Here is a 56,504-nt window from a genome sequence, read left to right as displayed (position 1 = left end):
TCTACCAGACCGAGGGACACAAGGTCGAGGTATTGCGCTCCAGCGACCATGAGTTTTCGGTGCTGATTCGGGATGCAGGTGTGGCCCAGGATGACGACATCAGCGTCATCACGCTGGACCGCTTCGAGGGCCAGTGGTCGTTCAAGCACTACAGCAGCTGGCTGGGTCTGCTGACTTCGGGGTCCTGCAAGGAGTCGTGAATGAGTGACGGTGAGGCGCTCCAGCAAAGTTAGCGCCGAAACTTTGGGTGAAGTTTTCTCTTTTGAGCCATAAGAAGCTCCTTGCGCATCAGCATGCGAGCTCGTGGCGAGGATTTGGAGATGCGCTCCAATGAGCGGTCAATTATTGCTCTAACTTCGGTCGCGCAGTTCTGCACCACCAGGTTCATGGCGAGCAAGTCGGCACTCTCTGTGCCGATACACAACTCGGCAATCAACATCGTCAGTGAAGCTAGCGTGTAGCTAGCTGCCACTTCGCACCCATAGGCAGGAGGCATATCGGGACGATGATCTGCAAGTGGCCCTAGGCTAATTCGAGTGAGCGTGGCAAGGGCGCCCCCGTGTACCGCGCCATTTGCCTGTTGGTAGCCTCGCCGCAATGTCTCAAGTCCAACGTGCTCCTCGAGGTCGCGGAAAGTCACCCGTGCGCGACCCAGCTCTATGGCGGCCCAGCCGTAGTCCCCGCCGTAAGCTGCCCCGAATTTCGCAACCAGAGACGCGCATTGCCTGCGGAGCTCGCGCGCGTACCGGTCTCGATGGATGGCCAGAACGCTCGACGTACCACTTGCACGGTCAGCTAGCAGAAGTCGAAGCTCCTCAACCTTGTGGTGCAAGAGGTACATCGCCGCGCATCGATCAGTCCGCAAGGCCAAGAACATTGCGACGACACAGATCTCGTGCAAAGTCCTCCATCGCGCCAGTGCACCGTCGGCGTAGCCCTGGGTGGCAAGCACTACGATTTCCCCAGAGACCTCGTAAACACGTGCAACGAGTCTTTCAAGAGCCACGGCTGTGCTTGGCTGTGAAAAACAACCCTTGCGCGTTTCCTGAGCATTAACGCCCCACTCACAGACAATGTGTCGAAGGAATTCCAAGCGCTGCAATGCGGGCCCCCACAAACGTTCAACAGATTTGACTCTGTTCGCGTGCAATCGAGACAGTTCGTCGGCGTGCTGAACGGAACATTCGGAAAGCTTGTTGCTTATTCCCTTGGCGACTTCTTTTAGCACCGAAGGGACGACTTCGGAGATTGCTAGACTTATCGACTCCGTGGTCTGCTCCATTGACAAGGAAATGTCGTCAAGAATCGCCTGGACATTCACTTGCACCTCAGCTTCTGAAGCCCCGAGGCCGCAGGGCAAGTCAAGATCAAGATTGAGTACCTCGCCTGCTGAACTCAGAATGGCTGCTGAGAGTCTGTCGACCTCATCCGGTGAAAGTTCCAACCTTTGTCTTTCAGCGGATCGATTCACCATTCCGGGCAATAGCTGCTCCTTTGCCGTCGCGGTCTGAATTGCCAATTCAAGGCCGTGTTGTATTGATCCTACTTTTGCCACAATCGACACATTCTCTGATTCCTTCGTCAATCAGTCTTAGCTGGCGCTCTCGTCGTTAGTTCCTCTTCGGTTCCAAAGCCCCGCACCGCTGGAACGGCGCTGCCCGGGACCGAAACCACTCACAAAGAGGGGCGAATGGCAGTGCTTGCGAAGTGTTGTCCAGCTTATATACGACTTCCCGTTTAAAGCCACCGTTAGATTCATTTGACGGTACCAAATTACAAAGCCAAAGATGTGATCTTATGGTTGTTTTTACTGCACTCGGGACATTCAGCCTGCAAGAATGCCGAACTTCCTGAATGACTGCTATAAGCAGTTGAATTCACGGTGGCCTAAGCCCGCTTTGGGTCGGTGGACTAAATTGCTCGCGCGGTAGGGTGCTTTGATGCGGCTTTGGTGTCAAGCGGTAGTCTCACAGAAAGTCAAAGTGACGGCCCAGTACCGCTCGCTCAGCACCAAGGGCAAGCATCACTCTCAGGCAACAAAGCAGCCGCTGCATTGAGTCGATTTGCGATGCGCTGATTTGGATACAAAGTTGGTGCTTGAATGACCATCTCGGTGCACTTGCATGCAAGATTTCCGGGCGCCCCGAACAGGGGGGAGCACGCCTCCGGATAAACATTGCAGGGTTTTGTCCAGCATTGACAGTCACTTGCGAAATACATTTCCTGCGGCCTGACCGTTTGGCACATTACATGCAATCTCCAGCTTGTTCTTTCGCAACTTCTGGAGATGTACATGACGCACTCAAGCAGGCCACTGTTTCGTTGGCTGGCGACGCTACCCCTGGCCTTGGCCCTGCACGGCGGTCTGCATGCCGAGACCGTGGCGCGCTACGGGATTTCGATGGCCGACATTCCCCTCACCACCGGCCAGCCGGACCGCGGTGCCGGTGCCTACCAGTTCACCGGCCATACGCTCTATGACCCGCTGGTAGCTTGGGAGGCCAACATTGGTACCCGCCCCGGCAAGTTGATTCCCGGCCTGGCCACGGCCTGGAAGGCAGACGAGAAGGACAACAAGAAATGGACTTTCACCCTGCGCAAAGGGGTGAAATTTCACGACGGCTCCGAGTTCAATGCCGACGCCGTGATCTGGAATCTGGACAAGGTGCTGGCCGACAAGTCGCCGCAATTCGACGCCAAGCAGAGCGCCCAGGTGCGCCCGCGCATCCCCTCCATTGCGTCCTACCGCAAGCTTGACGGCTACAGCGTCGAGATCGTGACCAAGAATGCCGACGCCTTGTTTCCCTACCAGTTGCCCTGGTTCCTGATCTCCAGCCCCAGCCAGTGGGAAAAGCTGGGCAAGGATTGGAGCAAGGTGGCGATGCAGCCGTCCGGCACCGGGCCCTTCAAGCTCGACAAGCTGGTGCCGCGCGAGCGCGCCGATCTGGTCAGGAACGCCGCCTACTGGGACAAGACCCGCATCGCCAAGACCGACCGCATCGTGCTGCTGCCCATCCCCGACGCCATGACGCGCGTCAACGCCCTGCTGAGCGGTCAAGTCGACATCATCGAGACGCCGCCGCCGGATGTGCTGCCGCAGATCAAGAGTGCCGGCTTCAAGCTGGTGCAAAACGTCACGCCGCACGTCTGGCCCTACCATTTCTCGACCCAGCCGGGTTCTCCCTGGGCCGACATCCGTGTCCGCAAGGCGGCCAACCTGGCAATCGACCGCGCTGCCATCGTCAAGCTGATGGGCGGCCTGGCGACGCCGGCCATGGGCCAGGTCGATGTCACCAATCCCTGGTTCGGCAAACCCACATTCAAGCTCGGCTACGACCTGCCCGCCGCCCGCGCCCTGATGGCCCAGGCCGGCTACAGCCAGGCCAAGCCGCTGAAAGCCAAGGTGATCATCGCCCAGGGCGGCACCGGGCAGATGCTGTCGCTGCCGATGAACGAATTCATTCAGCAGAGCCTGGCTGAGATCAACATCCAGTTGACCTTCGAGGTGGTGGAGTTGGAGAACCTCTACCTGCACTGGCGCAGCGGCGCCAAGGCCGACATGAACGCCGGCAAGGGCATCACGGCCATCAACCTGGGTTACGTCACGGCCGACCCGTTCTACGCCATCACGCGCTTCGCCGACAGCCGCTACGTGGCGCCCAACGGCGTCAACTGGGGCGGCTACAACGATCCCAAGGTCGATGCCGCGCTGGAAAAGATTCGCACCACTTTCGATGTGAAAGTGCAGGACGGTTTGCTGGCCTTCGTGCACCAGAGCATGGTGGACGATGCCTTGATGCTGTGGGTGGTGCATGACGTCAATCCGCACGCCATGTCGCCCAAGGTCAAGGAGTTCGTGCAGGCGCAGCACTGGTTCCAGGACCTGACCACCCTGCGCATGTAATCACACAGCCCGGATCGAGAAACACGCCTCATGTTGGCCTACCTGCTCAAGCGCCTGCTGTACGCCGTCCCGATCGCCCTGGGCGTGACTGTGCTGTCGTTCGCGCTGGTCTATCTGGCGCCGGGCGATGCCCTCAACGCCATCGCGCCGGCCGATGCGCCGGCCGACGTGATCGATGCCTTGAAAAGCGCTTACGGGCTGGACCGTCCGATACCGGTTCAGTACGGCCTGTGGTTGCTGCGCGCCGTGCAGGGTGATCTGGGTACTTCCATTGCCTCGGGGCGGGCCGTCAGCGGCGAGGTCATGAGCGCGGTCGGCAACACCTTGCTGCTGGCCGGCATCGCCGCTTTCGCCGGCGTGCTGGTCGGCTGCCTCCTGGGCGCCCTGGCCGGCTATCGGCTGGGCTCCTGGATCGACCGTCTCGCCACCGTGCTGTCGGTGATCGGCGTCAGCATTCCGCACTACTGGCTGGGCCTGGTGCTGACCATCGTCTTTTCCATCACGTTGGGCTGGCTGCCGGCCATGGGCGCCGGTGCCGGCGGCTCGGCTGAATGGCGGTGGGACGGCGCGCATTTCAAATACCTGGTGCTGCCGGCGCTGACCCTGTCGGTCATTCCGATGGGCATCATCACGCGCACCGTGCGCGCCCTGGTGGCCGACATGCTGGAGCAGGAATTTGTGCTGGCCCTGCGGGCGCGCGGCCTGTCGGACCGGACCATCTTTCTTCACATTGCCAAAAACACCGCGCCCACCGTACTGGCGGTCGCCGGTCTGCAGGTCGGCTACCTGATGGGCGGCTCTATCCTGGTGGAGACCGTGTTCGCCTGGCCCGGCACCGGCTTCCTGCTCAACACCGCCATCTTTCAGCGCGACATGCCGCTGCTGCAGGGAACCATCCTGGTGCTGTGCATGTTCTTCGTCGTCCTCAACCTTGCGGTGGACGTGGTGCAACCCCTGATAGACCCGCGCATGGGCCGGCGCTGAAAGCGAAACAACGATGTCGACCGCACTCGCCATGCCTCTCTCCCCAACCGTGCCCGCCGGCCCCAGCCGCAGCTACTGGCATGTGGTGTGGCGCCAGTTGCGCCACGACCCGGTGGCCCTGGGCAGCGCACTGGTGCTGCTGTTGATCGTGGGCGCCGCCGTCTTCGCGCCTTGGCTGGCGCCGGCCGACCCCTACAAGGCCAGCATGCTGCGCCGCCTGCTGCCGGTCGGCAGTGCCGGCTATTGGCTGGGCACCGACGAACTGGGGCGCGACATGATTTCGCGCCTGATGTACGGTGGCCGCCTGTCGCTGCTGATGGGCGTGCTGCCGGTGCTGGCGGCCTTCGGCATCGGCACCTCCATCGGCCTGCTGGCGGGCTACATGGGCGGCAAGGTCAACATGCTCATCATGCGTGTGCTGGATGTGTTCTACGCCTTTCCCTCGGTGCTGCTGGCGGTGGCGATCTCGGGCGCCCTCGGGCCTGGCATGAGCAACAGCTTGCTGGCACTGACCCTGGTCTTCGTGCCGCAGGTGGTGCGCGTGGCCGAGAGCGTCACGACCCAGGTACGCCAGCTCGACTACATCGAAGCGGCGCGCATGAGCGGTGCCGGCGCCCTCTCCATCATCCGCGTTCATGTGCTGGGCAATGTGCTGGGGCCGGTGTTCGTGTATGCCACGGGCCTCCTGAGCGTGAGCATGATCCTGGCCTCCGGCCTGTCCTTCCTGGGCCTGGGCGTCAAGCCGCCGGAACCGGAGTGGGGCCTGATGCTCAATACGCTGCGCTCGGCGATCTACCTCAACCCCTGGGTCGCGGCGCTGCCGGGCGCCCTGATTTTTGTCACGTCAATTGCCTTCAATCTGCTGGCGGACGGCGTGCGTTCGGCCATGGACATTCGTCGATGAAGAACTTGACTCCAAGCGCGCTGCCGGTGCCGGACCGGGGCGGCCCGGCGCAACCCCTGCTGCTGGTTCGAGATCTGAAAAAGCACTTCGCGGTGCGCGGCCATCCCCTGGAGCGCCAGCGCAAATTCGTGCATGCGGTCGATGGCGTGAGCTTCTCGGTTGCCAAGGGCAAGACACTGGGCATCGTGGGCGAGTCCGGTTGCGGCAAATCGACCACCGCACGCCTGATCGCCCGCCTCATGGCGCCCGACAGCGGCAGCATGATTTTCGACGGCCAGGGCGTGGCCGAATTTGGTGGCCTGGAACTGAAGGAATTCCGGCGCAGCCTACAGATGGTGTTCCAGGATTCCTTCGCCTCTCTCAACCCGCGCCTGACCATTGCCGAGACCGTCGCCTACGGCCCGCGCATCCATGGCCTGTCGAAGGCCGCGGCGACCCTGCTGACGCGCGATTTGCTGGCGCGCGTCGGCTTGGAGCCGGGCCAGTTCGGTGCCCGCTATCCGCACGAACTCTCCGGTGGCCAGCGCCAGCGGGTGAACATCGCCCGCGCCCTGGCGCTGTCGCCGCGCCTGGTGATCCTGGACGAGGCGGTGGCCGCGCTGGACAAGTCGGTGCAGGCCCAGGTGCTCAACCTGCTGCAGGAATTGAAGTCCGAATGCCAGCTCACCTACCTCTTCATTTCGCACGACCTGCATGTGGTGCATTACCTGAGCGACCAGGTGATCGTGATGTACCTGGGGCAGATCGTCGAGAGCGGCCCGGTGGAAGATATCTACCAGCGCCCCGCCCACCCTTACACCCGGGCCCTGCTGGCCGCCGTGCCGTCCATGGACCCGTCGCGGAGGACCCAGGCTTCGCCGCTGAGCGGCGATCCGCCCAACCCCATCAACCCGCCCGACGGCTGCCGCTTCCGCGACCGCTGCCCGCATGCGCAGCCGGTCTGCGCGGCCAGGGCACCGGCGCTGATGGCGCTGGGACCGGCGTTTGAACACCAGGTGGCCTGCCATATGAGCGACCGCCTGTCGGGTCACCGCGACGCCACTCAAGGACTGGTGCTGTGACGGCGCCGCTGCTTTCCATCCAGGACCTGAGCGTGCAGTTTTGCGGCAGCCGTAGCGTCAACGCGCTTAACCAGCTCAGCTTTGAACTCGGTTCCGGCGAGGTGCTGGGGCTGCTGGGCGAATCGGGCTCCGGCAAAAGCGTCACCTTGCGCACCTTGTTGCGTCTGCATGCCGCACGCACAACCCGGATTCAGGGCCAGATCCGGGTCGCCGGGCAGGATGTGATGGCGCTGCAAGGTCAGGCCCTGGAACTGTACCGGGGCGGCACCGTCTCCATGGTGTTCCAGGAGTCGGGCATGGCGTTCGACCCGGTCTACAGCATAGGCCAGCAGATCACCGAAGTGATACGGGCGCACGCGGCCATAGCCTCTGCCGGCGCGCGCCAGCAGGCTTTGCAGATGCTGGAGCGGGTCCAGATTCCGCAGGCGCGGCGGCGCTTCGACGCCTATCCGCACGAGTTGTCGGGCGGCATGCGGCAACGCGCCATGATCGCCCTGGCGCTGGCCTGTAAACCGAAACTACTGCTGGCCGATGAGCCGACCACGGCGCTGGACGCCAGCGTGCAGATCCAGATTCTGCTGTTGCTGCGCGAACTGCAACGCGAGACCGGCATGGCCATGATTTTTGTCACCCACGACATCGGCGCCGCGGTCGAAGTGGCGGACCGCATCGCCGTCATGTACGCCGGCCGCGTGGTGGAGCAGGGGCCGGTCGCCCAGATCGTGCAACAGCCGCGCCATCCCTATACCGCCGGCTTGCTGGCTTCCAGCGTCGGCGCCGAACACCGGGGCCGGCCGCTGCGGGCCATTCCCGGCGCACCGCCCGATCTGGCCGCGCTGCCCAGCGGCTGCGCCTTTGCACCGCGCTGCGACCAGGCCAGCGATGGGTGTCACCGCGAGCGACCGGAACTGCGCCTCCAGGGTGCGCAGTCGCTAGCCTGCTGGCAGCCCTTGTTGCCTTTCCCGGAGACTACATGAGCAGTGTTCCAACGCCTGAGATGACGCGCAACCGGGGCGGCCTGGCGGACGAGGTTTGTCGACAGATCGCCGACGAGATCGTGCTGGGCAATTTCGCCCCCGGCAGCCGGCTTGACGAGGTGATGCTGGCGAGCCGTTTCCAGGTCTCGCGCACGCCGGTGCGGGAGGCCTTGAAGAAGCTCGCCACCATGGGGCTGGTGGACTGCCGCCCGAACCGCGGCTCGGTGGTGGCGGCCATGAGTTCCGAACAACTGGACCAGATGTTCGAGGCGATCGGCGAAATGGAAGCCACCTGCGCCCGCCACGCGGCCCTGCGCATGAGCGAGGCCGACCGCCGACAACTGCGCGAGCTGCATCGTCAGGGCCGCTGCGCCATGCAGTCGGGCGACATAGACCGCTACGACGCGGTGAATCTGGAACTGCACACCACCATCATCCGGGGCTGCTACAACCAGGTGCTGATCGACATGACGCTGAGTCTGCGGCACCGGGTCAGCTCTTTTCGCCGCACCCAGTTCCGCAACCTGGAACGCATGGGCGAATCGTTCGAGGAACATTCGGTGATCGTGGAGGCCATCCTGGCGCACGACGTGATCACCAGCTACCGGCAAATGCGGGCTCACCTGCTGTCGGCCCGCAGCGCCACCTCGCGGCTGGCACCGGCCTGGGCCAGCCCGGCACCTGACAACAAGACATGAACTGGAGACACCACCCCATGAAGCCCATTCTCGGCAGCCGCGGCGCCGTTGTCGCGCCCCACTCGCTGGCCTCCCAAGCCGGTCTTGACATCCTGCGCGAAGGCGGCAACGCCATCGAGGCCAGCATCGCCGTGGCCGCCACGCTGGCGGTGGTCTACCCGCACATGACCGGCATCGGCGGCGATGGCTTCTGGCTGCTGCATGCGCCGGGGCAGGCGGTGCTTTCCATCGACGCTTGCGGCGCCGCCGGCGCTGCGGTCAGGCGCGAGCTTTATGGCAGCTTAAACAGCATTCCCTGGCGCGGCCCGCTGGCCGCCAACACGGTGGCTGGCACTGTCTCCGGCTGGGGCGCCGCCCACGAACACAGCCGCAGCCAGTGGGGCGGGCGCCTGCCCTTCGCACGACTGCTGGAGAGCGCCATCCATTACGCCAACGAAGGCTTTCCGGTGACCCACAGCCAGGAGCACAACACGCGCAGCAAGCTGGGTGAACTGATGGCGCAGCCCGGTTTTGCCTCGGCTTTTCTGAATCAAGGGGCGGTGCCGGGCTACGGTCAGCGCCACCGCTTCCCGGCGCTGGCCGCCACCCTGGCGCAGTTGGCCCGCGCCGGTACCGAAGACTTCTACCGCGGCGAGCTGGCCGAGCAGATCGGCGCCGATCTGGCCGCTGTCGGCAGTCCACTCACGGCTGCCGATCTGGCGCAACACCAGGCCCGGGTCCAGCCGCCGCTGCAACTGCGCTTGTCGGAGGCCACTCTGTACAACCTGGCGCCGCCCACCCAGGGCCTGGCTTCGCTGCTGATACTGGGCATCTACGACCGCATCCGCCAAGCCGGCTGGAACCCGGACAATGCCGCCGGCATCCACGCGCTGGTGGAGGCGACCAAGCAGGCTTTTCAGGTACGCGACAAGCACGTGACCGACCCAGCCCACATGCAAGTGGACCCGGGCATGCTGCTGCAAAACAAAACCCTGGAGGCGCTGGCGGCGGCCGTGCCCTTGCAGCACGCCAGCCCCTGGCCGGCACCGGTTTCCGACGGTGATACCACCTGGCTGGGCGTGATCGACAGCGCCGGCCGCGCGGTCAGCATGATCCAGAGCATCTACTTCGAATTCGGCAGCGGCGTGGTGCTGCCGGGCAGCGGCATCTGGTGGCAAAACCGCGGTTGCTCCTTCGACCTGACGCCCAACCGGCTGCGCAGCCTGGAGCCCGGTCGCAAGCCGTTTCACACCCTGAATCCGGCCCTGGCGACGCAGGACGACGGCCGCTTGCTGGTCTACGGCACCATGGGCGGCGAAGGTCAGCCACAAACCCAGGCCGCCGTGTTCGCCCGCTACCTCTGGGGCGGCCATAACGTGCGCTCCGCCGTGGCGGCGCCGCGCTGGCTGCTGGGGCGCACCTGGGCCGAGCAGAGCACCACACTGAAGCTTGAATCGCGTTACGCGCCGGAAGTCATCCAGGCACTGCTTGATATGGGGCATCCGGTGGAGGTGGTGGACGGTTTCGACGAGCGCATGGGCCATGCCGGTGCCCTGGTGCTGCATCCGGGCGGCCTGATCGAGGGCGGCGAAGACCCCCGCAGCGATGGCAGCGTGGCGGCCTGGTGAGCCATGAAGTTCAAGTTCGACTGGTTCCTCAAGGGCATGCTGGCGGCCGTGGCGCTGGCCTTCGTCTGGCCGGGACCGGGCGCCCAGGGCGGCTGGCTGCACCCGGAGCTGCTCAACAAGCTGGGCATCGCCCTGGTCTTTTTTCTCAACGGCCTGGGCCTGTCGCTGGCCTCGCTACGCCATGGCGCGCTGCGCTGGCAGGTGCATCTGCTGATCCAGGCCAGCACCTTCCTGCTCTTCCCATTGCTGGGTTGGGGTCTGCTGAAGCTCAGCGGCAGTTGGCTGTCGCCCGATTTGCAGACCGGATTTTTCTACCTCTGTGCCCTGCCGTCCACCGTTTCCTCGTCGGTCGCCCTGACCGTGGCGGCGCGCGGCAACGTGCCGGTGGCCTTGTTCAACGCCACGCTGTCCAGCCTCATCGGCGTGCTGCTGACGCCGCTCTGGATGGCCTGGATACTGGGCCGTGGCGGTGTCGATTTCGCGCTGGCGCCGGTGATCCGGGACCTGCTGCTGTGGCTGCTGCTGCCGCTGGTGCTGGGCCAGCTCAGCCGTCCGCTGCTGGGCGCCTGGGCCGCTCGCAACAAGGCCAAGATCCAGTTAGCGGACCGCTTGACCATTCTGACCCTGGTCTACACCTCGTTCAGCGACTCGGTGCAACAAGGGGTCTGGTCGCACTACGGCCTGCCGGTTTTGGCAGAGACCCTGGTCGGTACCGGCGCCTTGTTTTTTCTCATGCTGGCGCTGGTCCGGCTGTTCTCGCAGTGGCTTGGCTTGCCGCTCGAAGAGCGCATTGCCGCCATCTTCTGCGGCTCCAAGAAAACCCTGGCCTCCGGCGTGCCGATGGCGCATCTGATCTTCGGCGCCCACCCGGCGCTGGGCCTGATTCTGTTGCCGATCATGATTTACCATCCATTGCAATTGGCAGTGGGCGGCGTGCTGGCGCAGAACTGGTCGGCCGGGGAGAGCGGCAAGTGAGGAAATTAATGAGCTTGAGACAGCGCTTGATTGAAGTGCTATCTTGCGGGTCTGGCTTTCAGGCGCCTGGCGCGCCTATTTTTGAGGATTGTGCATGACCTGGTCTATCGTTGCGCGTGACAGTTCCGGTGCTTTGGGCATCGCCATCGCGAGCAAGTTCTTCGCCGTCGGCGCCTTGTGTCCGCACGCCAGTAGCGGTGTCGGCGCGCTGGCCACGCAGGCTTTGGTCAACCCGCTGCTGGCCGCGCCGGCCCTGCAAGGCATGGCGCAGCAGCGCGAGCCGGCCGAATTGCTGGCGGAAATCATGGCCGGCGACGGCGGCCGCGCGCAACGCCAATTTCACATGATTGATGCGCTGGGTCGCGGCGCCGCGTACACCGGGGCCGGCTGCATTGGCTGGTGTGGCCATACGTTGCGCGACGGCTTCTCGGTCGCCGGCAATATGCTGGCCGGTCCGCAAGTGGTAGAGGCCAGCGCCGATGCCTACGCCGCCCATCCTGAGCTGCCCTTTGCCGAACGGCTGATGGGCGCACTGGCGGCCGGCGAAGCGGCCGGCGGCGACAAACGCGGCAAGCAAAGCGCGGCGCTGCTGATCTACAGCGGGCAGGATTACCCAGCACTCGACATGCGGGTCGACGATCACCCGGAGCCCCTGATCGAGCTGCGCCGTCTGTACCAGGTCAGTCTGGAACGCTTTCAGCCTTTCCTGACCTGCCTGCCCAGCCGCGAGTTGCCGGCGGGCATCCTGGATCGTAGCCAGATCGACGCGCGGATCGCTGCTTTCCAGGCGGCGCGCCAATCAACCGGAAAGACGCCTGCATGAGCGCATTGCTGGAGGTGCGGGATTTGACGACTTGCTTCAAGGTCGACGGCGGCGAGTTCACGGCCGTCGACGGTGTCAGCTTTTCGGTCCAGGCCGGTCGCACACTGGGCATTGTGGGCGAGTCCGGCTGCGGCAAGAGCGTCACCTCGCTGTCCATCATGGGCTTGTTGCCCAAGGGCCAGGGCCGCATCGCCGGCGGATCCATCAAGTTCGACGGCGCCGATCTGGTGCAGCTGCCGGCGGCCGCCATGCGCGCCTTGCGCGGCGACCGCATGGCGATGATTTTTCAGGAGCCCATGACGTCGCTGAACCCGGCCTTCACCATCGGCGACCAGTTGATTGAAGCCATCCGCTGCCATCGCGACCTGAGCCAGGCGGCGGCCCGCCAACACGCCATCGAGATGCTGCGCAAGGTGCGCATCCCGTCGCCCGAGCAGCGCATGGACGCGTATCCGCACAAGCTCTCCGGCGGCATGCGCCAGCGCGTCATGATCGCCATGGCGCTGGCCTGCGAGCCGCAATTGCTGATCGCCGACGAGCCCACCACCGCGCTGGACGTGACGATCCAGGCGCAGGTGCTGGACCTGATGCGCAGCCTGCGCGCCGACACCGGTGCCGCCATCATGCTGATCACGCACGACCTGGGCGTGATCGCCGAATTGGCGGATGAAGTGGTGGTGATGTACGCCGGCCGCGTGGTCGAGCGCGCCAGCGTCGAGCGCCTGTTCGCCGAGCCGCAGCATCCTTATACGATCGGCCTGCTGGGCTCGATCCCGAAACTGCATCTGAAGCAAAGCCGGCTCGCCGCCATTGAAGGCCAGGTGCCGACACCGATGACGGTCATGGCGGGCTGCCGTTTCGCCCCGCGTTGCCCGTTTGCCGAGGCCCGCTGCGAGGCTGCCGCACCGCCCCTGACCGAACTGGTTGAAGGGCATTTTGCGGCCTGCTGGAAAGCGCCCCTGCCTTGGGAGGAGAGAGCATGAGCGCCGCGCCGGGCCGCCCCAAGCAAGCTCGCGCCCCCCTGGGGCTGATGCCCGTGGCTCCCAGCCTGCCTGCGCAGGGTGGGACGGGCAGAAGAGTCGTTGCCTCTGGCAGCGACCTGTACAGCGAGGACACGCAGTGCCGAGCGTGGGGGCAACTATGAGCGCCGCGCCCAACCCCGATACCGTCACCACTGTGCCGGTGCCCGAGCCGCTGCTGCGGGCCGAGCATCTGGTCAAGCACTTCCCGCTGGCACGCGGCCTGTTCGGGCGCGGCGACGGCGTCGTGCACGCCGTCGACGGTGTCAGTTTTACGCTGGCAGCGGGCGAGACCATGGCCTTGGTGGGCGAGTCGGGTTGCGGCAAGTCGACCGTCGGCCGCTTGCTGCTGCGCCTGCTGGACGCCACCTCCGGCCAGGTCTGGCTCGATGGCGAGGATTTGATGAGTTTGCCGCCGGCCGCCATGCGAGCGCGCCGGCGTGCGCTGCAAATCATTTTTCAGGATCCTTATTCGTCGCTCAATCCGCGCATGACGGTGGAGCAAACCCTGACCGAACCGATGCTGCTGCATGGTCTGGCGCTGGGACGCCGGCACGAGCGCGCCGCCGAGTTGCTGGACCTGGTGGGTCTGGCGCCCAACTACCTGCAACGCTATCCGCATGAATTTTCCGGCGGCCAGCGCCAGCGCATCGGCATTGCCCGGGCGCTGGCGGTGGAGCCGCGGCTGATCGTTTGCGACGAGCCAGTATCGGCGCTGGACGTGTCGATCCAGGCGCAGGTGGTCAATCTGTTGCAGGACATTCAGCGCCGGCTCGGTCTGGCTTATGTGTTCATCGCGCACGACCTGGCGGTGGTCAAACACATCGCCTCGCACGTGGCCGTGATGTACCTGGGCCAGATCGTCGAATACGCCGACAAGGAGCGCTTGTTTGCCCAGCCGCGCCATCCCTACACGCAGGCTCTGCTGTCGGCCATTCCGCTGCCGGAGCCGGGGCGCGAACGCTCGCCAGTGTTGTTGCAGGGCGATGTACCCAATCCGATCGCGCCGCCCTCGGGCTGCCGCTTTCGCACCCGCTGCCCGCACGCACAACAACTTTGCGCCGACCAAGTGCCGCTGCTCAGCGCGCTGGACGGGCACAGCGTTGCCTGCCACTTTTGGCGCGATATCGCAGTGCCGGCGGCACTGCGCGCTGACGCCGCTGCGCCGCCGATCAATCGCCGGCTTGAGCAATTGCAGGCGGCCTTCTTGCCGAGGGTGGCCCAGCATGTCTGATCCCATTTTTTTCAGCGGGCGCGCCACGGCGTGTTCCTCATCAACCACCAGGAGAATTAACACCATGCGTACTTCTTTACCCACTGGCCGGCTCGTGCGTACCCTCGTGCAGGCACTGGCTGTCAGCGCCGCGCTGAGCGCCGCCGGCGCCGGCGCGCAAACGCTGCGCATCGGTCTGGCCGAAGATCCGGACGTGCTGGACCCGACGCTGGCGCGCACTTTTGTCGGCCGCATCGTGTTTGCCTCGCTGTGCGACAAGTTGTTCGACGTCGACGAAAAACTGGCCATCGTGCCGCAGCTGGCAACTTCCTACCAATGGTCGCCGGACAACAAGGTACTGACCTTGAAACTGCGTCCGGGCGTGACGTTTCACGACGGCCAGAAGTTCGACGCGGCGGCCGTCAAGTTCAATATCGAGCGGCACAAGAATCTGGCCGGGTCGAACCGGCGCGGCGAATTGCTGCCGGTGACCAGCGTCGAAGTGGTCGACGAGCTGACCGCCAAGCTGACCCTGACGGCGCCGTTTGCGCCCTTGCTCAGCGTGCTGGCGGACCGCGCCGGCATGATGGTTTCGCCCAAGGCGGCGCAGGACAACCCCAATTTTGGCGCCAAGCCGGTCTGCTCGGGACCTTTCAAATTCAGCGAGCGGGTAGCGCAGGACCGCATCGTGCTGGAGCGCTACCCCAATTACTGGAACAAGGACGCGATCCATTTCGACAAGGTGATTTACCAGCCCATCGTCGACGCGACCGTGCGGCTGGCCAACCTGCGCTCGGGCCAGCTCGACTTCATCGAACGGGTGGCTTCTTCCGACATCGCGGCACTCAAGTCCGACAGCCGGTTCAATGTGGCGCGCATCACCGAACTGGGCTACCAGGGCATCACCATCAACACCGGCAAAAGCGAGATGGCGCAAAAAAATCCGCTGGGGCGCGACCCCCGTGTGCGTGAAGCGCTGGAACTCTCGATCGACCGCGGCGGCATCGTCCAGGTGGCGGTCGATGGTGAGGGCGAGGCCGGTAACCAGTGGCTGTCGCCGGCCAACACGTTTTATGCCAAGAACGTCCCTATCCCGAAACGCAACATCGAACGCGCCAAGGCCTTGCTGAAAGAAGCCGGCGTGCCCAATCCCAGCTTTACCCTGATGACGCCTACCACCTCGGACGGCCAGAAAGTGGCGCAAGTGATTCAGGCGATGGCGAAGGAAGCCGGCTTCGACATCAAGATTCAGTCGACCGAATTTGCCACCTCGCTGAACCTGGCCGACAAAGGGCAGTTCGAGGCCTACCTGCTGAACTGGAGCGGCCGCGCCGACCCGGACGGCAACCTGTTCAGCTTCTACGGCTGCAAGCAGCCGCTGAACTATTCGGGTTACTGCAAGCCCGAGGTCGATGAGTTGCTGACCAAATCGCGCAGCACGCTGGACCCGGCCCTGCGCGGCAAGCTGTTCGACCAGATCGCCGCCCAGGTGCTGAAGGACCGGCCGATCGTTTACATGTACCACCGCAAATGGCTGTGGGCTTACAACAAGAAGCTGACCGGCGTGCGCACCATTCCGGACGGCTTGATGCGGGTGCAGGGCCTGAAGATGTGAGGAAGCCCGCTTAAAGACGCTCCATGCTTACTTATTTCGTCAAACGCCTGGCGGCGGTGATCCCGACGATTTTCTTCGTCTCCATCATCATCTTTTGCCTGCAGCAGTTGCTGCCCGGTGACCCGGCGGTGATTCTGGCCGGCGAGGATCAGGACCCCAATGTGGTGGCCTATCTGCGCCAGAAAATGCACCTCGATGAAGCGCTGCCGGTGCGTTACGGCTACTGGATTGGCGGCGTGCTGCAGGGCGATCTGGGTGAGTCGCTGCGCATCCAGCAACCGGTACTGCAACTGATCAAGGAAAAATTACCGGTCACCCTGGAACTGGCGGCGCTGGCCATGGCGATCGCCTTGCTGATCGGCATTCCGGCCGGCATCATCTCGGCTGTGGCCAAGGATTCGATGTGGGATTACGCCGCCAACCTGGTCGCCTTGTGGGGCTTGTCGACGCCCAACTTCTGGCTCGGCATCTTGATGATCCTGCTGTTTTCGGTGTCGCTGGGCTGGCTGCCGGCGTCCGGCTATGTCAGCCCGTTCGAGGACTTGCGCGCCAATCTGGCGGCGATGATCATGCCGGCCTTCGTGCTGGGCAATGCCATTGCCGCCGTGCTGATGCGTCACACCCGCAGCGCCATGCTGCAAGTGCTCAATACCGACTACGTGCGCACGGCCCGCGCCAAGGGGCTCGACGAGCGCAAGGTTGTGCTGAAACACGCGCTGCGCAATGCGCTGACGCCCATCATCACGCTGGGTGCGCTGGAGTTCGGCACCTTGCTGTCGGGGGCGGTGCTGACCGAGCAGGTGTTCTCGATTCCGGGCTTCGGAAAACTGATCGTCGATGCCGTCTTCAACCGCGACTATGCGGTGGTGCAAGGCGTGGTGCTGTTCACCTCGACCGTCTACATCGTGCTGAACCTGCTGGCCGATCTGGCCTACTTTTTCGTCAATCCGCGCTTGCGAGGCTAAAGACATGGCCCCCACGCTTGTCACTTCGTGTACTGCGCTGCCCCCCGAGGGGGCTGTGCTTGCTTGGGGCGGCCCGGCGCGGCGCACGGCATTCATATGAACACTGCTGTCAAATCGACCCCCTTACCGCGCGAAGCATCGCCGGCGCGGCGCGCCTGGCGCCGCCTGGTGCACCGGCGCGGTGCGATGCTGGGTTTGCTGATCGTGCTGCTGTTTGTCCTCACCGCCGTGTGCGCCTCCTGGATCGCACCCTACGACCCGCTGGCCACCAGCTGGAGCGCGGTGCGAAAAGCGCCCTCAAGCGCTTACCTGTTTGGCACCGATGAACTGGGGCGCGATGTGCTCTCGCGGGTCGTCTGGGGTGCCCGCGCATCGCTGCTGGCGGGGCTGGTATCGGTCTGCATCTCGATGCTGCTGGGGGTTCCCATTGGCTTGCTGGCCGGCTATCTGGGCGGCTGGACCGACAGCCTGATTTCACGCCTGACCGATGCCATGCTGGCGGTGCCGTTCCTGATCCTGGCAATCGCGCTGGCGGCTTTTCTAGGCCCCAGCCTGAGCAATGCGATGCTGGCCATCGGCGTCTCCGCCACCCCGGTGTTCATCCGCCTGACCCGGGCCCAGGTGCTGGCGGTGAAGGTCGAAGACTATATCGAGGCGGCACGCGCCGTCGGCAACCCGCACTGGCGTATTGCCTTGCGCCACGTGCTGCCCAACGTGCTGCCGCCCCTGATCGTGCAGTCGACGCTGGCGATCGCGGCGGCCGTGATTGCCGAGGCCAGCCTGTCCTTCCTGGGACTCGGTCAGCAACCGCCGGCACCGAGCTGGGGCAGCATGCTCAACACAGCCAAGAATTACGTCGACAACGCGCCCTGGATGGCGATCTGGCCGGGCCTGTCGATCTTTCTTCTTGTTTTATCATTCAACCTCCTGGGCGACGGCTTACGCGACGCGCTCGATCCACGCCACAAATAACTATGCCCCATCCCATGCTGTCCTTTGATGCCCAAAATTATCCTTATCCATCGCACCGCAACGTGGTCTATGCGCAGCGCGGCATGGTCGCGACCTCGCAGCCTCTTGCCGCTCAAGCCGGCTTGCAGGTATTGCAGGCCGGTGGCAATGCCATCGATGCCGCCGTTGCCACCGCGGCGGCCTTGACGGTGCTGGAGCCCAGCGCCAACGGCATCGGTGGCGACGCCTTTGCCCTGGTCTGGCACGGCGGCAAGTTGCATGGCCTGAACGCCAGCGGCCCAGCCGCCGCCGCCAGCACGGCGCAGAGCCTGCGCCAACTGGGCCACAGCGTCATGCCGAAATACGGAGCGCTGCCGGTGACAGTACCCGGCACACCGGCGGCCTGGGCGGCACTGGCACAGCGCTTCGGCCGCTTGCCATTGACCCAGTCGATGGCGCCGGCCATCCGTTACGCCCGCGACGGTTATCCGGTGTCGCCCTCGGTGGCCTACGCCTGGCAACAGGCGACCAAGCTGTTTCGCGCCAATTTGAAGGAGGCGCACTTCCAGTCCTGGTTCGACACTTTTGCGCCGGAGCGCGCGCCGCTGGCCGGTGAAATCCAGCGCCTGGCGGGACACGCTGATACCTTGCAGGCGATCGCCGAGGACGGCGCCGCCAGCTTTTACCGCGGAGCCCTGGCAGAGCGCATCGCGGCTTGCGTGCAGGGCGCCGGCGGACACCTCAGCGCCGCCGACCTGGCAGCCTATGAGGTCCAGTGGGTGGATCCGATCAGCGTCAACTACCGTGGTTTCGACGTCTGGGAAATTCCGCCCAACGGCCATGGCTTGGTGGCGTTGATCGCCTTGAACCTGCTCAAGGGTTTCGATTTTTCCGAGCGCGACACGGTGCTGACCTACCATCGCCAGATCGAGGCCATCAAGCTGGCTTTTGCCGACGGCCAGGCGCACATCGCCGATCCGCGGCACATGCGGGTGTCGGTGGCTGACCTGCTGTCGGACGCTTATGCCGACGAGCGGCGTGCGCTGATCGGCGAGTCGGCGTCCCTGCCGCTGCCGGGCACGCCGGCGCGCGGCGGCACGGTCTATCTGAGCACGGCCGACGCCGAGGGCAATATGGTGTCGCTGATCCAAAGCAACTACATGGGCTTTGGCAGCGGCCTGGTGGTGCCGGGCACCGGCATCGCGCTGCACAACCGGGGCAATAATTTCTCGCTCGATGACGCGCATCCCAATTGCATCGCGCCCGGCAAACGCCCCTATCACACCATCATCCCGGGCTTCCTGACGCACGGCGGCGTACCGGTGGGACCGTTCGGTGTCATGGGCGGCTTCATGCAGCCGCAAGGCCATGTCCAGATGGTGATGAACACGGTCGATTTCCACTTGAATCCGCAAGCGGCGCTGGATGCGCCGCGCTGGGAGTGGGAAAAAGGCCAAACGGTCAACATCGAACACAGCACCGGGGAACATCTGTTTCGCGGCCTGGCCGCGCGCGGGCACGAGGTCAACTGGCAGAACAACCGGCTCGCTTTCGGCCGTGGCCAGATCATCTGGCGTGACAAAGCGGGGGTGCTGTGCGGTGGCACTGAGCCGCGCACTGACGGCGCCGTGGTTGGCTGGTGACGGACTGGGGCGGTGCTTCGCCGGGAAATCGCTTGCTTGCGGATCAGTACGGCTTGTAGGGCAAAAACTTGCCTGACAAGACCACGTTGACGCGGTCGCCCTTGGGGTCGCTCTGGCGCTGGATGTCCATGGAGAAGTCGATGGCGCTCATGATGCCGTCGCCGAACTCCTCATGAATCAATTCCTTGATGGTGCTGCCGTAGACGTTGACGATCTCATACCAGCGGTAGATCAGTGGATCGGTCGGCACCGACGTCGGCAGCGAGCCTTTGTAGGGTACCACCTGCAACCACTTTTGCTCTTCCACCGTCAGGCCGAAAATCTTGCCAACGATCCTGGCCTGTTTCTCGTCGAAGGTCATCTGGCCCAGGCAGGCGGCCGTGACCCACTCCTTGGAGAGCCCCACTTTCTTGGCAACGTCTTCCCATTTGATGCCCTTGGAGACTTTGGTGCTGATGATTTTTTCTGTGACTTCCAGGCGGTTCATATTGACTCCATGATTTAAGTTGAGTTGAAAATGATGAGAAAAAGGTTTTAAGGAGCATGCAAATGCTGAAGCACCTTTGTCATGCCGGACTTGATCCGGCATCCATGCAATCGGGTGCACTGGATTGCGGATCGAGTCCGCAATGACAGGCAGTGGTTTTGGTACTTTGTAATTTCCACATCCCTTAATGCGCGATGGCACGCGAGACCAGAAAATCGACGATGTGATTGCGCAGCTCGTAGTAGCCGTCCAGATGGTGCAGGCTGGCGCGCACACGGTCACGCGGCAAGGGGTTGAGCACCACCTCGGCAATGCCGCCCGGCACGTAACCGGCGGCGCTCTCATTGCCATTGCTCATCAACAGAATCCGGTCCGCCAGCAAAATGGCTTCGTCGACGTCGTGCGTGATCATGAACACGGTCTGCTGGGTTTGGCGCACGATGCCCATCAGCTCATCCTGGATGGTGCCGCGGGTCAACGCGTCGAGCGCACCAAAGGGTTCGTCGAGCAGCAGCATCTTCGGGCTGATGGAAAAGGCGCGCGCAATGCCGACACGCTGCTTCATGCCGCCCGAGAGCTGTGCCGGCTTTTTGTCGATGGCGGCGCTCAGCCCCACCATGGCGACAAATTTCTCAACCTGGGCATTGACCTCGGCCTTGCCCCAATCGGGCCAGCGCGATTTCACGGCAAAGCCAATGTTCTGGCGCACTGTGAGCCAGGGCAGCAGCGCGTGGCTTTGGAACACCACGCCGCGCTCCAGGCTCGGCCCGACGACTTCACGCCCATCCATGAAGACGTTGCCGGAGCTGGCGCTGTCGAGCCCGGCCAGCACGTTGAGGATGGTGGTTTTGCCGCAGCCCGAGTGGCCGATGATGCAGACAAATTCGCCGCGCTCCAGCGTAAAGCTGACGTCGGCAAACACCGGCCTGGCCGGCACAAAAGCCTTGCTCAGCCCTTCAATCTTGAGTAAGGCATCCACGTTGTGGGTCTTTCCATGAAGTGGATCCGGCGCCGGGCCGCCCCAAGACGGATCAGCCCCCTCTGGGGGGCAGGGAGGACACGAAGTGCCGAGCGTGGGGGCCGTGGTTACAAATGGCGCGGTCAGGGGGCGTGCGGAAATCTCACTCCACATAGGTCACCGCCTTTTGCGCCTGGGCGAACAGCAGGTCCAGCAACATGCCGACGATGCCGATCATGACGATGGCAAAGATCACATTGGTCAGCGACAAGTTGTTCCATTCGTTCCAGACAAAGTAGCCGATGCCGGTGCCGCCGACCAGCATCTCGGCCGCCACGATCACCAGCCAGGCAATGCCCATGCTGATGCGCATGCCGGTCAGGATGGTGGGCGCCGCGGCCGGCAGTATCACCAGGAAGGCGCGGCGCAAAGGCTTGACCTCCAGCGTGCTGGCCACGTTGAGCCACTCGCGCTTGACCGAGGCGACGCCGAAAGCGGTATTGATCAGCATCGGCCAGATCGAGCAGATGAAGATGACGAAGATGCCCGACACCGACGAGTCCTTGATGGTGTAGAGCGCCAGCGGCATCCAGGCCAGCGGCGAGATCGGTTTGAGCACCTGGATAAACGGGTCCAGCGCGCGGCGCAGCAGTGGCGACATACCGATCACAAAACCCAGCGGTATCGCCACCAAGCAGGCCAGCAAAAAGCCCAGGCCCACCCGAGCCAGCGAATGGCCCAACTGGATGGCGATGCCTTTGTCGTTGGGTCCGTTGTCGTAGAACGGATGGCTGGCGTGCTTGACGATGGTCTGCCCCATCTGCGTCAGCGTCGGAAAGCCCACCGCCTTGGCCGAGCCAGGCTCCTTGCCCAGCATCTTCTGATACTCGATCTGCTCGGCACTCAGCCCGGCCGCCTGCGCCGGCGCACCGGAGGAGAGCGTGGCAAGGTGCCAGGCGCCCAGGAACAAGGCCAGCACCAGGGCCGAGACCAGTCCCGCGCGAAAGCCCAGTGTCTTCCAGAGCGCCATTTCAGGCCACCTTGCGAATGACAAAGCTCTTGCCGTACTCGGCGGCCTTCGCGGCATCGAACTCGCGACCCATGATTTTGAACTTGGGGTAGGCACCGTCCGGCACTTTCTGCTCCAGCGACTTCATGTGCTTTTTGGCGTCGGTCAGCAGGAATACCTTTTCGGCAATCTGTTTGTAGTTGACATCGCCCTTGATGTAACCCCAGCGCTGCATTTGCGTCAGCATCCAGACCGCCATGCTCTGCCACGGAATGGGGTCGAAGTCGGCCCGATCCGGCACATTCCGGATGTTGCCCAGGCCATCGGCAAACTTGCCGGTCAACACCTGGGTCAGCACGGTCTCGGGCTGGTTCAGGTACTGCGCCGGAGCGATCACCTTGGCGATCAGCTCGCGGTTCTTCGGTTCGCGCGCCATCGCCGCGGCGGTCAGCACCGCGCGGTACAGGGCGGCAAAAGTGTTGGGGTTCTTCTGAATGAACGCCGTGCTGGTGCCAAAGGCGCAGCAGGGGTGGCCGTTCCACAGGTCCTTGGTCAGCAGGTGCAGAAAGCCGATTTCCTCGTACACCGCGCGCTGGTTGAACGGGTCTGGACCGAGGTAGCCGTCGATGTTGCCGGCGCGCAGATTGGCCACCATTTCAGGCGGCGGCACGACCCGGATCTGGATGTCGGTATCGGGGTTGAGCCCGGCCTCCGCCACGTAATAGCGCAGCAGGAAGTTGTGCATGCTGAACTCGAACGGGACGGCGAATTTGAAGCCCTTCCACTGCCTCGGGTCGCGCTTGTCCTTGTGCTTGTTGGCCAGGGTGATGGCCTGCCCATTGGTGTTCTGGATCGTCGCCACATTCATGGCCACCGGATTCGAGCCGACGCCCATCGACATGGCCAGCGGCATCGGCGACAGCAAGTGCGTGGCGTCGTACTCCTGGTTGATCATCTTGTCGCGGATCAGGGCCCAGCCCGCCGTCTTGACCACTTCCACATCGAGCCCCTGCTTTTGATAGAAGCCCAGCGGATGCGCCATGATCAGCGGCGTGGCGCAGGTGATAGGGATGAAACCTATTTTGAGCTTGGTCTTCTCCAGCGCTCCTTTGTCCTGTGCCATTGCCTGCAGACTGGTCAGCGGCAGCACGCTGGCGATGGCGGCCATCGCCGTGCTCTTGCCGACAGCGCGCAGAAAGCGGCGACGCATCTGGTCTTGCGGAAAGAGCGCCTTGACCAGCGTGGCTTCAATGAATTCATTGGAATAGGCCTCGAACGCGCTGCTCAGGCTGCGCCGTTTGAGCTCGGCCGTGGCGCTGGCGGCAGACGCTTCTTGCTGGTGCTGGGCCACGGTGTGGTCCTTGCCGCAACTGCACTTGAGCAGGAGTGGGCGGTCGGCGTTGTAGGGATCGAAGTAAGTGGTCATGGCGGCATCTCTAAAGATTGGATGCCTTCGCCGATGCAAAGGTCGGGCCAACTTGGGGTGCTGACCGGCTACTCACGGAAATTCGCGGCAAGCTGGATGACAGGCTGTAGGGCCAACCCTACACGCCGGCGCGTCAATCAGGTCTGGGGGCCGACGCGGCCCAGCCGCTCGGCGTAAAGCGCCAGTTCGACATCGTTTTTGGCACCGGTCTTTTCCAGGATGCGGGCCCGGTAAGTGCTCACGGTATTCGGTGCCAGCTTGAGTTGCGCACCAATTTCGCTCACCGTGCGCCCCGCCGTCAACAGACGAAACACCTGATGCTCGCGGTGCGACAAGGCGTCCACGCCGCGAGCACCCGCCAGTGCTGCGGCGCCCGATCTGACCGCCACACCACCGACGGCAGTGGCCAGCGCCTCTGCCGTGGCGGCGGTGACGTACATGCCACCGGCGGCTACCTTGCGCACCGCCGCCAGCATGTCATCCGGGTCCGCGCCCTTGTTGAGATAGCCGCCGGAACCGAGCCTGATGCAACGCACCGCGTACTGATTCTCCGGATAGGTACTGAGCATCAAGACCGGCAGCGTGGGATGCTCGCGGCGCAGGATCTGCAGCACTTCCAGGCCATCCCGGCCCGGCATGGCGATGTCCAGCAGCACCAGGTCCAGCCCGCTGGCGCCGCCCAACGCGGCAACCCGCTCCAGCACCTCCGGCCCGCTCTGCGCTTCCGCCAGCACGCCCACATCTGGTGCATCGGCCAGCACCTGCTTGAGTCCCTCGCGCACGATGCGATGGTCATCGCCAATCAGCACCCTGATCATGACAAGCTCCAAATATTGCGCAGCGGCAGGCGCAGCTTGAAGAGCGACCCGGAGCCGATCTGGCTTGAAATTTCAAGCTCGCCGCCAAAATGGCGGGCCCGTTCGCGCATGCCCATCACACCATAGGCAGTAGGCGCTTCAAACGACTCGGCCGCTGCGCCACAACCGTTGTCCTGCACCGCCACCGTCAGGGCGCCGGCCTCGACCCGGATGCGCAAGACAAGTTCGCTGGCACGGGCGTGCCGCCCCACGTTGCTGAGCATTTCCTGAAAAATGCGGAACACCGCCATCGCCACTGGCTCCGGCAACTCGACTGCTTCGGTGCCCCGCATGTCCCAGTCCAGCACCAGCTCGGCCGATTGCGCAAACTCATGCGCCTGCCATTCGAGCGCCGCCCACAAGCCTTGATGGTCCAGGATGCTGGGGCGCAGGTCGGTGATGATGCGCCCCACGTTATCGACCGCGGCCTCGATCAGTCGGCTCATGTTCTGGCACTTGGCGCGCAGGCGCTCTCGCATCACCTCGGCCTCCTGCGGCGCGCGCTGGCGCTGCTCGCCCAGGCGTTTGTCGATCCAGTTCACATCCATCTTGAGCGCCACCAGCAGGCTGCCCAGCTCGTCATGTACCTCGCGGGCAATGCGGGTGCGCTCGTCCTCGCGTATCTTCTCGGAATAGGCCGCCAGTTCACGCAACTGGCCCAGCGCGGCCGACAGTTCCTGCGTGCGTTCGCCCACGCGCTGCTCCAGTTCATCGTTGGCCAGGGCCAATCGGTGGTTGGCATGCGCCAGCTCGGCATTGACTTGCCGCAAGGTATCGGCGGCACGCTTGCGCTCGGTGATGTCGACAAAGGTGACCACCGCGCCGCGCACCTGGGCCGCCTGCAGAATCGGGTGGCTGGAGTACTCCACCGCGAAAGCACTGCCGTCGCGGCGCCAAAACACCTCGGAGTCGATGCGGCAGGGCTGCGCCGCGCGAAAGGCGTTGAAAATCGGACATTCATCGACGGCATAGTGGCTGCCGTCCGGATGCGAGTGGTGCGTCAGGTAGTGCATGTTGCGCCCCAGCACCTGCGACGGCGCCCAGCCCAGCATGCGCGCCCCGGCGTGGTTGATGAAGGTGCAGTGGCCCTCCATGTCGATGCCAAAGATGCCTTCGCCGGTGGACTCCAGCAACAAGGCAAGCTGGTTCTGCCAAACCTGCTCGGTCGGCGCGTTGGGCGATGTCAAAAGCTGTTGGGCGTCGATGTGCATGCCCCACACCGTAAGCAATGGCTGTGCCAGCCGGCTGCTAGCGCAGCAGGAGCAGCGTCGTCCCGAGCACGGTCAGACCGGCCCCCAGCCAGGCGCCCAGCGCTGGCGCGCGGCCCAGGCGCAGCCACAACAAGGGCAGTACCAGCACCGGCGAGACCGAAGACAAAATGGCGACCATGCCGACATCGCCTTTTTTTAGCGCCAGCAAAACCAGCGTCATGCCGACGCCCATGGCGATGAAGCCATTGAGCGCGGTTTGTGCCAGCACGCGCAGCGTCGGCGCCTGCTGCGCGTGCGTCACCGGGAGGCCTGACCACAGCAGGATGAAGTGAGCCAAGCAGGCCACCGACACCCGCACCGCCGAGGCGGCAATCGGATCGACGTCGGCGCTCATCACCGGTTTGGCAATCAGCGAACCGACGGCTTGGCACAGGGCGGCCAGCAAACCCAGCGCCACGCCGGTGCCGACATGGCCCCGGTCGGACTCCCATTCGTGGCTTTCCTCCTTGCGCCGGCCCAGCAGGATGGCGGTCATGACGCCCATCATGGTCAGACCGGCGCCCGCCGCGGCTTGCAAGCTCATGCGCTCGCCCAGCAGCCAGAAGCCCAGCAGCGCGCTGAACATGGCATGGGTGGCGAACAGCACGCCCGAGCGGCGCGGCCCGAGCCGGTTCATGGCGGCAAACAAGGCGGTGTCGCCGACGAAGATGCCGACCAGGCCACTGAGGGCCATCATGCCCCAGGACTCCAGCGGAAAAGTGCGCCAGCCGCCGCTCACCAGCGTCACGGCCCACAGCATCAACGCCACCATCAGCATGCGCCAGCGGGTGAAGGCAAACGCGCCCAGATGCCGCGACGGCGACACCGAGAGCAGGCTGCCGACAGCCCAGCAGGCAGCGGCCCCCAGGGCCAGAAGATCAAAGGGCGCAAACATGCGGCCTAAGGTTACGGGCGCCGCAGCGCCGGGCCGCCCCAAGCAAGGCGAGCCCCCTCGGGGGGCAGCGAATTACACGCAGTGAAGAGCGTGGGGGTCATAGCGCTAGTGCGAAGCGGGTGCGGGTCTTGCCACCAGGGTGCTTAAGGGCAACTGGTCAATTTCGGCCAGCAGCCTGGCCAGGCTTAGCCCTGCCGCCTCCAGCACAGCCCGTCCTTTGTCAGCGCTGGCGGCGGCGGCGTTGCCGACCGCGCCGGCCGGGTTGTAGTCCTGCATCTGCCAACCCAGCTTGGCGCTCTTGCCGTTGCCCAGAATGTCGAACTTATGCGCCCGGTCTTGCGAAGTCGAGGCAAAGTTTTGCGCTTGTGCCATGTCCACGCGGGCCGGGTCCAGTGCCAGCATCATGGAAGTCTCGATGTCGCCCGCATGGATGCCGAAACGCTGTTCGTCGGCACTGAACAGTGCGTTGACATCCTGGCCCTTGGCATCCCGCAGCGGCAGATTGAACCAGCTGGCGCTGTACACCAGCAGATCGAGCCGTGCCCGCAGATCGCGCGCCACCAGGTCCATCACGCTGACCTGGCCGCCGTGCGAATTGAACAGCAGCAGCTTCCTGATGCCCGCCGCCGCCACCGATTCGCCAAGATCGGTCCACAGCCGCAGAATGGTCTCGGCCTTGAGCGTCAGCGTGCCGGGAAAGGCGGCGTGCTCGGGGCTCAGGCCCACCGCTTGGGTCGGCAGAAACAACACCTTCAAGTCCGGCGCCAGATGCGGCAGCGCCGCCGCCACCACACCGTCCACCAGCAGCGTATCCACGCTCAGGGGCAAATGCGGGCCATGCTGTTCGGTGGCCGCGACCGGCAGCACGGCAATGGTCTGCGCTGCCTGGCCGCTGCCGAGCAGTTGGGCGAAGTCCTGCGTGGACAGGTCGGCCCAGAATCTGGTTGGGGTTGTCATGGCGCTATCTTAGAGCCTGCCGGGGTGCCCGGGCCAACAGCCTGGCCGTGGGGCAATTCAGGCTTTTTTCAGAAAGCAGGCCTTCAGCATGAAGCTGCCACCGTCCATTTTGCAATCGACCTCGTGATCGCCCGAGCTCAGCTTGATGCTTTTCACCTTGGTGCCTTTTTTGAGCACGGTGGACGAGCCCTTGACTTTCAGATCCTTGATCAGGATGACCGCGTCGCCATCGGCCAGCGGATTGCCGTTGGCGTCCCGGATGACGCCGTCGGCGTCTTCGGCCTCGTCGGTGGCGGCATGCTGGGGCCACTCGTGCGCGCAATCGGGACAGACGTAGTTATCGCCATCGATGTAGGTGTTCTCGAGCGAGCAGACGGGGCAGGCGGGCAGGTTTTGCATGGCAGGTGATTGAATTGGAAAGGCGGTGAGTATAGGGGCGCCTACAGATGCCGTTGTTGGCGTGGTGCCAGCGTCCCGGTGGCATGCCTTCTGGGCATTGCCGGTTTCGGCAACAGACCTTGGAGCGAGCGCGGGCTGGCGCGGGCACCGCTGGCGACATAGTCGGCCAGCAGGGTTTGCTGCACCGTCTGCGCCGGCCAGTTGCCATGGACGCTGAGGTAGTCGAACAAGGCATCCACCAGCGCCTCGGGCGACAGGCCGCTGGTCTTGCCGCTGCGCTGCCACAGCCAGTCGGCAAAAGCGAGAAAAGCATAAAACGGTGATGCTGCTGGCGGGTCGGTATCCGTCTCCAGCAACAAACACAGGGTTTGCTTGAACCGCCCGGAATTGGCGACCAGATCCCAGTAGCGCGCCAAGCGGGTAAAGCGTTGCAGCGTCGCGGCGTCCACCGCGCCGGTTTGCCGCACCGTGTAGGGAGGGCCGACGTCATAGACCATGGCGTATGCGGCCGTGTGGCGGGCAATGGGCGTGCCACGCAGACGCTTCAAAATGCCCAACTGGATTTCGTGCGGTCGCAGGCGGACCAGGCGGTCGAAACCGGCGGCAAAACTCTCCAGCGTTTCGCCGGGCAGGCCGAAGATCAGATCGGTGTGCAAGTGGGCCTGCGACTCCGTGACCAGCCAGCGCAGATTGGCCTCGGTGCTGGCGTTGTCCTGCTTGCGCGAGATGCGCTGCTGCACTTGCACGTTAAAGCTCTGGATGCCGATCTCCAGTTGCAGCGTGCCGGGCGGAAACTGCGCAAGCAGGGTCTTCAGGCGCTCCGGCAGATGGTCGGGAACGACTTCGAAATGCAGGAACAAATCACTTGTCAGCCGCTCCAGGAAAAACTGCAGGATGCGCACCGAAGCGTCGATTTTCAAATTGAAGGTGCGGTCGACAAACTTGAAGTTGCGAGCGCCGCGTTGATGCAAAACCTTTATTGCCGCCAGAAACTCGTCAAGATCGAAAGCCCAGGCGGTCTGGTCCAGCGAGCTCAAACAGAACTCGCATTTGAACGGGCAACCGCGCGAGGCCTCGACGTAGAGCAGACGGTGCGCCAGATCGGCGTCGCTGTACTCGGTATAGGGCAGGCTAATCTGGCTGAGTGGCGGCTGCTCGCCCGTGATCACCTTCATCAAGGGCTGCGGCCCCAGCAGCAGGGCGCGGCACAGTTTGGCAAAACTCAGGTCGCCCCAGCCGGTGATGACAAAGTCGGCCAGGCGCACGATCTCTTGTTGCGCCACTTCATGGCTGACCTCGGGACCGCCTAAAACCACTTTGATCCCAGGACGCTGGGCTTTGAGCAAGCGCACCACTTCAGTGGTTTGCGTCACGTTCCAGATGTAGACACCCAAACCGATGATCTGGGCCGCGCCGCTTTGAGCTTCTCCCAACGCGGCCAGCAACTCCTCAACGATCTCCCGCGGTTGCCGCGCGATGATGAATTCGCGCAGCACCGTGCTGGCGCGCAGATCACCCATATTGGCCAGCAAATAGCGCAAGCCCAGCGAGGCGTGGATGTACTTGGCATTCAGGGTGCACAGGACGATCGAGGGTGCGGCAGCAGCGGCTTGCGACATGCCGGTATTATCAAAGGATGACACAAGACCTTTTTCGCACTGACGCCTACCTGACCGAATGCTCAGCCACGGTCAGCGCCATCACGCCCCAGGGCATCGTGCTGGACCGCACTGTTTTTTACCCGCTGGGCGGCGGACAGGCCGGCGATACGGGCTCCCTGGTGCTGGCCGATGGCAGCCAGATCGCGATTCTCGACAGCCGCAAGGGCAAGGCCCAGGACGGTAGTTTCAACCACGATATTTGTCATTTGCCGGCAGCCGAAGTGTTGGCGGATTTGCTGGCGCCGGCGCCCGTCGGTGTCCGGCTGGCGGTGGGCGACAGCGTGACGGCCCGCATCGACTGGGTCCGGCGCCATCGCCTGATGCGCTTTCACACCACTACCCATCTGCTGTGCCATCTGGTGCCGCAACTGGTCAACGGCTGCTCCATCACGCCCGACTACGCGCGGCTGGACTTCAACATGACCGACGCGCTGGACAAGGAGATGTTGAGCGCCGGCATTGCGCGGCTGGTGGCGGCAGCGCATCCGGTCACCGTCGGCGCCATCACGGACGCCGAACTGGACGCCAACCCGGCGCTGGTGAAAAGCATGTCGGTGCAGCCGCCGCGCGGCAGCGGCAAGATTCGCACCATACGGATCGGCAACGATGACCTCATCGACTTCCAGCCCTGCGGTGGCACCCATGTCGCCAACACGCTGGAGATCGGGCCGGTCATCGTCACCAAGATTGAAAAGAAGTCCGCCAGCACGCGCCGCGTCGTGCTGGGCTTTGCGCCATGAGCCGGGGAAACGTCAAGAACGCCACCGGCGACTCCTTTTTTGCCTGGGAGGGCGATGTGCTGGTGCTCAACATTCTGGGCAAGCCGAGTGCCAGCAAGGACGCCATCGGCAAGCCCAAGGGCACGCAGCTCAAGGTCAGCGTTACCGCCGCGCCGGTGGGCGGCAAGGCGACCGACCACATGGTGCGGTTTTTGGCGCCCCAGTTTGGCGTGACGGCGGCCGACATCGAGGTGGTGTTTGGCCGCATGAATGTCAACAAGCAGTTGCGCATCAAGGCGCCGAAGAAACTGCCGGCGGTGTTTGCGCAGGGAACTTTGCCCTTCTGATCCACTCCCATACTGAAATGATATTTTCAAAATTTTTCGCCCGCTCGCTTTCTGCTGCGCTTTTGATAGCTGCCAGCGTACTGCCGACAGGCGCTGGCGCCCAGAGTTCCCCCGGCACAGTGGTCACCACGGGGCAGGTACGGGCCGAGCTGATGGCGCACGCACCGGACGGTGCCGATGCCGGCAAAACGGTCTGGCTGGGTTTGCAGCTGACGCACCAGCGCGATTGGCACACCTACTGGAAGAACTCGGGCGATTCGGGCTTGCCGACCAAGTTGGAGTGGACGCTGCCCGCCGGCGTCACGGCCGGCGACATCGCCTGGCCGGTGCCGAAGAAGATTGCGCTTGGCAATCTGGCCAACTACGGTTTTGATGGCACGGTGCTGTTGCCGGTGCCGCTGACCATCACCCCGGACTTCAAGCCGACGCTGCCCCACAACGAGATCGACGTCAAACTGAAGGCCAACTGGCTGGTCTGTCGCCAGGAGTGCATCCCCGAGCAAGGTGAATTTGCCCTGCGTTTGCCGGTGCGCGGCTCCACCGCCCTCAACGCGGCTGCGTTTGAGGCCAGTTTCAAGGCGCAACCGACACCCCTCGGCGCAGACAGCCGGGTCGAGGTCGAGGGCAAGGACATCAAGGTATCGGTGGCCGGCTTGCCGGCGGCCCTGCAAGGCAAGACGCTGGAGTTGTTCCCGGAGACGCCGGAGGTGATCGAGACCGCGGCGCAGTGGAGTCAAAGCTGGCAGGGCGCCGTGTGGACGGCCAAGGTGCCCTTGTCCGCCGAGCGCAGCCAAAGCCCCAGCGTGATGCCGCTGTTGCTGGTGCTCGACAACCAGGGGCAACGCCAGGGTTTTGTGACGCAAGCCAAGGTCACAGGCGCCTGGCCCCAGGCAGCAGCTTTCAAGACCAATGCCAGCCCGATTCCTGCGACGCCGGCCGGCAACACGGCGCCTCTGAGCTTCTGGCTGGCCCTGCTGGGGGCGCTGCTGGGCGGCGCCCTGCTCAACCTGATGCCCTGCGTCTTCCCGGTGCTGGCGATCAAGGTCATGAGCTTCACCCGGCATGCCAATGACCGTCGCGGTCACCGCGTCAGCGGCCTGGCCTACAGCGCCGGCGTGGTGCTCTCGTTCCTGGCCCTCGGTGCCCTGATGCTGGGCCTGCGCAGCGCCGGCGAGCAGCTCGGCTGGGGCTTTCAGCTGCAATCGCCGGCGGTGGTGGCGGCGCTGGCGGTGTTGTTCTCGGTGATGGGCCTGAATCTGGCCGGCCTGTTTGAATTTGGCCAGTTCCTGCCCAGCCGGGTGCTGTTGCTGGAGGCCAAGAACCCGGCCATCAATGCGTTTTTGTCGGGCGTGCTGGCGGTGGCCATTGCTTCGCCCTGCACCGCGCCCTTCATGGGCGCCTCGCTGGGCCTGGCGCTGGCCTTGCCGGCGCTACAGGCCTTGCTGATTTTCATGGGCATCGGCGTCGGCATGGCCTTGCCTTATCTGGCGGCCAGCCTGCTGCCGGCGCTGGCCAGGGCGCTGCCGCGTCCCGGCGCCTGGATGGACACCTTCCGCCGTGCCATGGCGTTTCCCATGTTTGCCACCGTGGTCTGGCTGCTGTGGGTGCTGGGCCAGCAAACCGGTATTGACGGTGCCGCTGCGCTGCTGGCGCTGCTGGTGGCCTTCAGCGGGGTGCTGTGGGCGCTGACCTTGAGCGGGCGCAGCCGGGGCGTGGTAGCCAGCTTGTCGATCGTTGTTTTGGCGCTGCTGCTGGGGGCGATCGGTCGCAACGTCACCCGGCCCTTGGAGGTCAGTGCCACCAGTGCCCGTAGCGACCGCTGGCAGCCTTGGGCCCCGGGCCGGGTCGAACAGGCGCTGGCCGGCGGCACGCCGGTGTTTGTCGACTTCACCGCCGCCTGGTGCGTGACCTGCCAGTACAACAAGAAAACCACCTTGGCCAACCTCGATGTGCTGGCCGACCTGGAAGCCAAAAAGGTCACGCTGCTGCGCGCCGACTGGACCCGGCGCGACCCCGCGATCAGTGCCGCCCTGAGCCAATTGGGGCGCAACGGGGTGCCGGTCTATGTGCTGTACCAAGCCGGTCGCGCGCCGGTGCTACTATCCGAAGTCTTATCGGTGCCAGAGCTTCGCTCGGCGCTGGCGGCGCTCTAGCAGTCGCTGATAGAAACTGGCGCCTGCGCACTTAAGCTTGCCTTAATGTGCCCTCGCTAGAGTCAGGCCCCTGGCACTCTTAAGTCTTGGTTACGCCGTGTCGATGGCGGCGTCGCCCTCTGTTCCACAATTCAAAGGACCTGTTATGAACTCAACCCTGAACAAAACAAGCTGGCTGGCCGCTCTGGCCTTGGCATTGCCCCTGTGCGCTGGCGCCAATCCGATTCTGGATGGCTATCGGACTGCCGCCAAACAGGAAAATCCGGCGTTCAAGGACTTTTCGGCAGCGGCCGGGCAAAAGCTGTATGCCACCAAGGTCGGCGAGTTGGCTTGTGCCTCCTGCCACACCGATTCCCCGCTGGCCAAGGGCAAGCATGCCACCACCAACAAGGAAATCCTGCCGCTTGCCCCGGCCGCCAACGCAAAACGTTTTTCCGACGCCGCCAATGTTGAAAAATGGTTCAAGCGCAATTGCAACGACGTCTTGAAGCGCGCCTGCAGCACCCAGGAAAAAGGTGATTTCATGAGCTACGTCCTGTCCGTCAAATAAGGTGAGTGGCATGAAGTACCGCATGAACCGCTTGTTTGTTCTGACGCTGCTGGGCGTGGCCGCGCTGGGGGTGCAGGCCGAGGGCAGATACAACGGCGAGGACCGGGGTCGCCCGGTGCAACCGGCCCAGCTGAACGCCAAATGGCAGCAGGAATGCGCCGGCTGTCACATGGCCTTTCCCGCCGGTTTGCTGCCGGCGGCCTCCTGGCGCAAGCTGATGTCGGGGCTGGACCAGCATTTTGGCGCCGACGCCTCCCTGTCGCCGCAGGACACCACGGAAATCACCGACTTTCTGGTGAAGAACGCCTCCAACCGCTGGACGGCAGCCACGGCACCGCTGCGCATCACCGAGTCGGCCTGGTTCAAATCCAAGCACAACAGCGGCGAAATTGCGCCGGCGGTGTGGAAGCGCCCCTCGATCAAGAGCCCCAGCAACTGCATGGCCTGCCACGCCGGAGCCGACAAGGGCGATTTCAACGAGCACAGCATCAAGATTCCGAAGTAACTGTGGCCCCCACGCTCGGCACTGCGCGTCCTCCCTGTACAGGTCGATGCCAGAGGCAACGACTCTTCTGCCCGTCCCACCCTGCGCAAGGCAGGCTGGGAGCCGCGGGCATCAGCCCCGAGGGGGCTGATCCGGCTTGGGGCTGCCCGGCGCCGGATCGTACCTCTCCACCAACAAGAGATTGAGATCCCCCATGCAACGCATTCTGATCTGGGACGTTCCGACCCGTTTGTTTCATTGGACGCTGGCCGCCAGCTTTGCTGGCGCCTGGCTCACCAGCGAGTCCGATCAATGGCTCTCGGTGCATGTGTTCCTGGGCTACCTGATGCTGGGCCTGGTGGTCTTTCGGCTGGTCTGGGGTTTGGTTGGCACGCGCTACGCGCGCTTTTCATCCTTCTGGTTCGGACCGAAAGACGCGTTGACCTATTTGCGCCAGGTTTTGTCGGGCCATGCCCCGCGCCACGTCGGGCATAACCCGACCGGCAGTCTGGCGATTTATTTGCTGCTGCTGCTGACGCTGGTGGTCGGCGTCACCGGCTTTTTCACGCTGGGTGGCGAAGAGCAGCAGGGAGCCGTTGCCGGCTGGCTGGGCATCGTGCAGGGCCGCGGCTTCAAGAAACTGCACGAATTGTCGGCCTGGTTGATGCTGCTGCTGGTGCTGGGACACCTCGCCGGCGTCGTGGTGGAGAGCTTGTTGCACCGGGAAAACCTGGCGCGTTCCATGCTCACCGGCAGCAAGCTGGCCGATGCCGGCACCCCGGCGGCGCGCCCGCGCTGGCTGGTGGCCGGGTTGCTGCTGGCGCTGATGGCCGGGTTTGGCGTCTGGTGGTTCTTCTACGCCCTGCACGCGCCGCTGGAAAAGCAGCTTGGCCGACCCGTGGGCGGCCCGCAGACGCCCAATGTCGCGTTTGTCGGTGCCAAGCTGGCGGATAACGCCCAATGGCGCGACGAATGCGGCAGTTGCCATATGGCGTTTCACCCGAGCTTGCTGCCCAGCCGTTCCTGGGAGCGCATCATGGCGCAACAGCAGCAGCACTTTGGCGCCGATCTGGGGCTGGACGCCGCCACCAGCGCCGCCGTGCTGGCCTTTTTGAGCGCCAATTCGGCCGATCGCCGGGCCACCGAGGCGGCCTTCAAGATCGAGCGCTCGATCCAGCCGCAGGATGTGCCGCTGCGCGTCACGCAGACGCCTTACTGGGTCAAGAAGCACCGCGACATCGCTGCCGCCGACTGGCAGTCACCCCTTGTCAAAAGCAAGAGCAACTGCGCGGCCTGCCACAGCGATGCCGAGGCCGGCACCTTCCTGGACGCCGCCATGCGCATACCGCGCAACGCGGCCTCCAAAGCAAAACCCTGACCTGGCCACGCCGCGGCGCCAGTCAGTGGCTTGCCAGACACCCTCCCGACCGGCCAGCGCCGGTCAGTTGCTGCGACAATTGAGCCATGAATACACCTGCCCACCCCAGCGCTTTTGCGCCCCTGCAAAACGACACCTTCCTGCGCGCCTGCCTGCGCCAAGCCACCGACTACACCCCGATCTGGATGATGCGCCAGGCCGGGCGCTTCTTGCCGGAATACCGCGCCACCCGCGCCAAGGCCGGCAGCTTCATGGGCCTGGCCACCAACACCGACTACGCCACCGAGGTCACGCTGCAGCCGGTGGAGCGCTTTCCGATTGATGCCGCCATTTTGTTCAGCGACATCCTGACCGTGCCCGACGCCATGGGCTTGGGCCTCTCGTTTGCGCTGGGCGAAGGCCCCAAGTTCGCCCACGCCGTGCGCGATGAAGCCGCGGTCGCCAAGCTGGCGGTGCCCGACATGGACAAACTGCGTTACGTGTTTGATGCCGTCACCTCGATCCGCAAAGCCCTCAATGGCCGGGTGCCGCTGATCGGCTTCTCGGGCAGTCCCTGGACGCTGGCCTGCTACATGGTGGAAGGTGCCGGCTCGGACGACTATCGCATGGTCAAGACCATGCTGTACAGCCGGCCTGACCTGATGCACCGGATCCTGGCCATCAACGCCGATGCCGTGGCCCAGTACCTCAACGCGCAGATTGAAGCCGGTGCCCAGGCGGTGATGATTTTCGACAGCTGGGGTGGTGTGCTGGCCGACGGTGCCTTCCAGCAGTTCAGCCTGGCCTACACGGCCCGGGTACTGGCGCAGTTGAAGAAGGAACATGCCGGGGCGCGCATTCCCAGCATCGTGTTTACCAAGGGCGGCGGCTTGTGGCTGGAGGAAATGGGCCAGCTCGACTGCAACGTGCTGGGGCTGGACTGGACCGTCAATCTGGCCAAGGCACGCGCCTTGGTTGGCAACAGCAAAGCCCTGCAAGGCAATCTCGATCCCAATGTGCTGTTTGCTTCACCGGCCCAAATTGAGGTCGAAGCGGCCAAGGTGCTGGACAGTTTCGGCACACCGCACCGCGGTGCCGGCACCGGTGCCACGCACATTTTCAACCTGGGCCACGGCATAAGTCAGCACACACCTCCCGACCATGTGGCGTCCTTGGTGCAAGCGGTGCATGAGCATTCCCGCAAGCTGCGGGCTTAGATTTTTTGGCCCCGATCTCCTACACTGTTTTTCCTCAAGTTTGGTTAGTGGCGCCTGACTTATGCACAAAATTTTTGCTGCACTGCGCAAGATGCTGTTTTTTGGACAACCCGTGCTACAAAACCAATAGCGAACGTAAGTGGTTGATTTATAAAGATTTTTAAATTTGCTTTTTTTATGGGCATTTCAGCGAAAGCCTTGATTTTCAAGGCCTTGAGGGCAGCGGGGACAAGCTATCAACAAAGTTATCCACAGAAACTCTGGATGCTGCATAAATCGTTTATGAATCAAAGACTTAAACGAGTTTTCGCAAGTTCACATCAACTTTATCCATTAACTCGGACGCTGACATGAGCCACCGGCTCCCGGTCCTGGTGCAGACTCCCGTTTACAGCCAGCTGGCCGGACCGTTGAGCTACCGAAGTGAGCTCTGCCTCGCTGCCGGTACTCTGGTCCGGGTACCACTGGGCAAGCGCGAGTTGCTGGGTGTGGTGTGGGACGCCCAAGCCGAAGCCGCGCCCGGTGTGACCGAACAGGAGATTGCCGCCGAAAAGCTGCGCCCCATTGCCGCTGTCCTGGACGGTATTGCGCCGCTCAGCGCGACCTGGCGCCAACTGCTCACCTTTACCGCGCACTATTACCAGCGTTCGGTCGGGGAAGTGGCGCTGGCGGCTTTGCCTCCGCAGTTGCGCGATCTGAGCAGCGTGCAAGTGGCGCGTTTGCTCAAGCGCCAGGCCAAAATCCGGCCATCCGGGGGGAGCGACCACCCGGCGCCTGCCGACGCGCTGGCGCTGACCCCCGAACAGACCAGCGTGATCGCCCGCTTCGAGACCGAAGCGGGTCCTTTTTTATTGTTCGGCGCCACCGGCAGCGGCAAGACCGAGGTCTACTTGCGCAGCGTCAGCCGCTTGCTCTCGAGTGACGTGACGGCCCAGGCGATGGTGATGGTGCCCGAGATCAACCTGACGCCGCAGCTCGAAGAGCGTTTCAGGGCGCGCTTCAATCCGCTCTTCGGAGAGCAGGCGGTAGTTTCACTGCACAGCGGCATGAGCCCGGCGCAGCGTTTAAAGAGCTGGCTGGCGGCGCACAGCGGCGCGGCGCGTATTGTGCTGGGCACGCGCATGGCCGTTTTTGCCTCGCTGCCGCGTCTCAAACTGATCATCGTCGATGAGGAGCATGACCCCAGTTACAAGAGTCAGGAGGGGGCTCGCTACTCAGCGCGTGACCTGGCGTTGTACCGGGGCCGGCTGGAGGGTGCCAAAGTGCTGCTGGGCTCGGCCACGCCGTCCCTGGAGACCTGGTACCACAGCCGGCCGCGCAGTCAGGGTGGGCGCTACCTGCGGCTGGAAATGCCCAGTCGCGTTGGCAGCGGCACTGGCCCGGCTGCCCTGGCCGGTGCCCTGCCCCTGGTGCGCCGGGTCGACATGAACCACCAGCCGAAAAAATGTGTCATTTCGCCACCCCTGCTGGAAGCCATCGGGCAGCGGGTCGCGCGCGGCGAACAAAGCCTGGTGTTCCTGAACCGTCGCGGCTATGCGCCGGTGTTGTATTGCGCCGACTGCGAATGGAAAAGCGAGTGCCCGCATTGCAGTGCCTACCGGGTGTTTCACAAAATTGACCGCACCTTGCGCTGCCACCACTGCGGCTACACCGAGCGCGTGCCGCGCGCCTGCCCGGCCTGCGGCAACCCCGACATCGCCGCGCTGGGCCGGGGCACCGAGCGGCTGGAAGAACACCTGGCCGATCTGCTGGCCGGGCTGCGGCGACCGGGCTCGGTGTCCGAACAATGGCCCGAGGGCGAGCCGGTGCGCATTGCCCGCATCGACGCCGACAGCACCCGGCTCAAAGGCCAACTGGAATCGCAGCTGGCGCGCGTCCACTCAGGCGAAGTCGATGTGCTGGTGGGCACGCAGATGATTGCCAAGGGGCACGACTTCAGGCGCATCACGCTGGTGGCCGCCATCAACCCCGACAGCGCCTTGTTTTCCAGCGACTTTCGCGCCCCCGAGCGGCTCTTTGGTCTCCTGATGCAGGCCACCGGACGGGCCGGGCGCGACGCTGACATGGGTGGCGAAAGCGAGATGTGGTTGCAGACGTTTCATCCCAAACACCCTTTGTTCGAGGCCCTGAAACGGCACGATTACCCGGCTTTCGCCGAAGGGCAACTCAAGGAGCGCGCGCAGGCCGGCATGCCGCCCTTCAGTTTTCAGGCCTTGGTCCGATCGGAGGCCCGCACGCAGGAGGTGGCGCAGGGTTTTCTGCTGGCGGCCAGTGCCGGCGCTGTCGCGTTGCTGGAAGCCCAGCAACTGACCGAGCACATTACCCTGTACCCGGCGGTGCCGATGAGCGTGCAGCGCGTGGCCGATGTGGAACGCGCCCAGATGCTGATCGAGAGCCCGTCGCGCACGGCGCTACAGCGCTTCCTGGCGGCCTGGCAGGGCACACTGCAGGCGACCCGGCAACAACCCGAGGGCCGGGGCCTGATCCGCTGGGCGATAGACGTCGATCCAATGGCAATTTGAAAGACTTGCGGGACAGACCGCAGCCACACGAAGTGTGGCCAGCTCTGTCCCCAACCGTTTGTCGGATGTTGGAAGTCCGACTTGCGGGGCAGACCATGGCTGGCACTTACCGCCTCAAGTCAGCCAGCTCACCGCCAGTGAGAAGGTCACAAACGCCGCCGCCGTGGAGACCAGAATGATGCGTGCCACGCGGCCGTTATCGGCGCCAAAGCGCTCCGCCAGCAGCGACACGTTGCTGGCACTGGGCAGCGCCGCCGCCAGCACCACGACGGTCAGCGCAAACTTGTTCAGCGGCAGACCCAGGGCCGCGGCGCCGGTCCCGACCAGCAACACCAGCAGCGGATGAAACAACAATTTGATAACGGCTACCGGCAGGTAATCGCGCAGCGGGATCGGCGCATGCTGGTGGGCCAGCGCCAACATTTGCGAGCGTGCCAGCACCCCCCCGATGGTGAACAAGGCAGTCGGCGAAGCGGCATCCGCCAGCAAGCCCACCGTCTGTAGCACCGGGCCGGGCAACTCCAGGTTGACAGCCGAGGCCGCCGCGCCCAGCAGGATGGACCAGGGCAGGGGATTGGTGGCCACGCCCTTGAGTGCGTTTTTTGCGGCTTTGCCGGCGCCGTGCTGCTGCGCCCCGTCGAGCCGGGACAAGGCCAGGCACAGGGAGGTGGTGATGACCATGTCGATCAGCATGGTCAGGATCACCGGGCCGGCCGCGGGCGGCCCCAGCAAGCTGACCAGCAAGGGCACGCCCATGAAACCGGTGTTCGGAAACGCTGCCACCAGCGCGCCAAAAGAAGCATCGTTCCAGCCGATGCGCTGGTTCAGACTGATGGCGATGGTGCCGCCCACCGTGGCCAGCGCGCACACGGTCCAGGTGAAAAAAACAGCGCCATCGAGCAACTGCGTCAGCGGCGTGGTCGAGCCAAAGCGGTACAACATGCAAGGCAGGGCAAAAAACAGCACGAAGCTGTTCAAGCCGGCGATCGCCTCCAGCGGCAACAGGCGCCGGCGTGTCGCCAGGTAGCCGCATAGCACCAGAGCAAAGAAGGGAAAGGTAATCGACAGGATATGCAGCACGGCAGCTATTGTCACAGCAGCCGGCGGCCTCGGGTTCCAGGCCGCCAGAGGATCGATCCGATTTTGTAAGGTACTTGTAAGAGTTGCTGGATGATCCGACAATGCCTGATCGCCCGGCGTGGCGATCGGACGGGCTCTACTTTGGAAGCCTGGAGTCTGTTTGGGCGTTTCCTGCGACGGCGCAGCACATCCTGTCTTGAAGGCTTCCCCGGCAGACGGTGAAGGAGTTTTTCATGTTCAAACATATCCTGATTCCCACGGATGGCTCGGAACTCTCGAACATTGCCATCGTCAATGGCGTCAAATTTGCCAAGGAGATCAACGCCAAGATCACTGGCCTGACGGTGACCACGCCATTTCATGTTTTCGCCGTGGAGGCCTTGCAGGTCGGCGACACGGCGGAGCGCTACAGCACCGATGTGGCGGCGCTTGCCGCGCGCAACCTGAACGTGCTCAAGGAGGCGGCAGCGAAAGCCGGCGTCGAATGCGAGCTGGTGCACCGTAGCAGCGAGCATCCCTACGAGGAAATCGTGACGCTGGCGCAAGAACGCGGCTGCGATGTGATCTTCCAGGCGTCGCACGGCCGGCGTGGCGTGCGGGCACTGATTGTGGGCAGCGAAACCAACAAGGTGCTGACCCACAGCAAGATTCCGGTCCTGGTCTACCGTTGAGGTGCTGATGGCCATCGCTTCCTGGTGCCGGGCTTGAGCCGGTGCGCCGAAGGAGGTTGACGGAGTGCCCCGCAAGAGGGGCCGGTTGGTTGCGTCTGTATGATTCGCGGCTTCGCTCAACGTATCTGAATGTCGCTCCCATCTCCCCCCGCATCGACCGGTCTGAACCTGGCCCAACAGGAAGCGGTCAATTTCATGCACGGCCCTTGCCTGGTGGTGGCGGGCGCCGGCTCCGGCAAGACGCGCGTCATCACGCACAAGATTGCGCGCCTGATCCAGGCCGGCCTGGCGCCGCAACGCATTGCTGCCATCACCTTCACCAACAAGGCCGCCAGCGAGATGCGCGAACGCGCGCAGAGCTTGATCGGCCGAGCCGCCAAGGACGTGCTGATTTGCACTTTTCATGCGCTGGGCGTGCGCATGCTGCGCCAGGACGGCAGCGCGCTGGGCCTGAAACCCAATTTTTCGATTCTGGACAGCGACGACGTCACCAGCATCCTGAAGGACGCCGGCGGCACGGTGGACGCCGCCACGGCACGGCAGTGGCAATGGACCATCAGCCTGTGGAAGAACCAGGGGCTCAATGCCCAAGGCGCCGCGGCGCTGGCCGCCGACGATAACGAACGCATCATCGCCCGGGTCATGGCGCTCTATGAAGAGCGGCTCAGTGCTTACCAAAGCGTCGACTTTGACGACCTGATCGGCCTGCCGCTCAAGCTGCTGCAAAACCATGCAGCGGTCAGACAGAAGTGGCAGGCTCTGGCCGGTCATGTTCTGGTGGATGAATACCAGGACACCAATGCCACGCAATATGAATTCCTGAAGCTGCTGGTGGGCGGCAATCCGGCGGCCAGCGCGCGTTTTACGGCGGTGGGTGACGATGACCAGTCGATCTACGGCTGGCGCGGCGCCACCCTGGACAACTTGAAAAAACTGCCGGTCGACTTCCCCAGCCTCAAGGTCATCAAGCTGGAGCAGAACTACCGGTCGACTTCCGCCATCCTGCGCGCCGCCAACAATGTGATCGCGTCCAACCCCAAGCTGTTTGCCAAAAACCTGTGGAGTGCCCTGGGCGAGGGCGAGCCGGTGCGCGTGGTCGACGCCGACAGCGAGGAGCATGAGGCCGAGCGCGCGGTGGCGCGGATCCAGAGCCTGCGCGCCGGCAACTCCGCCGGCAGCGGGCCCCAGTCTCTGGAATTCAAGGACTTCGCCGTGCTGTACCGCGCCAACCACCAGGCCAAGACCTTCGAGAAAGCCTTGCGCAAGGCGCAGATTCCGTACAAGGTATCGGGCGGCACCAGTTTCTTCGACCGCGCCGAAATCAAGGACTTGTGCGGCTGGTTCCGGCTCTGGATCAACAACGACGACGACCCGGCTTTTTTGCGCGCCGTGACGGTCCCCAAGCGCGGTATCGGTCATCAGACGCTGGCGCACTTGAGCGAATTTGCCAGCCGCTACCGGGTCAGCATGTTCGAGGCCTTGTTCTCGTCGTCCCTGGGCAGCGTGCTGGGCGGCAAGGCGCTGGGCAGCTTGCACGAATTCGGCCGCTACATCAACGACCTGGCGTTTCGCGCCCGCCACACCGCGGGGGCAGAAGCAGCAAAAGGTTTCCTGCTGGATTGGCTGAAGGAAATCGGCTACGAAAAACACCTGTACGACGGGGAAGACAGCGAGAGACTGGCGGCCGCGCGCTGGGCCAATGTGATCGATTTCTGCGACTGGATGGCGGCCCGTTGCGGTGGCCAGATCGACGATGCGGCCGGAGTGTCGAGCGCCAACGAAATCAAATCTCTTCTGGAAGTGGCGCAGACCGTATCGCTGCTGTCGACCATCAGCGAGCGCGAGACCGATCAGAACGTGGTGACCTTGTCCACCTTGCACGCGGCCAAGGGGCTGGAGTGGCCGCACGTGATGCTGGTGGGTGTGACCGAGGGCATGTTGCCGTTCAAATTGGGCGATGAGGCCAACCCCACGGGACGCGCCGACGGCCCCATGAGCGAGGGCATCCTGGATCGCTTGCAGGAAGAGCGCCGGCTGATGTACGTGGGCATCACCCGTGCCAAGGCCAGTCTGGCGGTGAGCTGGACGCGCAAGCGCAAGAAAGGCCGCGATATGATTGCCGCCCAGCCCAGCCGCTTCATCGCCGAGATGGCGCTGGACCAGGCCACGGTCCGGGAAGACCCGCGCGAGAAACTCAGGGCACTGCGCGCCGAGTTTGCCAAAAGGACGCAGGACAGCGCCGCGGCGCTGGCACTGGCGCGGCCGGCTTGAGCAATTCCAGATTTCATCACTGACCCTATGAAAACTTTATCTGCTGTCGTATTCATAGCCGTTGCCGCACTGGGCCGCGCGGCCGGAGCCCAACCCTCGCCGGCCCCGGCCAGCGCCACCACTTGGCAGCAATGCGCCAGTCTGACGGGCGACCGGGAGGCGCGCCTGGCCTGCTTCGACCAATGGGCGGCGCGGCAGCCGGTCGGCATCCCTGAACCGGTGCCCCAACCCTTACCAACTCCCGCGCCGGTGCTCATCACCATGACGGCACCCGCTGCCCACGACTGCAAGAGCAGCCGCTTTTCAGAACTTTCGCGCTTTTGGGAGCTGGAAGCCGGCAGCGACTGCGGCACCTTCGGCATTCGCGGCTACCGCCCCATCAGCCTGTCGTGGATTGGCTCCGACAGCGTCAACACCCAACCCAGCTCACCCTCGCCCGATCACACGGCGGCTGCCTCCATAGGCTACAGCCCCAGCGAAACCCGCATCCAGCTGTCGGTGCGCACAAAAATGGCCCAGGGGCTGCTGACCCATCAACAGTCGCTCAAGCGCGATTCCCTGTGGTTTGGCTACAGCCAGCAATCCAACTGGCAGATTTTCAGCGGCGACCTGTCGCGCCCGTTTCGCACCACCGATCACGAACCCGAAATCACCTACATCTACCCGACCGACGCGCAACTGCCCGGTGGTTGGCGCTTGCGCTACAGCGGCATCAGCGCGGTGCATCAATCCAACGGCCAGCCGCTGCCCCTGTCGCGCAGCTGGAACCGCACCGTGCTGATGGCCGGCATGGAACAAGGCGACCGGTTCCGGATCGAGGGCAAGGTCTGGCAGCGCCTGAACGAAAATCCGGCCGACGACGACAACCCCGATATCAGCGACAAGATTGGCCGCGCCGAGTTGTCAGGCTTCTGGAATGTCAACGCCGACAACACGCTGGGTGCCACGCTGCGCCATTCCCTGCGTGCCGACAGCAACGGCTCGCTGCGCCTCGAATGGCTCAGAAGATTGGGCATCAGCGGCGTTCCGGGCAGCCAGAACGGCTTGCGTTTTCACACCCAGTTGTTCACCGGCTATGGCGACTCGCTGGTGGACTACAACCGCCACCGCACCGTGCTGAGCATCGGCCTGAGCCTGGTGGATTGGTAGTTGGGCACGGCAACAGCGGTGTCGCCCGGGTTGTTGACAACTGGCGCCGCTGTCATCATGCTTGTAGCAAATCCGGAGTCAAGAAATGGACACACGAACTGAAACCACGCAAGCCGCGCTCTATCTGGCCGACACGCATGAACTGAGCAACCTCTCAACCGAGCTGTGCGACTACAACATGTACACCGAAGACGCTGCCCTGACCGAGGCGGTGCGACGCGAGGGCGGCCAGTGGGCCGAGCCGGAGCTGGCCGAGTTTGGCAAGATGACGGGGTCGGCCGACTACCTGGAGCTGGGCCGTCTGGCCAACAAGTTCACCCCCGAGTTCGACAGCCACGACCGTTTCGGCAAGCGCGTCGACCTGGTCAGTTTTCACCCGGCTTACCACCAGCTCATGAAGACCGCCATCGAGCATGGCCTGCACGCCTCGCCCTGGACCAAGCCCGGCGCCGGTGCGCATGTGGCGCGCGCCGCCAGGACGTACCTGCAGTCTCAGGTCGAGGCCGGCCATGGCTGCCCCATCACCATGACTTTTGCCGCGGTGCCGGCGCTGCGCCTGCAAGCCGACCTGGCGCGTGTTTGGGAGCCCAAGGTGACGGCACCGGTTTACGACCCGCGCAACGTTCCGGTGGAGCACAAGCAGGGCGTCACCATCGGCATGGCGATGACCGAAAAACAGGGGGGCTCGGATGTGCGCTCCAACAGCACGCGCGCCTATCCGCTGGGCGTCGGCGGCCCCGGCCAGGCTTACGAGCTGGTGGGGCACAAGTATTTTGTCTCGGCGCCGATGTGCGACGCGTTTCTGGTGCTGGCGCACACCGCCGCCGGCCTGTCGTGCTTTCTGCTGCCGCGCTGGCGTCCCGACGGCAGCAAGAACGCGATGCAGGTGTTGCGTCTCAAGAAGAAAATGGGCAATGCCTCCAACGCTTCCAGCGAGACCGAGTTGCGCGGCGCCCTGGCCTGGATGGTGGGCGAAGAGGGGCGCGGCGTGCGCAACATCATCGAGATGGTCAGCATGACGCGTTTCGACTGCATGATAGGCTCCAGCGCCGGCATGCGCATGGCCACTTCGCAGGCCTTGCACCATTGCGGCGTTCGCTCGGCTTTCGGGAAGGTGCTGAACCAGCAGCCACTGATGCAAAACGTGCTGGCCGATCTGGCGCTGGAGAGCGAGGCGGCGCTGACGCTGAGCATGCGCATGGCGCGCGCCATGGACTGCCGGAGTCAGGAACAGGAAGACCTGCTGGTGCGCCTGGTGACCGCCGTCGGCAAATACTGGATTTGCAAGCGCACGCCCAACCATGCCTACGAAGCCATGGAGTGCATTGGCGGCAGTGGCGTGATGGAAGACAGCATGATGCCGCGCCTGTACCGCGAGGCACCGGTCAACACCATTTGGGAAGGCAGCGGCAACGTGCAATGCCTGGATGTGCTGCGCGCCCTCTCCAAGACGCCGGCGGTGCTGGATGCCTTTTTTGCCGAAGTCAACCAGGCGCGAGGGGCGCAGGCGGGGCTGGACCGCTGGGTTGCCGATCTGGCCAAAGAGCTGAAAGACCTGCGCGACATCGAATACCGCGCCCGCGACCTGGTGGACCGCATGGCGCTGGCCTTGCAAGCTTCCTTGCTGGTGCGCCACGCGCCAGCCTTTGTCGGCGATGCCTTCTGCCATTCTCGCCTGGAGCAAGTCGGGCAGCACAACTACGGCACGCTGCCGCGCGGTGTCGACTGCGCCGCCATCCTGGCACGCGCGACACCCAAGAGTGCCACGGCCTGACTTTGATCTGCCGCAACGCGGGCAGACATCGGGCGCGCCGCGCCTGCGTTAGAGCGCATACTGATGGGTGAGAATACGGGACGATGAACACCTTTCAAAAACGCACCGCGATCCGCATCGCGGCGGTTAGCATTTTGCTGGCCTCACTGGCCAGCCCAATTGCCTGGTTCGTGGCGCGCGAAAGTGCCGAGGAGAGCATTGTTTCGCTGGCGATTGAAGAATCGGGGCGCTTGCTGCACCACTACGACGCCATCAATTTGAGCGGCCCGGATGCCAAGGCGCATGCCGCGCTGGCAGCGAAAACCATTTCCGGCGGCCTGTTCGACATCGCCGAAATCTACAACAGCGAGGGTGGCAAGCTGGCCGAATCGCTGACCCGGGAGGGCGCCCAGGTGGAATCGTCGGTGCCCAAGCATGGCGCCCCCCGCTACACGGCGGCCTCCTACGAAAGTTTGAAACTTGCCGGCGATATCTGGGTCTTGCGGGTGTTCGTTCCCCTGCGTGATTCGGCCATCGACATGAGCCTGCCCATTACCGGCTATTTCGAGGGCGTGCGGGTCGTTCCGACCTGGCAGAAAGATCAAATTTTCGCCAACTCCCTGAGCGCCGCGTTGATGGTCGGCCTGGCCTCCTTGTTCTGCGGCGCGGTGCTCTATCCGGTGGTGGTGCATCTGTCGGCGGACAATGAACGCAAGGCGCGCGAAGTCCTCGACTCCCATATCTCGATGATGGAAGCGCTGGGCCGAGCCATAGCCAAGCGCGACTCCGATACCGGCGCCCATAACTACCGGGTGGCCTGGATTGCCGCCAGCATTGCCGAGCGCATGGGCATCACGGGCAGTGCCATGCAAGCGCTGATTGCCGGCAGTTTTTTGCATGACGTGGGCAAAATCGGGATTCCCGATGCCATTCTGCTTAAACCCGGCCGGCTTGACGATGCGGAGTTCGTCACCATGCGAACCCATGTCGCGCAAGGCGAAGAAATTGTGACCGGCATGGGTTGGCTCGATGGTGCCAATGCGGTGGTGGCGGCGCACCACGAAAAATGGAACGGCGCCGGCTATCCGCGCCGACTGGCGGGCGAAGACATCCCCCTGCCGGCGCGCATTTTTGCCGTGGCCGATGTCTTCGATGCGCTTTGTTCCAGACGCCCCTACAAGGAGCCCATGGGCTTTGATGCGGCGATGGCGATTCTGGAAAAAGATACCGGAACACATTTCGATCCGGCCGTCATGGCGGTGTTTCGGCCGATGGCGCGCAAGACCTTCGATCGCTTGGCCAACAGCTCCGAGGCCGACGCCCGGCAACTGCTGGAAGACCGCGTGCGCCAGCATTTCGAGATGTAAGAACTTGTCCGTAAATAAGTGCGACCCCCAGGTATTTGCGGACAAGTTCTAAGCTGGCGCCGATAGACAATAGCGTCCATGCTGAAATTTGAACTTCTGGGCACCGACCCGGCCACCCACACCGCCGACGGCGCATACGCTGGCTCGTACGCTAGGCGCGGCCGGCTCACGCTCAACCATGGCGTCGTCGAAACCCCCATCTTCATGCCGGTGGGCACCTACGGCACGGTCAAGGGCGTCATGCCCAGCAGCCTGGAACAAATGGGGGCGCAAATCATCCTGGGCAACACCTTCCATTTGTGGATGCGCCCCGGCCTGGATGTGATGGCCCAGTTTGGCGGTTTACACGCCTTTGAGAAATGGGACAAACCGATCCTGACCGACTCCGGCGGCTTTCAGGTCTGGAGCCTGGGCGAAATGCGCAAGATTTCGGAAGAAGGCGTCAAATTTTCCAGCCCGGTGAACGGCGACAAGCTGTTTCTGACACCCGAGATCTCGATGCAGATCCAGACCGTGCTGAACAGCGACATCGTGATGCAGTTTGACGAATGCACACCTTATATTTCCGTCGAAGCCAAGACCAAGGGCCAGCTCACCACCGAGGCCGAGGCGCGCTCTTCGATGGAACTCAGTCTGCGCTGGGCCAAGCGCTGCCAGGCGGAATTTGCCCGGCTGGAGAATCCCAATGCCTTGTTCGGCATTGTGCAAGGCGGCATGTTCGAGCACCTGCGCCAGCAGTCGCTCGATGAATTGGTGGCGCTGGATTTTCCCGGCTATGCGATCGGTGGCGTCAGCGTGGGTGAACCGAAAGACGAGATGCTGCGCATCATGGCGCATACGCCGCACCGCCTGCCGGCCGACAAGCCGCGCTACCTGATGGGCGTCGGCACGCCGGAAGACCTGGTGGAAGGCGTGGCGCAAGGGGTGGACTTGTTCGACTGCGTAATGCCGACGCGCAACGCGCGCAACGGTACCTTGTTCACGCGCTTTGGCGACCTGAAAATTCGCAATGCGCGGCACAAGACCGATGCGCGGCCGCTGGACGACAGTTGCACCTGCTACGCCTGCGCCGGTAGTTCCGGCGTGTCTTACGCCCAAGGTGGCCGCAGCGGCTTCAGCCGTGCCTACCTGCACCACCTGGACCGCTGCGGTGAAATGCTGAGCGCCATGCTGGCCAGCATTCACAACCTGCACTATTACCTGAACCTGATGCGCGAAGTACGTGCGGCACTGGACGCCGGGCGCTTTGGCGCTTTTGTGGCGCAATTCAAGGCCGACCGGGCACGTGGAATTTGATCCGGGTTAGGCCGAGCATCCCGGCATGTTGGCCACCGCAATGACTTCCATTTCAAGCCGTCCCCCCAGTGCCAAGCCGCTGGCGCCAAAAGCACTGCGGGCCGGATACGGCGGTGTAAAGAACGTGGTGTAGACGGCGTTGAAGGCGCGCCAGTCGTTCATGTCGGCCAGCATCACGGTGCACTTGACGACATGCGCCATCGAGTAGCCATGCGCCTCCAGCGTGCTCTTGATGTTCAGCAGCGTCTGTCGCGCCTGCGCTTCAATGCCCCCGGGGGCCAGTGTCAGGGTGCCCGGCAGGTTGCCCATCTGGCCCGACAGGTAAAGCGTATTCCCGACACGCACGATTTCCGAGAACGGCAGGCCCAGCGCGGAAAACGCGGGGGAATTCAAAAATTCGACGGTTTTGTTGGTCGTTGGAGCATCGGTCATGGTTTGGTGTCGCTTTCAAATGAGCTGCTTGTGGCGCCCACTGTCGTGGCGCCGCAGGTTAATGGTTGGTGAATACCGTCAGCACCCCGGTATAGCCGTACAAGTGGTTGCGGGCGATCTCGCCAGCGGCAAAAAACCCGACCAGAGGCACATCGCCCAGCGCGCGGCGCACGATTTGCAGCTCGGCACTGGGGCCGCCGAAATGCGCCCCGCCGCGCCCTGAACAGCTGATGTAGAGCGCGCCGGCGATGCCACGCGCCGGATGGGGTGCCGAATCGGCGCCGGAGGCCGCCAGCGCCATGGCCGCCTCGACCGGCAATTCCTCGGGCTCCAGTTCTTCCCGGATCTCGCTACAGACGCGCATCAGGTCGGCCTTGGCGGCCTGCGCATTGCGCTGGCAAAACACCAGTTGCATGCCGGCTTCAAGCTGCTCCGACAGCACCACGCCGCGGCGCGCCGGGTCCAGGCCGATGATGTGGCGCACCATCACGTCGCTGCCAAAGTTGCCGGCCCGATCGACCACCACCGCGTCCCGTGCGGCGCCGGCACGGCCGGGCGCCGGCGTCAATCCGACCAAGGTGGCGCGCACCGCCGCCAGCGCCTGGCGCGGCTGGTCCAGCGAGACACCCAGGTCGCGCAGCATCACATCCAGTGCCGGCTCCTGGTCCAGTTGGGTAACCACGTTGCCTTCGGCAGCGCTAAGCCGATGCGCCATTGACACCGGCAAACAGCCTTGCGTGACGCGCGACACCAGGGTTACTTGCTCGCCAAAGGCGACACCACTGAAGCCGCCACTAAAGACCCCGGTGGCGGCACCTTGCCCCTTGATGTTGCCATTGCCACCGACGGCAAATTGCACCCGGTTGGCGCGACTTGAGGACAGACCGCCAAACAGATAGCCAGAGGTCGTGCGAGACGCCATTTCATCAATCAGTTCGGTCAGATCGGGCGCATCGGGATCGACGTGAACCAGGGCCGTGTGGGCTTCAAAACCCAGGCCCAGCGGCGCCACACCGGAGAACACCCGGTACTGGTCGGTTGGCAGTTCGCACAACATCAGTGCCAGCGCCGGCGCATCAAAATATTCCACATTGTTGGCGGCAACACCGATGCCCACAGTGCCCGACCAATCGGTAATGTCAGGCAATTCGGCGCTCAGGTGGTCCAGAATCTCCTGTGCCTGCGCAGCGTAGTGGTCGGTGATATAGAGCAGGGCCAGGGTCGGGTTGCTGGCATAAGCGTGCAGCGCCATCTGGGCACGCACTTGCGCCAGCACCAGACCGGCGGCCATGCGCCACTGGGGGTGCGTGGCATGGCCGTACGGGAACAGCTTCATGGTCGATCGAAATTGCGGCCCGCGCGTCAACGGCCGCGAACCGGTTTCTTGACCGCCTTGCTGGCCGCGGTCCGCGTTTTGACCGCATGGGAAGCGGCTTTTTTGGTTGCCTTGACGGCTTCCTTGGCAAAACCGGCGGCCATGTTTTTGGTGACGTCGATGGCGGTGTTCTTGCCTGCATCTTTCATCGCGCTGGCGGCAATTTGCTGAAACTGCTGCGTCAGCGAACCCCATAACTGCATCGGATCCACCATCCCGACAGCGGCCGTGGCGGCCGGCTTGGCGGCCTTGCTTACTTTCTTGGCCACGGCCTGCGCATCGGCCGCCACCTCGGAGATGCTCTGGGCAGTGGAAGCGGCTTTGTCGGTGACCCGCTGCACACCCGAGAACACGGTGTCGGCGGCCTTCAGCTTGAGCGCATTGGCCACGTCGCCGATATTGAAATTCATGCCCTTGAGCGTGGCCAGGGTCATTTTTTGCACCTCCAGCGCCTGCACCGTGGCACCCAGCGCTTTCGAGTTCTGCTCCAGCCAGAAGTGCACCGTCTTGAGTTCCTCGATGCGTTTTTCCAACTCCTCCAGATTGAGCGTGGGTGCGATCCAGTTGGCCAGATTGGGCATTTGCGGAATATTCTGGCTGGCCCCCTTGGCCAGGTTCTGGAGAAAGTCAAAACCAGGGACGAATTTGCCGAAGCCGGAATTTTGTGAATCGCTCATAGGGTCTCCAAAGGGGTTGAGGGAACTGTCACCATTGAACTGATGACAGCTTACCCCAATGCGGACCGGGTGGCGACCAGCGTCAGAACTTCACGTTGACAGCGGCGTAGAGGGAGCGAGCGGCGCCTGGCACCGCAATCCCCCAGGCTTTGGGGTTTTGCCCGACATAGGCGCCGCCCAGCGGGCTGGCGTAGAACTTGTCCAGGAGATTTTCGATGCCGACGTCCAGCCGAACCTTTTCCCACTCGTAGCTGCTGCGCAGGTTCAGCAAAGCATAGCCGGCGGTCTTGATTTCGTGGCGAACCTGCGAGGTGTCGGACTTGGCATTCACCAGCTGCGTCTCCAGCGTGTTGGTCCAAGCGCCCAGGCGCTGCGCCAGTGCCAGTTTCGCGTTCAAGGGCATGATGTTGTACAGGTTGTCGTCGCTGCTGCTGTTCTTGCCCTTGACGTAACTCAGCACGGCGCTGGCCGTGAAACTGCCGTAATCCTGGCTGCTCACCAGTCGCTTGTGGCCCGAGACATCCAGGCCGTAGAGTCTGGCGCCCTGGTTGGCAAATGTGAGGTTGACGAACTTGTCGCTGCGCGCCGGACAGGTCTTGCCAACGGCGGCGCAGGGTACCGCATCGATGTAATCCTGGATATAGCTGTAGTGCGAAGTGACTTGCAGTTCCCACTGCTGGCGTGCGGCGTCATGCCAATTGACGCTGGCGCTGAGGGTGTTGGCCAGTTCCGGCTTCAGGTCGAGGTTGCCGACATAGCCATTGGCGTCGCCGCTCCAGTTGATCATGTTCATGACCATGTTGTTGTTGGTAGCCCAGGCAAAGCGTTCGTACAGATTGGGCGAGCGGGTCTTGCGCGAAATACCGGCCTCCCAGGTTTTTTCGGCATCCGGGGTATAGCGTGCCAGCGCGGAGAAATCGAAGTTGTTGTCGGTTTTCTGGTGCGCCAGGGCGTTGAAGGCGCCCGGGATGGAGGCCGGATCGGCCGGATCGCCGTAACCCATCATGCCGCCCATGCTGTTATAGCCTTGCACCTTGCCGGCGTCCATGCGCAGGCGGCTGCCGCGCACACCGATTTGCGCCAGCCACTGCGCAGCCCAGCGTCTCTCCCATTCGCCGAAAACATCCAGCCGATCGCGTTGGCCGTCCCTGATGTTCCAGAATTTGTCGGGCGACATCATGCCGACGCTGGCACTCACCGGGTCCCACCAGTCGTTCAGACGGTAACGCTGCAGCTCGCCGCCGAGCTTGAGCGTGTCGCGTTCGGACAGAACAAGGTCGGCCTTGATCGTGGCACCGGTGTTCTTTCCTTCGGTGTCCATCGGCATGCCCAAGGAGGTCGGGGAGGACAACTTGTTCTCCAGGAAATTCATTGTGTGCCGGGTGTTTTCCTGGTACACGCGGGCCTCCAGAGTGCCCCACAGGTATTCACCACTGTAGCGAAGATTGGCTTGCTGGCTGTCGTTGCGGGTCATGTCCATGCGCTGATTCGGGAACCCCTGGTAGGGGATGTTCTGCTGCCCCAGCTTCAATTCGAGCAGATGGTTCTCATGCCGCAGCGCCAGTCCCAGTGACTGGTTTTCCGACTTGTAAAGCGAGGAGCCCACTTCCTTGGGTCCCGGCACCTTGACCGTGGTGCCGACCGGCAGGGACGACTTGAAGGCCTCTGCCGCCTCGTAGTTGGCGGCCTGCGTGGTGGCGCCGCTGTAGTTCAGGCTCAACTGCTCGTTGGCCAGCGTCAACGCGATATTGGCGCCTTTGGCGGCGCCATTGCCGCGGTAAAAAGCGCCGGCCTGGCCTTTCAGCAAGGTGCCCGCGCCGGCCTTGGCAAACTCGGGTGCCGCGGAACGGAGCACGATGGCACCGCCAATGCTGTCGCCGCCGACACTGACCGGGGTGATGCCGGTAAACACCTGGATGCTGCCGATCTGGCTGGGATCAATGTAGGAGAGGGGCGGATTCATGTGGTTGGCGCAGGCCGAGATCAGGTCCATGCCATCGACCTTGATGCGCAGCCTGTCATCGGCCAGACCGTGGATCGCGGGCAAGCTGGAAACGCCGCCAGCGCCATACAGACTGACGCCGGGAATATCGCTCAGCAGGTGGGCACTGTCGCTGCTGCTTGACCGCTTGCCGAGGAGGCTGGCCTGGTCCAGCAGGACGCTGCCAGCCGGCTGCTGGCCGAGGTTGGAATCGCTGACCGTGACCAGCGGCAGGGTGACGGTTTTCTCGTCGGCCGCTGTCGCCTGAGCACAGAGCAGGCTGGCGGCCGGAAAAGCCAGCGCCAGCGACCAGGGCAGGACACGGAGTTTGGGAATTGACATGGGAATACCTTGTTACGTTTTTTCGCCTGACAGGCGCAATGAGGAAAAAAATGAGGGTCACGCCGTGCTTGATCGAAGCACGGCGGGCAGCGCTGCGCACCGCATTTCAAGGCGGCAACGCTAGGAGTTCAGGAGGTCAGAAACCGTCAGGTGGTCCGCGCGGCGGCGGTGCCAGCGCAAAGTGGGTGAAGAAGAAAAAAGCCTGCCGGACCGTGGGCGCCTCGGGTTCGCCTGACACTAAGAAGAGGTGAACTAAAGAGTGCGGCGCAGGCAGCACTGGGTCTGTCGATAGCAGGCAAAACGGGCAATGCACTAAGGTGGGCGCGGATTCCTGCCCGTCAGGGGAATCCGCTGCCATGGCGAGGGCGATCCAACGCGGTCCGCTGCTGGTGCAGACCTCGGTCCAGCCCGGGGTGTCGCCGCGCGCCAGTGCAACCGCGTGCGACAAGGTGGGAGCCGCGGCACCGAACAGCGCAATCAGCAGCGTCAGCCACACCACCAAGGGGCGGCGCAACTGGGCGAAATACGGCAGCGGCGGCATCAGTTCAAAGCGCGTCGAGGGTGGAGAGTGAATCGATCAGCGGCTCGGCTCAGGGTTTGTGCTTGCTGTGGTCCATGGCCGGCATGTCGCCGGCCTTGACCCCCGGCGCGCTGCTTGCGACGGGTACTTTGAGGTCCACTTTGCTTTCCGCACCCTTGGCATCCTTGAACACCAGGGTCAGGGCCACGCTGCTGTCTTTCACCAGGGGCGCTTTCAGGTCCATCAGCATGACGTGGTAGCCACCGGGCTTGAGTTCCACCGTCTGGCCGGCCGGGATATCCAGGCCCCCGGCAACGGCACGCATTTTCATGACGTTGCCTTCCATCGTCATTTCATGGACTTGCACCACCCCTGCGACGGGCGAAGAGGCGCCGACCAGTTTGGCGCCGTCCCTGGCGCTGATTTTCATGAAGGCGCCGCTGGCTTTCTGGCCCGGCACCGAGCTGCGGGCCCAGGCGTCCTGGATCTGGACGGTTTGGGCGTGAACGCTGGCGCAGGCCAGCGCGGCGATGAGGGTCAGTGCTTTGAGTTTCATGGTTTTCCTTGCTTGCTACGAATAAACGAAATGCGACGCCGACGCGCCGCTGGGGCGGCCGAGCCAGTCCTGCGGGGGCACAGCCCCAAAGATGTCAGTGGGACACGCCTGCAGCCCCGGTGCAACGGGCCTGAGGTGTTGTCAGCTCAACAGTTCAGGAGAAAGCCGGGGGACCGCGCGCCGGTAGCGGCGCAGCAGCGAGGGAGGCTATGCGGGCCGCCGGAAGGCTGCGCAGCACATGGGCCAGGGCTGGCCCCGGCTCAACGCGCCAACCCAGCAGCGGTGGCGGCGGCGCATTGCCGCTGGCACACAAGGAGCAATCCAGCGTGTGCAAGGAGACCACTTTCCCGCCGCCATCCGTCTTGACCAGCAGTTTCATCAGGCCCGAGGCGGAGCAAATCAACTCCACGCCCTGCGGCTTGACAATCGGCGAGGCCATCGCCACCCCGACCGACAAGGCAAACCAGACCAGCACCAGGCGGGCGATCAGGTGGGCATTGCGCAGGGTTTGCATGGGCCGGATTATCACCGAAGGTGTGGCAGGGCCCGGGAAGTGGGTGTTTCATGGTCGAGTGACGGGTCCTGCTTGGTCCTCGGCTTTCGATTTTCGCTTGACTTCCATCAAACATGCGAACTGTTCGGCAGCGCATGATGAAACGTCACAACAATGGAGAACTTCCTCATGAACAAAAGAAACGCAAGCTCGTTCAAGCAACAACTGCTGGCACAACGCGCCAATTTGCTGGAACAACTGGCCAATCTGCGCGGCGGCAGCGTCGGTCGCGCCGAGGCCTCGGCCGAGCATTTCGGGCGGGTAGAGGATTCCGAGGCCCAGGTGAACAGCGCCCGCGATCTGGAATTTGCAATGGATGAGCGTGAAACCACCGAACTCCGGCTGCTGGACGCCGCTCTTGAGCGCATTCAAGCCGGCACCTATGGCCAGTGCGTCGATTGCGGCGCGGAAATCCCCGCTGCCCGGCTTCATGCCGCACCGGAAGCGCCGCGCTGCATCGCCTGTCAGGGGAAGGTGGAGCAGTAATTGCGGGTTGCCCTGCTATCCTGCGGGCATGAATTACACATTTATCTCGGCCACCATCCTGCTGATTTTGATCACCGATCCGATCGGCAATATTCCGATCTTCGCCAACGCGCTCAAGCACGTGGCGGTGGAGCGCCGGGCCCGGGTCATTTTGCGCGAGGTCCTGATTGCTTTTGGCCTGTTGCTGACCTTCATGTTTGTTGGCAGCGGGTTTTTGCGGGTGATGAATTTGAGCGAGCTCTCGCTGCAGATCGGCGGCGGCGTGATTTTGTTTTTGATCGCGCTGCGCATGATTTTCCCGCCACCGAGTTCGGAGACGCTGGAAGTGCAGGGTGAGCCCCTGATTGTTCCGCTGGCCATTCCCGCCATTGCCGGACCGTCGGCCCTGGCGACCGTGTTGCTGCTGGTCTCGCAGGCGCCGGAACGGCGTCTGGAGTGGATTGCCGCACTGTGCGTGACCATGGCGGTGAGTGCCATCGTACTGGTCCTGGCGGAGCGCATCCAGCGCGTCGCGGGCGACCGCTTCGTGATTGCGCTGGAACGCTTGATGGGCTTGGTGCTGGTGGCGGTCGCGATTGAAATGATGCTGCGCGGGATCAAAGTCTTTGCCGGACAACTGGCCGGGCTTTAGCTATTTACCGTCACCCACTGTCTGACACCCAACCTCCGATAAGCACTTGAGGACCGAGCTGGTTGGCTTCGCGTAGCTGCGGTCTATCCCACAAGCTTGAATAAAGCAAACGCCCCCGGCGGTTAACCGGGGGCGCCCTGAAAAATCCTGCCGGATTCGAATCAAGCCGTCAGGCGGTTTTGGTGGTCAGCAGCGCCTTGCCACCGACCCACAACAGCATGGCCGTTCCGACAAAAGGCAGTGCCACCGCATAGACCAGGCCGATGAAAGGTGCTGCCACGAACAGCGCCACGTTCTTCACGTTGCTGATCGCCTTTCTTCCCGCCGGCAGCGCATTCAAGGCCTTCCAGCCGGTCCAGGCCAGCATCGCCAACCCAACCAGGGGCAGCATCACCGCATACAGCAGACCAATGAAGGGCGCCGCCAGAAAGAGCGCAATGTTCTTGATCCGGCTTTCCTCTTCAACCACCTCGATCTGCACCGGCTCGACCGGGCGCGCTGCCACTTCGGGTGCCCGCAGCGCAGTCGGCTCAAGCAGCGCATGAGCGGCACTCTCCTCGATCATCTCGGGCGAGAGTGGCTTGCGCATGAAGTCCGAGACCCCGGCCGCCTTGGCCCGGACCTCGTTCTCGGTCGTGCCATAGCCGGTAATGATGACCACCGGCGTCCAGGGCTGACTGGCCTTGACCCGCTCGGCCAACTCGACGCCGTCCATGCCGGGCATCTTGATATCGGTGAAGACCACATCGAAGGCCTGCTCGCGAATCTGCTTCAAGG

General features: G+C 63.7%; 53 protein-coding genes (1 of these 53 running past the window's edge). 33 read left to right on the top strand and 20 right to left on the bottom strand.

Going from position 1 to position 56,504, the window contains the following annotated elements:
* Positions 1–200, top strand: the final stretch of a protein-coding gene (locus PHS32_RS11405; protein ID WP_301079082.1) for a hypothetical protein. It extends 202 nt beyond the left edge of the window; 200 of the gene's 402 nt are visible here — the last part of the coding sequence; its start codon lies beyond the left edge, outside the window; it ends in the stop codon at positions 198–200.
* Positions 201–229: 29 nt separating this feature from the next.
* Here the strand turns inward: PHS32_RS11405 and PHS32_RS11400 are convergent, their stop codons facing one another.
* Entirely contained in the window at positions 230–1,585 is a 1,356-nt protein-coding gene (locus PHS32_RS11400) for a DUF5677 domain-containing protein (RefSeq protein ID WP_301079081.1), read from the bottom strand.
* A gap of 708 nt (positions 1,586–2,293) precedes the next feature.
* Between PHS32_RS11400 and PHS32_RS11395 the strand changes: the two genes are divergently transcribed.
* The 15 genes from PHS32_RS11395 (at position 2,294) to PHS32_RS11325 (ending at position 19,339) form a co-directional block, all read left to right on the top strand.
* Complete coding sequence (locus tag PHS32_RS11395) at positions 2,294–3,904, top strand: ABC transporter substrate-binding protein (RefSeq protein WP_301079080.1); 1,611 nt, start codon at positions 2,294–2,296, stop codon at positions 3,902–3,904.
* Between the two features lie 30 nt (positions 3,905–3,934).
* Positions 3,935–4,888, top strand: a complete 954-nt coding sequence (locus PHS32_RS11390; RefSeq protein WP_301079079.1) for an ABC transporter permease — start codon at positions 3,935–3,937, stop codon at positions 4,886–4,888.
* Positions 4,889–4,901: 13 nt separating this feature from the next.
* Positions 4,902–5,792, top strand: coding sequence for an ABC transporter permease (locus tag PHS32_RS11385; RefSeq protein ID WP_301079078.1), 891 nt, complete (start codon positions 4,902–4,904; stop codon positions 5,790–5,792).
* Positions 5,789–6,853, top strand: a complete 1,065-nt coding sequence (locus PHS32_RS11380; protein WP_301079077.1) for an oligopeptide/dipeptide ABC transporter ATP-binding protein — start codon at positions 5,789–5,791, stop codon at positions 6,851–6,853. Before PHS32_RS11385 ends, PHS32_RS11380 begins: the two co-directional genes overlap by 4 nt.
* Entirely contained in the window at positions 6,850–7,830 is a 981-nt protein-coding gene (locus tag PHS32_RS11375; RefSeq protein WP_301079076.1) for an ABC transporter ATP-binding protein, read from the top strand. The genes PHS32_RS11380 and PHS32_RS11375 overlap by 4 nt, the downstream gene beginning before the upstream one ends.
* Positions 7,827–8,528 carry a GntR family transcriptional regulator gene (locus tag PHS32_RS11370; protein ID WP_301079075.1) on the top strand — a complete coding sequence of 234 codons (702 nt, stop codon included), beginning with the start codon at positions 7,827–7,829 and terminating at the stop codon, positions 8,526–8,528. Before PHS32_RS11375 ends, PHS32_RS11370 begins: the two co-directional genes overlap by 4 nt.
* Before the next feature lie 17 nt (positions 8,529–8,545).
* Entirely contained in the window at positions 8,546–10,135 is a 1,590-nt protein-coding gene (locus PHS32_RS11365; RefSeq protein ID WP_301079074.1) for a gamma-glutamyltransferase family protein, read from the top strand.
* A 3-nt stretch (positions 10,136–10,138) separates the two neighbouring features.
* The gene (locus tag PHS32_RS11360; RefSeq protein WP_301079073.1) at positions 10,139–11,110 is read left to right on the top strand and encodes a bile acid:sodium symporter family protein; all 972 of its coding nucleotides are present in this window, start codon (positions 10,139–10,141) and stop codon (positions 11,108–11,110) included.
* A gap of 94 nt (positions 11,111–11,204) precedes the next feature.
* Positions 11,205–11,933: a DUF1028 domain-containing protein gene (locus PHS32_RS11355; RefSeq protein ID WP_301079072.1), complete on the top strand. Its 729-nt coding sequence runs from the start codon at positions 11,205–11,207 to the stop codon at positions 11,931–11,933.
* Positions 11,930–12,916 carry an ABC transporter ATP-binding protein gene (locus PHS32_RS11350; protein WP_301079071.1) on the top strand — a complete coding sequence of 329 codons (987 nt, stop codon included), beginning with the start codon at positions 11,930–11,932 and terminating at the stop codon, positions 12,914–12,916. Before PHS32_RS11355 ends, PHS32_RS11350 begins: the two co-directional genes overlap by 4 nt.
* A gap of 157 nt (positions 12,917–13,073) precedes the next feature.
* On the top strand, positions 13,074–14,186 hold the full coding sequence (locus tag PHS32_RS11345; protein ID WP_301079070.1) for a dipeptide ABC transporter ATP-binding protein: 1,113 nt from the start codon (positions 13,074–13,076) through the stop codon (positions 14,184–14,186).
* A 64-nt stretch (positions 14,187–14,250) separates the two neighbouring features.
* On the top strand, positions 14,251–15,780 hold the full coding sequence (locus tag PHS32_RS11340; protein ID WP_301079069.1) for an ABC transporter substrate-binding protein: 1,530 nt from the start codon (positions 14,251–14,253) through the stop codon (positions 15,778–15,780).
* A 23-nt stretch (positions 15,781–15,803) separates the two neighbouring features.
* Complete coding sequence (locus PHS32_RS11335) at positions 15,804–16,745, top strand: ABC transporter permease (RefSeq protein WP_301079068.1); 942 nt, start codon at positions 15,804–15,806, stop codon at positions 16,743–16,745.
* Positions 16,746–16,841: 96 nt separating this feature from the next.
* Positions 16,842–17,717, top strand: coding sequence for an ABC transporter permease (locus PHS32_RS11330; protein WP_301079067.1), 876 nt, complete (start codon positions 16,842–16,844; stop codon positions 17,715–17,717).
* Between the two features lie 14 nt (positions 17,718–17,731).
* Positions 17,732–19,339 (top strand): gamma-glutamyltransferase family protein, encoded by a 1,608-nt coding sequence (locus PHS32_RS11325; RefSeq protein WP_301079119.1) that lies wholly within the window; start codon positions 17,732–17,734, stop codon positions 19,337–19,339.
* A gap of 43 nt (positions 19,340–19,382) precedes the next feature.
* On the opposite strand, the gene cynS is transcribed toward PHS32_RS11325, so the two are convergent.
* The 10 genes from cynS to PHS32_RS11275 form a co-directional block, all read right to left on the bottom strand.
* Positions 19,383–19,826: a cyanase gene (gene cynS, locus PHS32_RS11320; RefSeq protein ID WP_301079066.1), complete on the bottom strand. Its 444-nt coding sequence runs from the start codon at positions 19,824–19,826 to the stop codon at positions 19,383–19,385.
* 184 nt (positions 19,827–20,010) lie between these two features.
* Complete coding sequence (locus tag PHS32_RS11315; protein WP_301079065.1) at positions 20,011–20,805, bottom strand: ABC transporter ATP-binding protein; 795 nt, start codon at positions 20,803–20,805, stop codon at positions 20,011–20,013.
* 142 nt (positions 20,806–20,947) lie between these two features.
* Positions 20,948–21,814, bottom strand: coding sequence for a nitrate ABC transporter permease (gene ntrB, locus PHS32_RS11310; protein ID WP_301079064.1), 867 nt, complete (start codon positions 21,812–21,814; stop codon positions 20,948–20,950).
* A 1-nt stretch (position 21,815) separates the two neighbouring features.
* Positions 21,816–23,219 carry a CmpA/NrtA family ABC transporter substrate-binding protein gene (locus tag PHS32_RS11305; protein ID WP_301079063.1) on the bottom strand — a complete coding sequence of 468 codons (1,404 nt, stop codon included), beginning with the start codon at positions 23,217–23,219 and terminating at the stop codon, positions 21,816–21,818.
* 137 nt (positions 23,220–23,356) lie between these two features.
* Positions 23,357–24,037, bottom strand: a complete 681-nt coding sequence (locus tag PHS32_RS11300) for a response regulator transcription factor (protein ID WP_301079062.1) — start codon at positions 24,035–24,037, stop codon at positions 23,357–23,359.
* On the bottom strand, positions 24,034–25,287 hold the full coding sequence (locus PHS32_RS11295) for a PAS domain-containing sensor histidine kinase (RefSeq protein WP_301079061.1): 1,254 nt from the start codon (positions 25,285–25,287) through the stop codon (positions 24,034–24,036). Before PHS32_RS11295 ends, PHS32_RS11300 begins: the two co-directional genes overlap by 4 nt.
* Positions 25,288–25,324: 37 nt before the next feature.
* Positions 25,325–26,221 (bottom strand): DMT family transporter, encoded by an 897-nt coding sequence (locus PHS32_RS11290; protein WP_301079060.1) that lies wholly within the window; start codon positions 26,219–26,221, stop codon positions 25,325–25,327.
* Positions 26,222–26,326: 105 nt separating this feature from the next.
* Positions 26,327–27,178, bottom strand: coding sequence for a creatininase family protein (locus PHS32_RS11285; protein WP_301079059.1), 852 nt, complete (start codon positions 27,176–27,178; stop codon positions 26,327–26,329).
* 57 nt (positions 27,179–27,235) lie between these two features.
* Positions 27,236–27,577, bottom strand: a complete 342-nt coding sequence (locus PHS32_RS11280; protein ID WP_301079058.1) for a zinc ribbon domain-containing protein YjdM — start codon at positions 27,575–27,577, stop codon at positions 27,236–27,238.
* A gap of 41 nt (positions 27,578–27,618) precedes the next feature.
* Positions 27,619–29,196 carry a DUF4080 domain-containing protein gene (locus PHS32_RS11275; protein WP_301079117.1) on the bottom strand — a complete coding sequence of 526 codons (1,578 nt, stop codon included), beginning with the start codon at positions 29,194–29,196 and terminating at the stop codon, positions 27,619–27,621.
* A 17-nt stretch (positions 29,197–29,213) separates the two neighbouring features.
* Between PHS32_RS11275 and PHS32_RS11270 the strand changes: the two genes are divergently transcribed.
* From PHS32_RS11270 to priA, 8 genes are all read left to right on the top strand, one after another.
* Complete coding sequence (locus tag PHS32_RS11270; protein ID WP_301079057.1) at positions 29,214–29,978, top strand: alanyl-tRNA editing protein; 765 nt, start codon at positions 29,214–29,216, stop codon at positions 29,976–29,978.
* Entirely contained in the window at positions 29,975–30,304 is a 330-nt protein-coding gene (locus PHS32_RS11265; protein ID WP_301079056.1) for a DUF167 family protein, read from the top strand. The genes PHS32_RS11270 and PHS32_RS11265 overlap by 4 nt, the downstream gene beginning before the upstream one ends.
* A 17-nt stretch (positions 30,305–30,321) precedes the next feature.
* A complete protein-coding gene (locus PHS32_RS11260; RefSeq protein WP_301079055.1) occupies positions 30,322–32,457 on the top strand; it encodes a thioredoxin family protein in 2,136 nt (711 codons plus the stop codon).
* A 145-nt stretch (positions 32,458–32,602) separates the two neighbouring features.
* Positions 32,603–33,007, top strand: coding sequence for a DUF1924 domain-containing protein (locus PHS32_RS11255; RefSeq protein WP_301079054.1), 405 nt, complete (start codon positions 32,603–32,605; stop codon positions 33,005–33,007).
* 10 nt (positions 33,008–33,017) lie between these two features.
* Entirely contained in the window at positions 33,018–33,512 is a 495-nt protein-coding gene (locus PHS32_RS11250) for a diheme cytochrome c (RefSeq protein WP_301079053.1), read from the top strand.
* 193 nt (positions 33,513–33,705) lie between these two features.
* Positions 33,706–34,869, top strand: a complete 1,164-nt coding sequence (locus tag PHS32_RS11245) for a cytochrome b/b6 domain-containing protein (protein WP_301079052.1) — start codon at positions 33,706–33,708, stop codon at positions 34,867–34,869.
* 86 nt (positions 34,870–34,955) lie between these two features.
* Complete coding sequence (hemE, locus tag PHS32_RS11240; protein ID WP_301079051.1) at positions 34,956–36,065, top strand: uroporphyrinogen decarboxylase; 1,110 nt, start codon at positions 34,956–34,958, stop codon at positions 36,063–36,065.
* 350 nt (positions 36,066–36,415) lie between these two features.
* Positions 36,416–38,587: a primosomal protein N' gene (gene priA / locus PHS32_RS11235; protein WP_301079050.1), complete on the top strand. Its 2,172-nt coding sequence runs from the start codon at positions 36,416–36,418 to the stop codon at positions 38,585–38,587.
* 114 nt (positions 38,588–38,701) lie between these two features.
* Here the strand turns inward: priA and PHS32_RS11230 are convergent, their stop codons facing one another.
* Positions 38,702–39,667 (bottom strand): AEC family transporter, encoded by a 966-nt coding sequence (locus PHS32_RS11230; protein WP_301079116.1) that lies wholly within the window; start codon positions 39,665–39,667, stop codon positions 38,702–38,704.
* A gap of 233 nt (positions 39,668–39,900) precedes the next feature.
* Between PHS32_RS11230 and PHS32_RS11225 the strand changes: the two genes are divergently transcribed.
* From PHS32_RS11225 to tgt, 6 genes are all read left to right on the top strand, one after another.
* On the top strand, positions 39,901–40,338 hold the full coding sequence (locus PHS32_RS11225) for a universal stress protein (RefSeq protein WP_301079049.1): 438 nt from the start codon (positions 39,901–39,903) through the stop codon (positions 40,336–40,338).
* Positions 40,339–40,467: 129 nt separating this feature from the next.
* A complete protein-coding gene (locus PHS32_RS11220; protein WP_301079048.1) occupies positions 40,468–42,609 on the top strand; it encodes a UvrD-helicase domain-containing protein in 2,142 nt (713 codons plus the stop codon).
* A gap of 27 nt (positions 42,610–42,636) precedes the next feature.
* Entirely contained in the window at positions 42,637–43,758 is a 1,122-nt protein-coding gene (locus tag PHS32_RS11215) for a phospholipase A (protein WP_301079047.1), read from the top strand.
* 85 nt (positions 43,759–43,843) lie between these two features.
* Positions 43,844–45,532 (top strand): isovaleryl-CoA dehydrogenase, encoded by a 1,689-nt coding sequence (locus PHS32_RS11210; protein ID WP_301079046.1) that lies wholly within the window; start codon positions 43,844–43,846, stop codon positions 45,530–45,532.
* A gap of 83 nt (positions 45,533–45,615) precedes the next feature.
* Entirely contained in the window at positions 45,616–46,878 is a 1,263-nt protein-coding gene (locus PHS32_RS11205; protein WP_301079045.1) for an HD domain-containing phosphohydrolase, read from the top strand.
* Positions 46,879–46,956: 78 nt separating this feature from the next.
* Positions 46,957–48,174: a tRNA guanosine(34) transglycosylase Tgt gene (gene tgt / locus PHS32_RS11200; protein ID WP_301079044.1), complete on the top strand. Its 1,218-nt coding sequence runs from the start codon at positions 46,957–46,959 to the stop codon at positions 48,172–48,174.
* A gap of 6 nt (positions 48,175–48,180) precedes the next feature.
* Here tgt and PHS32_RS11195 read toward each other — a convergent pair whose 3' ends face one another.
* From PHS32_RS11195 to PHS32_RS24235, 5 genes are all read right to left on the bottom strand, one after another.
* Complete coding sequence (locus PHS32_RS11195) at positions 48,181–48,606, bottom strand: Rid family detoxifying hydrolase (RefSeq protein WP_301079043.1); 426 nt, start codon at positions 48,604–48,606, stop codon at positions 48,181–48,183.
* A gap of 58 nt (positions 48,607–48,664) precedes the next feature.
* Positions 48,665–49,942, bottom strand: coding sequence for an FIST C-terminal domain-containing protein (locus PHS32_RS11190; protein WP_301079042.1), 1,278 nt, complete (start codon positions 49,940–49,942; stop codon positions 48,665–48,667).
* A 26-nt stretch (positions 49,943–49,968) separates the two neighbouring features.
* A complete protein-coding gene (locus tag PHS32_RS11185) occupies positions 49,969–50,658 on the bottom strand; it encodes a PhaM family polyhydroxyalkanoate granule multifunctional regulatory protein (protein WP_301079041.1) in 690 nt (229 codons plus the stop codon).
* 82 nt (positions 50,659–50,740) lie between these two features.
* Positions 50,741–52,981: a TonB-dependent receptor gene (locus PHS32_RS11180; RefSeq protein WP_301079040.1), complete on the bottom strand. Its 2,241-nt coding sequence runs from the start codon at positions 52,979–52,981 to the stop codon at positions 50,741–50,743.
* Between the two features lie 136 nt (positions 52,982–53,117).
* Positions 53,118–53,429, bottom strand: a complete 312-nt coding sequence (locus tag PHS32_RS24235) for a DUF2946 family protein (protein ID WP_366143475.1) — start codon at positions 53,427–53,429, stop codon at positions 53,118–53,120.
* On the opposite strand from PHS32_RS24235, the gene PHS32_RS11175 reads away from it, so the two are divergent.
* Positions 53,338–53,553, top strand: a complete 216-nt coding sequence (locus tag PHS32_RS11175; RefSeq protein ID WP_301079039.1) for a hypothetical protein — start codon at positions 53,338–53,340, stop codon at positions 53,551–53,553. The genes PHS32_RS24235 and PHS32_RS11175 overlap by 92 nt on opposite strands.
* A gap of 18 nt (positions 53,554–53,571) precedes the next feature.
* On the opposite strand, the gene PHS32_RS11170 is transcribed toward PHS32_RS11175, so the two are convergent.
* Together PHS32_RS11170 and PHS32_RS11165 are read right to left on the bottom strand one after the other, a co-directional pair.
* Positions 53,572–54,057, bottom strand: a complete 486-nt coding sequence (locus PHS32_RS11170; protein ID WP_301079038.1) for a copper chaperone PCu(A)C — start codon at positions 54,055–54,057, stop codon at positions 53,572–53,574.
* 154 nt (positions 54,058–54,211) lie between these two features.
* Positions 54,212–54,571, bottom strand: coding sequence for a DUF2946 domain-containing protein (locus PHS32_RS11165; protein WP_301079037.1), 360 nt, complete (start codon positions 54,569–54,571; stop codon positions 54,212–54,214).
* A gap of 168 nt (positions 54,572–54,739) precedes the next feature.
* Between PHS32_RS11165 and PHS32_RS11160 the strand changes: the two genes are divergently transcribed.
* Entirely contained in the window at positions 54,740–55,096 is a 357-nt protein-coding gene (locus tag PHS32_RS11160; RefSeq protein ID WP_301079035.1) for a TraR/DksA family transcriptional regulator, read from the top strand.
* Between the two features lie 28 nt (positions 55,097–55,124).
* Positions 55,125–55,727: a MarC family protein gene (locus PHS32_RS11155; RefSeq protein ID WP_301079034.1), complete on the top strand. Its 603-nt coding sequence runs from the start codon at positions 55,125–55,127 to the stop codon at positions 55,725–55,727.
* Between the two features lie 169 nt (positions 55,728–55,896).
* Here PHS32_RS11155 and PHS32_RS11150 read toward each other — a convergent pair.
* On the bottom strand, positions 55,897–56,504 hold a 608-nt coding region (locus PHS32_RS11150), incomplete at its 5' end, for a response regulator (RefSeq protein ID WP_301079033.1).

Source organism: Rhodoferax sp., from assembly GCF_028714215.1.
In the GTDB taxonomy this organism is placed as follows: Bacteria; Pseudomonadota; Gammaproteobacteria; order Burkholderiales; family Burkholderiaceae_C; genus Rhodoferax.
This window is presented reverse-complemented; position numbering and strand designations above follow the sequence as displayed.

What these genes read in the sequence shown, in the direction of transcription:
- PHS32_RS11370 (WP_301079075.1), top strand. Translation starts at nt 7,827, where the DNA reads ATGAGCAGTGTTCCAACGCCTGAGATGACGCGCAACCGGGGCGGCCTG.
- PHS32_RS11285 (WP_301079059.1), bottom strand. Translation starts at nt 27,178, where the DNA reads ATGACAACCCCAACCAGATTCTGGGCCGACCTGTCCACGCAGGACTTC.
- PHS32_RS11255 (WP_301079054.1), top strand. Translation starts at nt 32,603, where the DNA reads ATGAACTCAACCCTGAACAAAACAAGCTGGCTGGCCGCTCTGGCCTTG.
- cynS (WP_301079066.1), bottom strand. Translation starts at nt 19,826, where the DNA reads ATGAACCGCCTGGAAGTCACAGAAAAAATCATCAGCACCAAAGTCTCC.
- PHS32_RS11170 (WP_301079038.1), bottom strand. Translation starts at nt 54,057, where the DNA reads ATGAAACTCAAAGCACTGACCCTCATCGCCGCGCTGGCCTGCGCCAGC.
- PHS32_RS11265 (WP_301079056.1), top strand. Translation starts at nt 29,975, where the DNA reads ATGAGCCGGGGAAACGTCAAGAACGCCACCGGCGACTCCTTTTTTGCC.
- PHS32_RS11305 (WP_301079063.1), bottom strand. Translation starts at nt 23,219, where the DNA reads ATGACCACTTACTTCGATCCCTACAACGCCGACCGCCCACTCCTGCTC.
- PHS32_RS11160 (WP_301079035.1), top strand. Translation starts at nt 54,740, where the DNA reads ATGAACAAAAGAAACGCAAGCTCGTTCAAGCAACAACTGCTGGCACAA.
- PHS32_RS11155 (WP_301079034.1), top strand. Translation starts at nt 55,125, where the DNA reads ATGAATTACACATTTATCTCGGCCACCATCCTGCTGATTTTGATCACC.
- PHS32_RS11195 (WP_301079043.1), bottom strand. Translation starts at nt 48,606, where the DNA reads ATGACCGATGCTCCAACGACCAACAAAACCGTCGAATTTTTGAATTCC.
- PHS32_RS11335 (WP_301079068.1), top strand. Translation starts at nt 15,804, where the DNA reads ATGCTTACTTATTTCGTCAAACGCCTGGCGGCGGTGATCCCGACGATT.
- PHS32_RS11360 (WP_301079073.1), top strand. Translation starts at nt 10,139, where the DNA reads ATGAAGTTCAAGTTCGACTGGTTCCTCAAGGGCATGCTGGCGGCCGTG.
- PHS32_RS11175 (WP_301079039.1), top strand. Translation starts at nt 53,338, where the DNA reads ATGGCGAGGGCGATCCAACGCGGTCCGCTGCTGGTGCAGACCTCGGTC.
- PHS32_RS11290 (WP_301079060.1), bottom strand. Translation starts at nt 26,221, where the DNA reads ATGTTTGCGCCCTTTGATCTTCTGGCCCTGGGGGCCGCTGCCTGCTGG.
- PHS32_RS11190 (WP_301079042.1), bottom strand. Translation starts at nt 49,942, where the DNA reads ATGAAGCTGTTCCCGTACGGCCATGCCACGCACCCCCAGTGGCGCATG.
- PHS32_RS11340 (WP_301079069.1), top strand. Translation starts at nt 14,251, where the DNA reads ATGCGTACTTCTTTACCCACTGGCCGGCTCGTGCGTACCCTCGTGCAG.
- PHS32_RS11350 (WP_301079071.1), top strand. Translation starts at nt 11,930, where the DNA reads ATGAGCGCATTGCTGGAGGTGCGGGATTTGACGACTTGCTTCAAGGTC.
- priA (WP_301079050.1), top strand. Translation starts at nt 36,416, where the DNA reads ATGAGCCACCGGCTCCCGGTCCTGGTGCAGACTCCCGTTTACAGCCAG.
- PHS32_RS11380 (WP_301079077.1), top strand. Translation starts at nt 5,789, where the DNA reads ATGAAGAACTTGACTCCAAGCGCGCTGCCGGTGCCGGACCGGGGCGGC.
- PHS32_RS11205 (WP_301079045.1), top strand. Translation starts at nt 45,616, where the DNA reads ATGAACACCTTTCAAAAACGCACCGCGATCCGCATCGCGGCGGTTAGC.
- PHS32_RS11300 (WP_301079062.1), bottom strand. Translation starts at nt 24,037, where the DNA reads ATGATCAGGGTGCTGATTGGCGATGACCATCGCATCGTGCGCGAGGGA.
- PHS32_RS11165 (WP_301079037.1), bottom strand. Translation starts at nt 54,571, where the DNA reads ATGCAAACCCTGCGCAATGCCCACCTGATCGCCCGCCTGGTGCTGGTC.
- PHS32_RS11280 (WP_301079058.1), bottom strand. Translation starts at nt 27,577, where the DNA reads ATGCAAAACCTGCCCGCCTGCCCCGTCTGCTCGCTCGAGAACACCTAC.
- PHS32_RS11260 (WP_301079055.1), top strand. Translation starts at nt 30,322, where the DNA reads ATGATATTTTCAAAATTTTTCGCCCGCTCGCTTTCTGCTGCGCTTTTG.
- PHS32_RS11275 (WP_301079117.1), bottom strand. Translation starts at nt 29,196, where the DNA reads ATGTCGCAAGCCGCTGCTGCCGCACCCTCGATCGTCCTGTGCACCCTG.
- PHS32_RS11245 (WP_301079052.1), top strand. Translation starts at nt 33,706, where the DNA reads ATGCAACGCATTCTGATCTGGGACGTTCCGACCCGTTTGTTTCATTGG.
- PHS32_RS11215 (WP_301079047.1), top strand. Translation starts at nt 42,637, where the DNA reads ATGAAAACTTTATCTGCTGTCGTATTCATAGCCGTTGCCGCACTGGGC.
- tgt (WP_301079044.1), top strand. Translation starts at nt 46,957, where the DNA reads ATGCTGAAATTTGAACTTCTGGGCACCGACCCGGCCACCCACACCGCC.
- PHS32_RS11365 (WP_301079074.1), top strand. Translation starts at nt 8,546, where the DNA reads ATGAAGCCCATTCTCGGCAGCCGCGGCGCCGTTGTCGCGCCCCACTCG.
- PHS32_RS11385 (WP_301079078.1), top strand. Translation starts at nt 4,902, where the DNA reads ATGTCGACCGCACTCGCCATGCCTCTCTCCCCAACCGTGCCCGCCGGC.
- PHS32_RS11345 (WP_301079070.1), top strand. Translation starts at nt 13,074, where the DNA reads ATGAGCGCCGCGCCCAACCCCGATACCGTCACCACTGTGCCGGTGCCC.
- PHS32_RS11325 (WP_301079119.1), top strand. Translation starts at nt 17,732, where the DNA reads ATGCTGTCCTTTGATGCCCAAAATTATCCTTATCCATCGCACCGCAAC.
- PHS32_RS11270 (WP_301079057.1), top strand. Translation starts at nt 29,214, where the DNA reads ATGACACAAGACCTTTTTCGCACTGACGCCTACCTGACCGAATGCTCA.
- PHS32_RS11180 (WP_301079040.1), bottom strand. Translation starts at nt 52,981, where the DNA reads ATGTCAATTCCCAAACTCCGTGTCCTGCCCTGGTCGCTGGCGCTGGCT.
- PHS32_RS11395 (WP_301079080.1), top strand. Translation starts at nt 2,294, where the DNA reads ATGACGCACTCAAGCAGGCCACTGTTTCGTTGGCTGGCGACGCTACCC.
- PHS32_RS11295 (WP_301079061.1), bottom strand. Translation starts at nt 25,287, where the DNA reads ATGCACATCGACGCCCAACAGCTTTTGACATCGCCCAACGCGCCGACC.
- PHS32_RS11250 (WP_301079053.1), top strand. Translation starts at nt 33,018, where the DNA reads ATGAAGTACCGCATGAACCGCTTGTTTGTTCTGACGCTGCTGGGCGTG.
- PHS32_RS11185 (WP_301079041.1), bottom strand. Translation starts at nt 50,658, where the DNA reads ATGAGCGATTCACAAAATTCCGGCTTCGGCAAATTCGTCCCTGGTTTT.
- PHS32_RS11355 (WP_301079072.1), top strand. Translation starts at nt 11,205, where the DNA reads ATGACCTGGTCTATCGTTGCGCGTGACAGTTCCGGTGCTTTGGGCATC.
- PHS32_RS11330 (WP_301079067.1), top strand. Translation starts at nt 16,842, where the DNA reads ATGAACACTGCTGTCAAATCGACCCCCTTACCGCGCGAAGCATCGCCG.
- PHS32_RS11220 (WP_301079048.1), top strand. Translation starts at nt 40,468, where the DNA reads ATGTCGCTCCCATCTCCCCCCGCATCGACCGGTCTGAACCTGGCCCAA.
- PHS32_RS11390 (WP_301079079.1), top strand. Translation starts at nt 3,935, where the DNA reads ATGTTGGCCTACCTGCTCAAGCGCCTGCTGTACGCCGTCCCGATCGCC.
- PHS32_RS11225 (WP_301079049.1), top strand. Translation starts at nt 39,901, where the DNA reads ATGTTCAAACATATCCTGATTCCCACGGATGGCTCGGAACTCTCGAAC.
- ntrB (WP_301079064.1), bottom strand. Translation starts at nt 21,814, where the DNA reads ATGGCGCTCTGGAAGACACTGGGCTTTCGCGCGGGACTGGTCTCGGCC.
- PHS32_RS11210 (WP_301079046.1), top strand. Translation starts at nt 43,844, where the DNA reads ATGGACACACGAACTGAAACCACGCAAGCCGCGCTCTATCTGGCCGAC.
- hemE (WP_301079051.1), top strand. Translation starts at nt 34,956, where the DNA reads ATGAATACACCTGCCCACCCCAGCGCTTTTGCGCCCCTGCAAAACGAC.